The sequence below is a fragment of the Pseudomonas sp. H11T01 genome (assembly GCF_048515765.1).
In the GTDB taxonomy this organism is placed as follows: Bacteria; Pseudomonadota; Gammaproteobacteria; order Pseudomonadales; family Pseudomonadaceae; genus Aquipseudomonas.
On the sequence record NZ_JBLYED010000039.1, the window covers coordinates 1 to 57,671 of the forward strand.

Consider the following 57,671-nt stretch of genomic DNA (forward strand, 5'->3'; position numbering starts at 1 on the left):
AACACGACCTTATTAACTCCTTCGGGCTTCGCTGAACAGAAGCGTAACCGCTGTCGAAAACTGCGCAACTCATTGTTTAGCAAGGAGTTTTCCGTTTCGACTGCGCCGGAAGTGGGGCGAATTATAGACGTCCAGAATCTGCCGTCAACCTCTAATTTCAGCCTTATTCCGATTTGAGCGTAATACGCGCAAATGCCTTCTTTCCGGCCTGACAAACGTGGGTCGCACCCAATGCATATATATAGGTGCGATCAACCACCTCACCATCTATACGCACACCGCCAGAGCCAAGAAGATCGCGCGCTACTGCCGAGTTTTTCACCAGACCTGCCTTATTAAGGACGGCGGCAATCGGCATATCTTCAGCAGCAGTCAATTCGATCTCAGGCACATCGTCCGGCAGCTCGCCTTCCTTCATGCGATTGCCAGCAGCACGATGAGCGTTCGCCGCAGCCTCTTCACCATGGAAGCGCGCAACGATCTCTTCAGCGAGCTTGATCTTGATGTCACGAGGATTTGCGCCAGCTTCTACATCAGCTTTAAAGACCGCAATCTCATCCATCGAACGGAAGCTCAGCAATTCGAAGTAGCGCCACATCAGTACATCAGGAATCGAAACCAGCTTGCCGTACATGACACCCGGCGCCTCCTGAATACCAACATAGTTACCCAGCGACTTGGACATCTTCTTCACACCATCCAGACCTTCAAGCAGCGGCATGGTGAGAATGCACTGTGCCTCCTGCCCATAAGCGCGCTGCAACTCACGCCCCATCAGCAGGTTGAACTTCTGATCCGTACCACCCAACTCAATATCGGCACGCAGCGCAACCGAGTCATACCCCTGAACCAGCGGATAAAGAAACTCATGGATCGCGATCGGCTGATTGGTCGAGTAGCGCTTATCGAAGTCGTCGCGCTCAAGCATGCGCGCTACGGTGTACTGCGAGGTAAGGCGAATGAAATCCGCCGGCCCCATCTTGTCCATCCAGGTGGAGTTGAACGCCACCTCGGTTTTGGCCGGGTCAAGAATTTTGAATACCTGGGTCTTATAGGTCTCGGCATTTTCGAGAACCTGCTCGCGTGTCAGCGGCGGACGAGTTGCGCTCTTGCCGCTCGGATCACCGATCATCCCGGTGAAGTCACCTATAAGGAAGATCACCTGGTGACCCAGATCCTGGAACTGGCGCAGCTTATTAATAAGCACCGTGTGACCCAGGTGCAAATCCGGTGCAGTCGGATCGAAACCAGCTTTAATACGTAGCGGCTGGCCACGCTTGAGCTTTTCGATCAGCTCGGACTCGACCAACACTTCTTCCGCACCACGTTTGATCAGCGCTAGCTGCTCTTCAACCGACTTCATAACAGACCCGCAGGCTCAGATTCAAAGGGAACCAACCATACAAGATCGCGGACTAATTACAAGTTTTGCCCGGCGTACGGAGGCCAATCCGCGAACAGAGTGTCCGCGAGCTTGCTTCACAGATGATTTGGTTATATTTTATACAGTTATTTCGTCTTCATCATGTCATTCATCTTTTCCAATTCATCTTCATCAAAGTCAAATCACCTATGACCACTGAACCTTCTAAAGCGCCGCCGCTTTATCCGAAGACCCACTTGCTCGCAGCAAGTGGCATCGCCGCCCTCCTCAGCCTGGCGCTCCTGGTATTCCCTTCCAGTGATGTAGAAGCAAAAAGAACAACTCTGAGTCTCGATCTGGAAACCCCGATTGAGCAACTGACACAAGATCAAGACGCCTCCAGCGCCGAACAAGCCACAAATGAAGCGGTAGCCTCTCCGTTCGCCCAGATCGAAAACGACTCTGAAGACACCCGGGAAACCGCTCAAGCACAGTCTGCTCCAGCGGTTGTAGAAGAGAAAAAAGCCCCTGGCCACAGGGAAGTAATTGTTGCCAAGGGCGACACGCTTTCCACGCTATTCGAGAAAGCTGGCCTGCCGGCAGCGTCGGTGCATGAGGTCCTGGCCAGCGATAAACAAGCCAAGCAGTTCTCGCAACTCAAACGCGGCCAGAAACTCGAGTTCGAAGTAGGCCCCGATGGCCAGCTGAACAATTTGCACAGCAAGGTCAGCGACCTGGAAAGCATTACTCTGACCAAGGGTGCCAAAGGCTTTGCGTTCAACCGCGTTACTACTAAGCCCGCCGTGCGTTCCGCCTATGTTCATGGCGTGATCAACAGCTCACTCTCACAGTCCGCCGCGCGTGCCGGTCTGTCCCATAGCCTGACCATGGACATGGCCAGCGTGTTTGGCTATGACGTCGATTTCGCCCAGGATATTCGCCAGGGTGATGAGTTTGAGGTGATCTATGAACAAAAGGTCATCAATGGCAAGACCGTCGGCACCGGTCCGATCCTTTCCGCACGCTTCACCAACCGCGGCAAGACCTATACCGCCGTGCGTTACACCAACAAACAAGGTAACAGCAGCTACTACACCGCTGATGGCAACAGCATGCGCAAGGCGTTCATTCGTACCCCGGTCGACTTCGCCCGCATCAGCTCGCGCTTCTCTATGGGTCGCAAGCACCCGATCCTGAACAAAATCCGCGCCCATAAAGGCGTCGATTACGCAGCCCCGCGCGGCACGCCAATCAAGGCGGCCGGCGATGGCAAGGTTCTATTGGCAGGCCGCCGCGGCGGTTACGGCAACACCGTTATCATCCAGCACGGCAATACCTACCGTACGCTGTACGGTCACATGCAGGGCTTCGCCAAGGGCGTCCAGACTGGCGGCACGGTGAAGCAAGGCCAGGTGATCGGTTATATCGGTACTACCGGCCTCTCAACAGGTCCGCATTTGCACTATGAGTTCCAGGTCAATGGCGTGCACGTCGACCCGCTGGGTCAGAAGCTGCCGATGGCCGATCCGATCGCCAAAGCGGAGCGCGCGCGCTTCCTGCAGCAGAGTCAGCCACTGATGGCGCGAATGGATCAAGAGAAAACCACCATGCTGGCTTCGAGAAAACGCTAAGCCATGGTGCTCTATATAGGTGTGATGTCCGGGACCAGCCTTGATGGTCTGGATATTGCGCTGATTGAGCAAGCACCGGCGATCAAGCTGATCGCCACGCACTACATCCCCATGCCCGAAACCCTGCGCGCCGAGCTGCTTGGCTTGTGCGCCAGCGGCCCCGACGAGATTGCCCGCTCGGCCATCGCCCAACAAAACTGGGTGCAACTGGCCGCGCAGGGCATCCGCACCCTCCTTGATCAACAACAACTGAAACCTGAGGAGATTCGAGCGATTGGCAGCCATGGGCAAACCATTCGCCACGAACCTGCACGAGGCTTCACCGTCCAGATCGGCAATCCTGCCCTGCTGAGTGAACTGACCGGCATTACCGTCGTCAGCGACTTCCGCAGCCGCGATGTTGCCGCTGGCGGCCAGGGCGCTCCGCTGGTTCCAGCCTTCCATGAAGCACTTTTTGACGAGCGTGCAGGTAATCGCGCAGTGCTGAATGTCGGTGGCTTCAGCAATCTCAGCCTGATCGAGACCGGCAAGCCCGTCGCAGGTTTTGACTGCGGCCCCGGGAACGTTCTGCTTGATGCCTGGATTCACACACAACGCGGCGATAACTTCGATCGCGACGGCCAATGGGCCGCCAGCGGCAAGGTAGAACCCGCACTGCTGAAAGAGCTGCTCAGCGACCCCTTCTTCGTGACCAAAGGCCCAAAGAGCACCGGACGCGAAGTATTCAACCTTGAATGGCTTCAGCAACATCTGCGTCGCCTGCCAGCATTTGCCGCCGAAGATGTGCAGGCGACGCTGCTTGAGCTGACCGCATTGACCATCGTTGAGTCATTACAGGCGGCACAAAACGGGACGCAAGAATTGCTGGTCTGCGGCGGAGGCGCCCACAACGCCGCGCTAATGAGTCGCCTCGCCACCCTACTGCCAAATGCCAAGGTCAGCAGCACCGCCGCTTACGGTGTAGACCCCGACTGGGTCGAAGCCATGGCGTTTGCCTGGCTGGCCCATTGCTGCCTGGAAGGCATTGCAGCCAATCGCCCCAGCGTCACCGGCGCTCGCGGCTTGCGCGTACTCGGCGCCATCTATCCCGCTTGATCGATAGACAGCAAAACGCCGCAGAGCTCTGAAGCCGTGCGGCGTTGAGTGAAACGAGTACAGCGCTGATCGATCAGATCGAGAACGAAGAACCGCAACCACAGGTTGTGGAGGCATTCGGGTTCTTGATCACGAAACGAGAGCCCTCCAGACCTTCCTGATAATCCACCTCGGCACCGGCCAGGTACTGAAAGCTCATCGGGTCTACGACCAGACTGACGCCTTCGCGCTCGACGATGGTGTCGTCATCGGCCACTTCTTCATCGAAGGTGAAGCCGTATTGAAACCCTGAACAACCGCCGCCCGTAACGAATACGCGCAGCTTCAAGCGATCATTACCCTCTTCATCGACCAGGCTCTTCACCTTGTGCGCGGCACCGTGGGTGAATTGCAAAGCCGTGGGGGTGAAGGATTCGACGCTCATGCTGACTATCTCCCGGCGTTACGCCGCCATAATGCGTGATGACGCGCATTATCCGCTTCTCCTAGAAAAGCGGTCAACTATTGTTATGGTGTACCAATAAGCAAAAGCTTCATCACAGAATGCAGAAAGGCCCGGTTAACGGGCCTTCTACTGAGCGGGATAAAAACCTTACGGCAACATTCCGGCGTGGGACAAGCCCAAGCGCTCATCCAGGCCGAACAGGATGTTCAGGTTCTGTACCGCCTGACCCGACGCCCCTTTGACCAGGTTATCGATCACCGACAACACCACCACCAGATCACCGTCTTGTGGACGATGCACGGCAATACGGCAGACATTGGCGCCGCGCACGCTACGGGTTTCCGGATGACTGCCGGCTGGCATGACGTCGACGAACGGCTCATTGGCGTAGCGCTTTTCAAACAGAGCCTGCAGATCCACCGACCTGTCCACGACAGTGGCGTAGAGCGTCGAGTGAATGCCGCGGATCATTGGCGTCAAGTGCGGAACGAAGGTCAAGCCCACGTCTTTGCCCGCAGCGCGACGCAGCCCCTGACGAATCTCAGGCAAGTGACGATGTCCTTTGACCGCATAGGCCTTCATGCTTTCGGAGGTTTCGGAGTACAGCGAACCCACGCTGGCGCCACGACCGGCGCCACTGACACCCGACTTGCAGTCAGCGATCAAGCGCGTGGTATCTGCCAGCCCGGCCTCAAGCAATGGAAGAAATCCCAGCTGAGTGGCGGTTGGATAGCAACCCGGAACCGCAATCAGGCGCGCCTGCTTGATTTGCTCGCGATTGACTTCCGGCAAACCATAAACAGCTTCTTCCAGCAGTTGCGGCGCGCCATGCGGCTGACCGTACCACTTGGCCCATTCTTCGGCGTCCTGCAAACGGAAATCTGCAGACAGATCGATAACCTTGGTGCCTGCCGCCAGCAACTCACCTGCCAACGCATGAGCAACCCCGTGCGGCGTGGCAAAGAACACCACATCGCAGGCCGCCAGGGTTTTGATGTCCGGCACGCTGAACGCCAGACCGTCGTAGTGACCTCGCAGATTCGGGTACATGTCGGCAACGGCCAGGCCCGCCTCGGATCGCGAAGTGATGACTACCACTTCAGCTTGCGGATGCTGCGCCAACAGACGCAGCAGTTCGACACCGGTGTAACCCGTGCCGCCGACGATACCGACCTTGACCATATACCTGCCCTCAACGAACCCACTGGAAAGCTGTTGATAATAGGGGTCACGCAGCCCTGCGACAACCGTCAAGGTGACGTGCGGACGCTCAAGCCTCTACTATTCGGGCTACCGTGAACCTGGGAATAACTAAAAATGCTGTATTTGTGGCTCAAAGCTTTTCACATTGTCAGTCTGGTCTGCTGGTTTGCCGGCCTGTTCTACCTGCCGCGACTGTTCGTCTATCACGCCCAAAGCGAAGACAGCGTCAGCAAGGAGCGCTTCAGTGTCATGGAACGCAAGTTGTATCGCGGCATCATGGGGCCGGCGATGATCGCCACGCTAGTGTTCGGAATCTGGCTGATCAGCCTCAACCCGAGCGCCTACTTCGGCCAAGGTGCCTGGATGCACGCCAAACTGACCCTCGTGGTGATTCTAATCGGCTACCACCATATGTGCGGCGCACAGGTAAAACGGTTTGCCCGTGGCGAAAACACCCGCAGCCATGTCTTTTATCGCTGGTTCAATGAAGTGCCAGTTCTGATATTGCTGGCTATTGTCATTTTGGTCGTTGTACGGCCGTTTTAAATCCTACTGAGTCGCAACTATTCGGGGTACTTCCAATGTCGCTGCCCGCTCTGCTTGAACAACGTTTGCGTCTGCCTGTGGTGGCAGCGCCGATGTTCCTGATTTCCAATCCGCAGTTGGTACTGGCTTGCTGCCGTAACGGTGTGGTGGGGAGTTTTCCTGCTCTCAATCAGCGCGAAAGCAGCGGTTTCAAAGCCTGGCTCGAAGAAATCGAAGCGGGGCTGGCAACGCTTGAGAACCCTGCGCCATATGCCGTGAACCTCATCGTCCACAACAGCAACCCGCGTCTGGAAGCGGATCTGGCGATCTGCATCGAACACAAAGTGCCCATCGTCATCACCAGTCTTGGCGCAGTGAAAGAGCTCGTTGATGCGGTACACAGTTACGGCGGACTGGTATTTCACGACGTCACGACCCGTCGCCACGCTGAAAAAGCCGCTGAAGCGGGTGTTGACGGACTGATTGCGGTCGCCGCTGGTGCTGGTGGGCATGCCGGGACATGGAGCCCGTTCTCGCTGATTGCCGAAATCCGTCAGTTCTTCGACAAGACCCTGCTACTGGCCGGCTGCTTGAACCATGGCCACGAAATTCTCGCCGCACAACTGCTCGGCGCGGACCTGGCGTACTTCGGCACACGCTTTATCGGCACTACCGAAAGCCACGCACCTGAAGCGTATAAAGAGATGCTACTGAACTCCAAGGCTGCCGACATCATCCATACCCCAGCAGTGTCCGGCGTCCCCGCAAGCTTCATGCGCCAGAGTCTGGTAAATGCCGGTTTCGATCTGTCAGCGCTGCAGGGCAAAGGCGAAGTCAACTTCGGCTCGAAACTCAAACCCCTTAGCGACGAAGCCAAAGCCTGGAAAACCGTTTGGTCTGCTGGCCAGGGTGTTGGCGAAATCGATGATCTGCCCAGTGTCGATCAACTGGTAGCACGGCTGGACGCCGAATACCGTTGTGCGCAGGAGCTTGCCGCGCAGCTGCCAAAACGTTGGCCGCGTTAACGCAGTAGGTGTTTTTTGGCCAGGCAATTATGACTGGCCTTAAACTCTGCATCTGTAACGCCCTCCCATTTCAAATGACAAGGATGCCCGGCATGAGCGAGAACCGTTTCAAGATCGTATTCGACGGAGCTCTACTTCCCGGCGTCGAGATCACCACGGCGAAGCTCAATCTCGCCGACTTGTTCAAAACCGATGTCTCGGCCATCGAGCAGCTGTTTAGCGGGAAGCGTGTTGCATTGAAGCGCGACCTTTCCCAGGGGGATGCGCAAACTTACCTTGATGCACTGTCGAAGACGGGCATCGACGCCAGAATCGAGGCGCAACAACCGATCGAGCTCAGCCTCACCGAGGTTCATCAACCCGCTGCCGATAATGCATCGTCTTCCAGTGATGACGAATCGCCCTACAGCCCTCCTCGCGCATCGGTCGGCGAAGCCCTTCCGGAGTTTTCCGAGCTGAAAGTGTTCAACGTTCAAGGACGAATCGGCCGACTGAGGTTTCTGGCCTGGACATTGGTGTCGCTATTGGTCGCCGCCGCTGTTGCAGGTGTCGTTGCCTTGAGTTTGCTCACTGGCGATCATTTCGTGCTGGGAAGCCTGTTTTGCATCGTTGCGGTGCTTGCCTACCTTTACGTAAATATCACCATTACGGTCCAACGCCTCCACGACCTTGGCTGGTCAGGCTGGTTGTGGTTCCTGAACCTTGTGCCGCTCGTGGGTAGTGTATTCCCGATTCTGATAACGGTTATGCCGGGCAATACCGGCGCCAACCGTTATGGCGCACCGCCGCCGCCCAACAGCACCGCGGTCAAAGTGCTGTCTTCGCTGTGGCTGGTGTTACTTGCCGTGGTGTTGATCGGCGCAATCTCCGGCGGCCTCAGTACCCTCACGGAGGAGTACGAGAGCAGCTCGATGAGCAGCTATGAAAGCGTCGAACCCGCAACAGATGAAGCCCAATCAGCTCAGCCACCTGTAGACTCTGCGCAAGAATGAAAAGCGCTCTGCCCCCTGGACATCTCAGTCCCGGCGCAGAGCCGTTGCAATGGAGAACTGCATGACCCGTTACGCTCTGATCACTGGCGCTTCCAGCGGCATTGGCCTGGCCATGGCCGAAGCACTGGCAAGGCGCGGCCGAAGCCTGATTCTGGTGGCCCGCCAGCGTGATCAGTTGGAAAGCATTGCGATAGAACTGACCCAACGCTTTGGTGTGGAAGTGTTGTTCCGCGCCTGTGATCTGGGCGAACCACTGCGCCTTTCCGGCTTTTTGCTGGAGCTTGAAGAAGGTGATCGCCAGATTGATTTGCTGGTCAATTGCGCCGGCATTGGCACCTGCGGCCCGTTTCTGGCCCAGGACTGGATGACCGAACAAGACCTGATCGAAGTTAATATTCTCGCCCTCACTCGCTTGTGTCATTCCGTCGGCAACACCATGGCCCTGCAGGGTGGCGGACAGATACTGAATGTTGCCTCGATTGCGGCCTTCCATCCTGGCCCCTGGATGAGTACGTACTACGCCAGTAAGGCCTATGTCCTGCATTTCTCTGAAGGTCTGCGCGAAGAATTGAAAAAATGCGCCGTAAAAGTATCGGTGCTCTGCCCCGGACCGACGCGCACCGCCTTCTTCCGCACCGCCCAGCTCGACGCCAGTAAGCTGGAAAACAGCAAACGGCTAATGAGCCCAGAGGAAGTCGCGCTTTACACCGTGCGCGCTCTGGAGAAGAACCGCGCAATCATTATTCCCGGCCGCCGCAACCGCTGGCGCGCCTTTATTCCGCGCCTTGGCTCGCGCTGGCTGACACGGAAAATCGCCGGCGCCATCAACAAGACTTACTGCCCGCGTTAACTCACTACTACGCAAAGGGCTGGGCGCAGGCAGATCGTCTGAGTACACTCAGTCCGGACCAACACAATGGAGAAACAGCTGTGGATACTCTGTTCACCAAGATCATCAACAGAGAAATACCCGCGAGGATCATCTACGAGGATGACCAGATACTGGCCTTCCACGATATTGCCCCACAGGCACCGGTGCACTTTCTGGTCATTCCGAAGAAACCGGTCCGCACGCTTAACGACCTCACAGAGGATGACAAGGCGCTGGCCGGACATATGCTGTTCACCGCCCAACGTCTGGCCACAGAGCTTGGCTGCGCAGAAGGCTTTCGTGTGGTCATGAACTGCAATGAACTCGGCGGACAGACCGTCTATCACATTCATATGCATGTGCTCGGCCAGCGTCAGATGCACTGGCCTCCGGGCTGATTGCTCTAGAACCCACCTTTGCGGCGCACCCTTGCAGCCAAGGGTGCGCTGATCCAGCGCAGGCTTCGCCTCATCGATTGGGGTAAACTGGCCGCCGTGATTCTTCCCGGAGGTAAGCATGACTACCCAACGTCACTACTCGCCGATTGACCGTCTTCTATTGCAAGCCGATACCGCGATGCGCACGCTGCTGCCTTTCAGCGGCCAGCCTTATCGTCCTTCGCCGGCCATCGTGCAGCCTGACGCGCAGATGAGCGATGCGGACACCCGGCACGTCGCCGGCCTGATGCGCATCAACCATACCGGCGAAGTCTGTGCCCAGGCGCTGTATCAGGGCCAGGCCCTGACCGCCAAGCTGCCGCACGTGCGGGCCGCGATGGAACATGCCGCCGAAGAGGAGATCGATCACCTCGTCTGGTGCGAACAACGCATCCGTCAATTAGGCAGCCATACCAGCCTATTGAACCCATTGTTCTACGGCATGTCGTTCGGCATTGGCGCAGTTGCCGGGCTGATCAGCGACAAAGTCAGCCTTGGTTTCGTGGCAGCGACTGAAGATCAGGTCTGCAAGCATTTGAACGAACACCTTGAACAACTGCCTGCCGAAGACGAAAAGTCTCGAGCCATTCTCGAACAGATGCGCATCGATGAAGAACAACACGCCGAAAGCGCACTGGATGCCGGTGGTTTCCGTTTCCCAGCGCCGGTCAAATTCGGCATGAGTCTGATGGCCAAGGTCATGACCAAGAGCACTTATCGGATCTGAGTCTGCAAACCTATTCAGGACGGGATACGAACACAAAAAAGGGCGCTGAATAAGCGCCCTTTCTTTTTGCTTCGCAGATCAGCTCGGCATATTGCGAGCAGAGAAGATCTCAAGCATTTCGTGCTTCACCCGCTCAGTGACCTGAGTGCGCTGTTCGGCCGACAAGTTGCTGGTGGCGTCGCCGAACAGGTAGTTATCCAGTTCGAAGTTCTTGAGCAGCATCTTGGTGTGGAACAGATTCTCTTGGTACACGTTCACGTCAGTCATCTGGTAACCGTCGCGGGTGTCTTCGGAGAGGTAGTTCTGAATCGAGTTGATCTCGTGGTCGATGAAGTGCTTCTTGCCTTCAACGTCACGGGTAAAACCGCGCACGCGGTAATCCACGGTTACGATATCCGAGTCGAACTGGTGAATCAGATAGTTGAGTGCTTTGAGCGGTGAAATAACCCCGCACGTCGACACATCGATATCCACACGGAAAGTCGCAATACCGTCCACCGGATGAATCTCCGGGTAGGTATGTACGGTGATGTGGCTTTTGTCGAGGTGAGCCAGGATGGTCTCGGGCAGTGGACCTGGGGATTCTTCGATCTGGCTGTCGGTAGGTGTCACCGGCTGCTCGGAAATCAGAATGGTCACGCTGGCGCCTTGCGGATCGTAATCCTGACGGGCGATGTTCAGGATGTTGGCACCAATGATATCGACAACATCTGTGAGAATCTGCGTCAGGCGTTCGGCGTCGTACTCTTGGTTGATGTACTCGACGTAAGCCTGTTGGTCCTGCGGGGTTTCCGCGTAGCAGATGTCATAGATATTGAAGCTCAAGGTCTTTGTCAGGTTATTGAACCCGTGGAGCTTGAGTTTGTTTTTCACCGTTAAAAACTCTCTATGTATTGCGGCCCGGGCCGCGTGATCCAGCATGCCCGTCAGATGCGAACGACGCACCTGCGTAGGACGGTTAACACCTCTTCGCGATGGCGATTTTGGTTGTCAGTTCGGACAAGTGACCTGCCTTGGAAGCGATCACCGCCCTGAAAAAAGTGGCGCATTATGCAGACGTCAGGCTGGGATCGCCAGAGTCTGCACTGACTTTATGATAGTTGAATGTCGATTCAACCGAGTTCGATAATCTCGTAGTCGTGGGTAATGGCCACGCCGGCGGCACCAAGCATGATCGACGCTGAGCAATACTTCTCGGCCGACAGCTCGATCGCGCGCTTGACCTGGGCTTCTTTCAGCGCCCGGCCCTTGACCACGAAATGCATATGGATCTTGGTAAAGACCTTCGGATCTTCAGTAGCACGCTCGGCTTCGAGGAAGGCCTCACAGCTTTCCACTGCCTGACGGGACTTCTTCAAAATGCTGACCACATCGAAATTGCTGCAACCGCCCACACCGAGCAGCAGCATTTCCATGGGCCGCACACCCAGGTTACGGCCGCCGCTTTCGGGCGGACCATCCATGACTACTACGTGACCGCTGCCCGATTCACCGAGGAACATGGCTTCGCCAGCCCATTGGATGCGTGCCTTCATCGCCAAGACTCCACTGCTAAAAAAGGGTCGCCAGCTTAGCACAGGGCCCCGAAAAGACGCGGTTTTGCATCCGGCTTGATGGTTGCCGCTTCCGATAGATAAATTCCCGAATCTATACAGAATGTGTCTGTTAAGCTGGCGCCAAATCAATGGCGCATGGCCAGCTGTTTACGGCGTCTCGCCCCTATAAAAAGCTAAAACGAAACCACACCGTGCAGTCTTTTCGGGATTCAACCATGGTTGCTATTACCCCCATACCCAAGATAAAGAACCTCGATAAGCTGTTGATGCACTGCCAACGCCGACGCTATCAGGCCAAGAGTAATATCATCTGTGCTGGTGATCGTTCGGACACGCTGTTCTTCATCATCAAAGGTTCGGTCACCATCCTGATCGAGGACGATGATGGTCGGGAAATGATCATCGCCTACCTCAACTCAGGTGACTTCTTCGGTGAACTGGGCTTATTTGAAGAAGCCGGCCACGAACAGCAACGCAGCGCCTGGGTACGGGCCAAGATTGAGTGCGACGTGGCGGAGATCAGTTACAGCAAGTTCCGCGAACTGTCCCAGCGAGACCCGGATATTCTCTACGTTCTCAGCGGCCAGATCGCCCAGCGCCTGCGCGATACCACGCGCAAAGTCGGCGACCTGGCGTTCTTCGACGTCACCGGCCGGGTAGCCCGCTGCCTACTGGAGTTGTGCAAACAGCCAGATGCCATGACCCATCCAGACGGTATGCAAATCAAAGTGACGCGTCAGGAAATCGGCCGGATTGTCGGCTGCTCGCGAGAAATGGTCGGGCGCGTGCTCAAGGATCTGGAAGAGCGCAACCTGGTGAACGTCAAAGGCAAGACCATGGTGGTGTTCGGCACTCGTTAAGTCGGGAGCAATTTTGTCAGTAGCTGCCGATATAAGGTATCCAGTCGCTTGATTGCATCCGGGGCGGCGAATTGCTCATGCAAGGCAATGTGGCTCTGGGCACGAACACGCTGTTCAAGACCACAAGCTTCATTGAAGCGGTTGACCGCCGCGACCATCGACTCGCGCTCGTTGTCCAGCAACAGCGCGCCGTGCACCAACCCCACCGGACGCTGACCGCCCTTGCTCTGACGCCAGCGCTGAGCGGTGCCCACCATCTTGCGACCATCGAGATTGACGTTGAAACGCCCGTCGCAGAATGCGCCGTCGATTTCCCCCAGCGACGGAGTACCGCCGAGTTCAGCGAGCAGCTCACAGATTGGATCGCACAACCGGCGATAGGCGGTTTCAATCCGCCCCTGATCACCTTCACTGCGTGGCGGCGCGTAGACCAGTGCGATATTGATGGTTGCCGCAGACTGCGGCACCGGCTCTCCACCGGTCTCGCGCAACAATACCGGCCAGCCGTTGGCGGCCAACTCAATACTTGCCGCCTCGAAGCCTGGCAAGCGGCTCAATCGCCGGGGCATGACCAGTGCTCGATCACTCGGCTGCCAGAACAACAGGCCGAACTCCTGTTCGCCAGCGCAAACAGAGGCCAGCAAATCCTGTTCGGCGCGCAGGCCGGCTTCGACGGTCAAGGCAATGGGCTGAGTCATGGCAGTAGAATCCTGTGCAATGGGCACACGTTTATATAAAAAAACCGGCATCGCCGGTTTTTTCATTAAATCAGGTTCAGTCGAGAGTGGAGCCGCTCACCGGCACACCACGCTCAGGGAAAAACAACCGTTGCAGCTCAGCACCCGGACTCTCCGCGCGCATGAACGCCTCGCCGACCAGGAACGAATACACGTCGCTGATTTCCATCAGCTCGACATCGGCTCGATTGAAGATGCCACTCTCGGTGATCACCAAGCGATCACGCGGGATACGCGGCAATAGATCAAGGGTGGTTTCCAGATTGACCTCAAAGGTGTGCAGGTTACGGTTATTAACCCCCACCAACGGTGTGTCGAGGGTTTTCAAGGCCCGCTCCAGCTCGTCACCGTCGTGCACTTCAACCAGCACGTCGAGACCAACGCTTTTCGCCACGGCTGCCAGCTCGGCCATTTTCACGTCGTCCAGCGCGGAAACGATCAACAACACGCAATCAGCGCCAAGCGCTCGGGCTTCAACGATCTGATAGGGATCGATCATGAAGTCCTTGCGGATCACCGGCAATTTGCACGCTGCTCGTGCCTGTTGCAGATAAGCGTCGGCGCCCTGGAAGAAATCGATATCAGTGAGCACCGACAGACAGGTCGCGCCGCCTTTCTCATAGCTCTTGGCGATGTCTGCCGGTACGAAGTTCTCGCAGATCACACCTTTGCTTGGCGAGGCTTTTTTGATCTCGGCAATTACCGCCGGCTGCTTGAGCTTGGCCTGCTTGATCAACGCCGCGGCAAAACCCCGTGGCGCATCGGCCGATGCAGCCAGGCGCTCCAACTCAGCCAGGCTCACGCGAGCACTACGCTCAGCGATTTCCTCAACCTTGCGAGCAAGAATTTTTTCCAGAACCGTCGGCACACTCATCCCTCATTCTCCATCTTGAATACCGCGGTGAACGCGCCCAGTTCCTCGAGTTTCTCCCGAGCCAGGCCGGTGTGCAGTGCATCGTGAGCCAGGGCAACGCCCTCTTTGAGGCTGCTTGCATGATCGGCGGCATACAGCGCGGCGCCGGCATTGAGCATGATCATTTCCGCAGCTTTCTGGCCGTTCTCGGTTTTGCGACGACCCAGAGCATCACGAATCAACTCAAGTGACGCCGCCGGGCTTTCGACCACCAGACCAAACAAGCTCTGACTTTTGATACCGAGGTCTTCAGGTTGGACCCAGTATTCGGTGATTTCATCGTTTTTAAGCTCGGCAACGAACGTCAGCGCGGCAAGGCTGAATTCATCCAGACCATCCTGGGAATGCACCACCAACACATGCTTGCTGCCCAAACGTTGCAAGACTTCGGCCAATGGACGGCACAACGCCTGAGTGAACACGCCCACTACCTGATGCTTCACACCGGCCGGATTCGTAAGCGGGCCAAGCATGTTGAACAGCGTGCGCAGGCCCAAGTCACGGCGCGGCCCGGCGGCGTACTTCATTGCGCCGTGATGGGCCTGAGCGAACATGAAGCCAATGCCGACGTTATCAATGCAACGTGCCACTTGAACCGGCGTCAGGTTTAGATAGATGCCGGCAGCCTCCAGTAAATCGGCGCTGCCGCTTTTGCCGGAAACCGCGCGGTTACCGTGCTTGGCCACTGTGCAACCGGCCGCGGCGACCACAAACGAAGCCGCCGTCGACACGTTGAAAATGTTTGCACCGTCACCACCAGTGCCGACCACATCGACCACGCCATCGAGGCTTTTCAGTTCGACTTTATCCGCCAGCTCACGCATGACCGAGACGGCACCGACGATCTCGTCGATGCTCTCGCTTTTCATGCGCATGGCCATCATAAAGGCGCCGATCTGCGCGTCAGTGCATTGCCCGGTCATGATCTCGCGCATGACATCGCGCATCTCATCAGTACTCAGGTCCAGGTGGCCGACGATACGGCTCAGGGCAGTCTTGATATCCATGGAAAGTCCTTAGCGCGTGCCGCCGCTCTGCTTGAGGAAATTGGCGAACAGCTCGTGGCCCTGCTCGGTGAGGATCGATTCGGGGTGAAATTGCACACCCTCGATGTTCAGCGTTTTGTGGCGAAGGCCCATGATCTCGTCAATGGAGCCGTCTTCAAGTTGAGTCCAGGCGGTCAGTTCCAGACACTCGGGCAGGGTTTCGCGCTTGACGATCAGCGAGTGATAACGCGTGACCGTCAGCGGATGGTTCAAGCCTTCAAACACACCCTTGTCCTCGTGGAATACCGGGCTAGTCTTACCGTGCATGACTTGACGGGCACGCACCACATCACCGCCAAACGCTTGGCCTATGGACTGATGTCCAAGGCATACACCCAGAATAGGTAACTTGCCGGCGAAGTGCTTGATGACTTCCAGAGAAACACCGGCTTCGGTCGGGGTGCACGGGCCAGGAGAAACGACGATGCGCTCAGGTTTGAGGGCTTCGATTTCCGCGATGGTGAGTTCATCGTTGCGCACAACCTTGACGTCTGAGCCCAGCTCGCCAAGGTACTGCACAACGTTGTAAGTAAAGGAGTCGTAGTTATCGATCATCAGCAACATGGGTTACAACCTCTTGAATTCACTGACTTTTAATACGGCCATCGTATGATTTACCCGCAGCGTCTTCCGCTCTGTCAGTCGCTGGACTTGAACCAGCACAAGCGGTGCTTCACACGGGTAACGAAGGCAAATCGGTACAGGTCCGGCCGGGCCGGCAGAGAAAAGTTAGGCGCGCCAACGCCAACGGGCGTGGGCCTTAACAACTCGCATCAAGAGTTTGCTGACGATTAACACAGGGAAGGTCTCATTCATACATTCGGGCACAGTAACTTAGCTGAGCAGAGGGCGCAATATGGCGCAGCCCAAGCCTGATCAAACAATGGATGAGGCCATTAGCCATAGCTAAAGCGCAAAAGTTTTTGGTACTGTCGTTTCGTTTTCTACAACAATAAATAAACGGACTTGCTCATGATCAAACAGACGTTGTTCGTTCCGCTCGCTGGCTGCCTTCTCGCCCTGGCCTGTGCTCAGGCGATAGCTGCCCCCTCCCCCTATTCCAAATTCATCGTGTTCGGCGACAGCCTGAACGATGCCGGGACGTTCGCTGATCCGGGGGGCCCAGCGGGGGCAACGCAGCGCTTCACCAACCGCACCGGTCCGATCTACCTGGATGGCAGTGGTGAAATTCGCGCCGCCAATTCGACGCAGTTGCTGGGGGGGAAACTGGGGTTTTCGCCTGACCAAACGGCCGCCTCGACCTCGGCCGTCCGCGCCAACCAGGGCCTGCCTGACGGCAACAACTGGGCTGTCGGCGGCTACCGCACCGACCAGATCCTCGACTCGATCACCACCACATCGGACACGGGCGAACGCAGCCGCGCGGGTTACCTGCCGACGAACAACTTCCGCGCCGACCCGAATGCACTGTATTACCTCTCGGGCGGTGGCAACGACTTTCTCCAGGGTCGAGTGACTAGCCTTGACGGGGCCAGCGCCGCCGCCGATCGCCTGGTCAGCAGCGTGCAAACCCTGCAACAGGCCGGTGCCCGCTACATCATGGTCTGGTTGCTGCCGGACATCGGCCTGACCCCGGCTATCAACGGCACACCGCTGCAAGCGTTCACCTCCCAGCTCAGCGCCCAGTTCAACACCGAACTGGTGAGCCAACTGCAGAGCGTCAACGCCGAGATCATCCCGCTCAACATTCCGCTGCTGCTTAAAGAGACGTTCGCCAACCCGGCGCAGTTCGGCCTGGCCACCGACCAGAACCTCACCGCCACCTGCTTCAGCGGCGACAGCTGCACCGAGAACGCCCGGTACGGCATCAACAGTGCCACCCCTGACCCGACCAAGCTGATCTACAACGACTCGGTCCACCCGACCGAAACGGGGCAACGCCTGATTGCCGATTACGCCTACTCCCTGCTTGCCGCACCATGGGAGTTGACGTTGCTGCCGGAAATGGCCCAGGGCACCTTGCGAGCGCATCAGGATGAATTGCGCAACCAGTGGCTGGCTGACTGGGAAAACTGGCAAGGCGTTGGCCAATGGCGAGCAATTGTCGCCGGTGGAGGCCAACACCAGGACTTCGACACCCAAAGCAGCGGCGCAAGCGCTGACGGCAACGGCTACAACCTGAACATCGGCGGCAGCTACCGTCTCAATGAAGCCTGGCGCGTCGGTGTGGCTGCCGGTTTCTACCATCAGAAGCTCGAAGCAGGTCAGGACGACTCAGAATACAAACTCAACACGTACATGGGTACAGCGTTCGCCCAGTACCAGCAGAACCGCTGGTGGGCTGACGCCGCAATGACCGCCGGACATCTGGACTACGACAGCCTCAAGCGCAAGTTCGACCTTGGCGTTAACGAACGCGGGGAAAAAGGCGATACCAGCGGCTATGTGCTGGGCATCAGCGGTCGCCTGGGTTACGACATCGCGCAACAAGCGAGCAGCCCATGGCACCTGTCGCCATTCGTGAGCGCCGATTTCGCCAAGGTAGAAGTCGATGGTTACTCGGAAGATGGCGCCGACGCTACTGCACTGACGTTCGATGACCAGTCCCGCAACTCCAGGCGCCTTGGCGTCGGTATCCAGGGCAAGTATCAGGTCACCCCGCAGACGCAAGTGTTTGGCGAGTTTGCCCACGAACGCGAGTACAACGACGACACCCAGGATCTGACCATCAACCTTAACAGCCTGCCGAACAACCGGTTCACCCTGGCCGGTTACACCCCGCAGACCAACCTGAACCGCCTCAACCTGGGCGTGAGCCACAAACTCACTCAGGACCTGGCACTGCGGGCCAGCTACAACATCCGCAAGGATGACGACTTCACCCAACAAGGCATCAACGTGGGTGTCAGCCTGGACTTCTAAATTGCAGCCAATAAAAAACGCGGCGCCCTCACAGGCTCCGCGTTTTCTTTTATGGTGGTGAGGTCCTTGTGGGAGCGAGCCTGCTCGCGATAGCGGTGGATCAGGCAACATCAATGTTGGCAGTGATGGCCCCATCGCGAGCAGGCTCGCTCCCACAGATTTTGCGCCTTAACTTACTTTCGCTACAAAAAGCCCTGTCATCAAAGGACTGCGTGAACTCAGCGTTAAGGCGTTTGTTCGGCGAGAGCTACGGCGCGGAACATTGCGCGGCGTTTGTTCAGCGTCTCTTCCCACTCAAGCGCTGGCACTGAGTCAGCAACGATACCGCCACCGGCCTGCACATGCAGTTCGCCGTTCTTGATCACCGCAGTACGGATCGCGATGGCGGTATCCATATTGCCGTTCCAGGCGAAATAGCCGACCGCACCGCCGTAGACACCACGCTTGACCGGTTCCAGCTCATCGATGATCTCCATCGCGCGGATTTTCGGCGCACCGGACAAGGTGCCCGCTGGCAGAATCGCCCGCAGCGCGTCCATGGCGGTCAGGCCGGCTTTCAATTGACCAGTGACGTTGGACACGATGTGCATCACGTTGGAGTAACGCTCGATGACCATCTTCTCGGTGAGTTTCACTGAGCCGATTTCCGAAACCCGACCTGTGTCGTTGCGACCGAGATCGATCAGCATCAAGTGCTCGGCGATCTCCTTGTCGTCGGACAGCAGGTCTTCTTCCAGCGCCAGGTCGGCCTCTTCATTGGCCCCGCGTGGGCGGGTGCCAGCGATTGGCCGCACGGTGATCAGGTTGTCTTCAACCCGTACCAGCACTTCCGGCGAACTGCCGACGACATGGAAGTCGCCGAAGTTGAAGAAGTACATATAAGGCGTCGGGTTGAAGCAACGCAGCGCGCGATACAGATCAATCGGCGCCGCCTTGAAGTCGATGGACATCCGTTGCGACGGCACCACCTGCATGCAGTCACCGGCGAGGATGTATTCCTTGATGGTATCCACCGCCCGCTCGTAATCGTCCTGAGTGAAGCTCGAACGGAACACGGGATCAGCCGCCTGCTGCTTGCTGAAGTCCAGACCGCGACGCGGAGTGATTGGCTGACGGAGTTTTTCCAGCAACGCTTCCAGTTGCGCCAGACCATTCTCGTAGGCGTTTTCCTGGGAAGGATCCGCCAGGACAATCGCGTGCATCTTGCCGGCGAGGTTGTCGAACACCACCACTGCATCGGAAACCATCAGCAGGATATCCGGCACGCCCAGCGGATCGGGGTTCGGGCATTTGCCCAGACGCTTCTCCACGTAACGCACGCAGTCATAACCAAAGTAACCCACCAGCCCGCCATTGAAGCGCGGCAATCCAGCGATGGTCGGCACGTTGTAGCGAGCCTTGAACGCTTCGACGAATGCCAGTGGGTCTTCGGATTGGTGGCTTTCGATCTCCACACCATCATGGGTCACGCTGATCTGATGATCATGGACACGCAACACGGTGCGGCACGGCAGGCCGATGATCGAATAACGCCCCCACTTCTCGCCGCCTTGCACCGACTCCAGCAGATAGGAGTTCGGCTGGTCGGCCAGTTTCAGATAGATCGACAGCGGCGTGTCGAAGTCGGCAAGGGTTTCGCAGGCAAGCGGGATGCGGTTGTAGCCGGCAGCGGCCAAACACAGGAATTCTTCGCGGATCATGAGGTGCCTCGTGGCTTGAGGGTCTAACGGTCAGTTGTGCAAACGCGCCGGATAACCGGCCAGAATCAAGTCAGGCGCGCCAACGCCAACGGGCCAGGGCCTTGATGACTTTCATCCAGAGTTTGCGGGTGACCACCACGATGGAATCTCTTTGAGGGGGTTGAGCAACGTCGGGCAACGTTATCTCAGCGGCAGAATCCAGGCAACCGGGAATTAAAGCGCGCAGATCATCGATCACCAACGCTGGCGACTCTTCGGCAATCGGTCGGCCGTGGTTGTAGCCGTAGCTGAGCGCCACACACTTCACGCCCGCCGCTTTCGCCGCCAGCACATCGCTGCGTGAATCACCGACGAACAATGACTGAGATGCTGGCACGTTGGCCATCTTCATGACGAAAAACAACGCCGCCGGGTCGGGTTTCTTCTGCGGCAGGGTGTCGCCGCCAATGATCCAGCGGAAATACCGGCCGATCTTCATCTTGTCCAGCAACGGCGCGACAAAGCGCTCAGGTTTGTTGGTGATCAGGGCCATTTCCACGCCCTGTTTGTGCAGCCATTTCAGGGTGTCGCGCACGCCGGGATAAACCACAGTCAGTTCATGGCCGTCCTCATAGGCCGCCATGAAGAACTCTTGAGCCTGCTCGGCCTCGACCTCGTCAACACCCTGGTGATCGAGACTGTTCGCCAGCGCTCGGCGCACCAACACCTGCACGCCGTTGCCGACCCACTCACGCACCGGTTCGATTCCGGCGGGCGGACGGCCAAGCTTGAGCAGCATGTTATCCACAGCTGCTGCGAGGTCGGGGACCGAATCGATCAACGTGCCATCCAGATCGAACATCACCAGTCGCGGCAAACGGCCGGGGAACAGCTGCTCAAAGCCACTCATGGGCGAGCCAGTGCCAGTTCGGAACGCATCTTTTCAATCACCTCTTGGTAGTTCGGTGCATTGAAGATCGCCGAGCCGGCGACGAAGGTGTCAGCGCCAGCCGCGGCGATTTCGCGGATGTTATTGACGTTCACCCCACCGTCGATTTCCAGGCGGATATCGCGTCCGGATGCATCGATCAGCGCCCGTACTTCACGCAGTTTGTCGAGGGTGCCAGGAATGAACTTCTGCCCGCCAAAACCCGGGTTGACGCTCATCAGCAGGATCATGTCGACCTTGTCCATCACGTACTTGAGTACGTCCAGCGGGGTCGCCGGATTGAACACCAGACCCGACTTACAACCGCCTTCGCGGATCATTTGCAGGGAACGGTCGACGTGCTGCGTGGCTTCCGGGTGGAAGGTGATATAGGTCGCACCGGCCTCGATGAAGTCGCCGATGATGCGATCCACCGGGCTGACCATCAGATGCGCGTCGATGGGCGCAGTGATGCCGTATTTGCGCAGCGCAGAACACACCATCGGGCCGATGGTCAGGTTCGGCACGTAGTGGTTGTCCATGACATCGAAGTGCACGATGTCGGCGCCAGCGGCGAGAACGTTGTCCACTTCCTCACCCAAACGGGCGAAATCAGCGGAGAGAATCGACGGAGCAATAGCGAAGGGCTGCATGACGCACCTTTTTTGAGCAGAATCACGATGGCGCGCATTGTATACCTCATGCTTTCCAGCGCGCACTGTGACCTCGATGATTGGATGAAACGCCCTAGTACGCGGCGCGATAGATCTTCTCGATATCGACGGCACTCAGTTTGCGCGGATTGTTGCGCATCAGGCGCTCAATCCCCGCTGCCTCCACGGCCATGGCGGGGATCGCTTCCTCTGGCACACCGAAATGGCGCAGGCCCAGAGGAATTTCTACGCCAGCACACAATTGGGCCATCGCCTCCACGGCCTTATCGGCCGCCTCATTGGCGCTCAGACCCACGGTCTTCACACCCAACGCTTGGGCAATATCCTGCATGCGCTCGACGCAGGCCATCTTGTTCCAGGTCATGACATACGGCAGCAACAAAGCATTGCTGACCCCGTGGGCGATATTGAACCGCCCTCCCAACGGATAGGCCAACGCATGCACGGCGCCGACCCCGGCATTACCAAATGCCATGCCGGCCATCAGGCTGGCGGTGGCCATGTCTTCGCGGGCCTGCAGACTGGAAGGATTGGCATAGGCCTTGGGCAGCGCTTTGGCGATCAGTTTGATGGCGCCGATGGCCAGTGAATCGGTGATCGGCGAGGCATTCAACGACAGATAGGACTCGATGGCGTGCACCAGCGCATCCACGCCACTGGCGGCAGTGACACTGCGCGGGCAGGTCAGGGTCATCTGCGGACTGACCAGCGCCACATCCGGCAGCAGGTAATCACTGACGATACCCTTCTTCAATTGCGCGACCTTGTCGGAAAGAATCGCCACATTGGTGACTTCCGAACCGGTGCCAGCAGTGGTCGGGATCGCAATCAGCGGCGGGCCTTTGCGCGGCACTTGATCGACGCCGAACAGGTCCTCGAGGGCGCCGTGGTAACCGGCGTACGCCGCAACGCTCTTGGCGATATCGATGGCGCTGCCGCCGCCCAGGCCAATCAAACCATCATGACCACCTTCGCGATAGACGCGCATGCAGTCTTCGACAATGGCGATTTCCGGGTCAGGCAGAACCCGATCGAAAATTTCGTAAGTGCGGTCACCCAGGTGTGCCAGCGCCAGCTGCACCGTGCCGGATTTCACCAGCGCGGCATCGGTGACAATCAGCGGGTTATCGATATCCAGGCGAGTCAGCTCGGCGGCCAGTTGCTCGATGGCGCCAGTGCCGGTGATCAGTTTGTGGGCGATTTTGAAAGAGGAAATACTCATGCGCTCGGCCTCTTATTATTTTGGGGGCTGGGCACAAGAGTAGCTGGGGATTGGGGTTTGTCAGATAGATCGTGTTGAGCCCTTCGCGGGCAAGCCACGCTCCCACAAGAGCACCGAGGTCACCTGTGGGAGCGGGCTTGCCCGCGAATGGCCGTTACATCAAACCTGCGCTGTACGCAGCTTCTCGCTACGCCCACGCAACCATTCCAGAGTCAGCAGCAGTACCACCGAGAAGGCGATCAGCAGCGTCGCGGCGGCAGCGATGGTCGGGCTGAGGTTTTCGCGGATGCCGCTGAACATCTGCCGAGGCAAAGTCGCCTGTTGGGGACCGGCGAGGAATAGCGTTACTACCACCTCATCGAACGACGTCGCGAAGGCAAACAGTGCCCCGGAAATCACCCCCGGCGCGATCAGCGGCAAGGTCACACGGCGGAATGCCGTCAGCGGCGAAGCGCCCAGGCTGGCCGCCGCACGCACCAGGTTTTGGTTAAAACCTTGCAAAGTAGCCGACACGGTAATGATCACGAACGGCACGCCCAGCACCGCATGCACAACGATCAGCGAGATATAGCTGTTACCAAATCCCAGCGGAGCGAAGGTCAGGTAACTGGCCACACCAATGATCACCACCGGCACCACCATCGGCGAAATCACCAGCGCCATCACCAACGGTTTGCCGGGGAAATCGCCGCGAGTCAGGCCGATGGCAGCCAGTGTGCCGAAAATCATTGCTATTACAGTCGCCGCCGGGGCGACGATGATGCTGTTCTTCAGGGACCGCATCCATTCCGCCGAGGCGAAAAAGTCCTGATACCAATGCAGCGAGAAACCTTGCAGCGGGTAGACCAGAAAGCTGCCGGAGTTGAACGACAACGGAATGATCACCAGCACCGGCAAGATCAGGAACAACAGGACCAGCCCGCAGAGAATGCGCAAGCTGTAGAACCAGACCCGCTCAACGGGCGACATGTAAGGGCTCAGCATTTCGATTCTCTCCTTAGCTCAGGCGCAGGCGACTGGCGCCCACCAGCCGGCTGTAAATCAGGTAGAGCACGACGGTTGCCAACAGCAGCAGCCCACCGAGCGCGGTCGCCATACCCCAGTTGATGCTGGTGTTGGTGTAGAAGGCAACGAAGTAACTGACCATCTGATCGTTCGGGCTACCCAACAGCGCCGGGGTGATGTAGTAACCGATCGCCAGAATGAACACCAACAGACAACCGGCACCGACACCGGCGTAGGTTTGCGGGAAGTACACCCGCCAGAAGCTGGCGAACGGATGGCAACCGAGGGAAATCGCCGCCCGCATATAGGTTGGCGAGATGCCTTTCATCACGCTGTAGATCGGCAGAATCATGAACGGCAGCAGGATGTGCACCATGGAGATGTAAACCCCGGTGCGGTTGAACACCAACTCCAGCGGCTTATCGATCACACCCATGGCCATCAAGCCGCTGTTGATCAACCCGCCCGATTGCAGCAAGACAATCCACGCCGCAACCCGCACCAGAATCGAGGTCCAGAACGGCAACAGCACCAGAATCATCAGCAGGTTGCTTTGCCGGGACGGCAGATTGGCCAGCAGGTAAGCCAAGGGATACGCCAGTACCAGGCAGATCGCGGTGATGATCAAGCCCATCCAGAAGGTGCGGGCGAAGATATCGAGGTAAATCGCCTGGTCTGGCGTGGCCGGGGCCAGTTCACCCAAATCATTGATGCGGTGATCGACGGCTGCCAGCAGGTAATAAGGTGTGAGGCTGCTGGTGTTGCGGCGGATCGCCTGCCAGTACGCCGGATCCCCCCAACGCTCGTCGAGACCTTCCATCGCGTCTTTATAAGAGGCCGGTTCAGTCTTGAACGGCAGCGCTCGCGCGGTTTTGGTCAGCAGGCTGCGATAGCCGGCCAACTCCATATTCAGTCGCTTGGACAGATCGCCCAAGGTTTGATTCTTGCGGGCGTCAGCCAGGTCTTCGCTGACAGCCTTGTACACCGGTTCAGCCGGCAGGCCTCGCCCGTCCCAGGCAGCCACTGCCGCCACAGTACGCGGCATACCGCCGACCACTTCCGGGTTACCGACGCTCTTGTAGAGCAGCGCCACAATCGGCACCAGGAACACCAGCAACAGAAACAGTACCAAGGGCGCAATCAAGGCTTGAGCCTTCCAGCGGTTGACCCGCTCGGCATGAGCCAGACGCTGCTTCAAGGTGGGGCTGGTGACCTCGTTCAGGGGAACGGTGATGGCCATAGCGAACTCCGGAAATCTTTGATCGTTACAGAGGTGGCGTACCACCTCGATCGTTTAATGCATACAACTCAAATGTGGGAGCGGGCTTGCTCGCGAAGGCGGTGCGCCAGTCAACATGAATGTTGAATGTAATGACGCCTTCGCGAGCAAGCCCGCTCCCACATTAGTCAGCTTATTTGGCTGCCCAAGAATTGAAGCGCTGTTCCAGTTGCTCACCGTTGTCCGCCCAGAAGCTGACGTCGATCTGCACCTGGTTGGCGATGTTTTCCGGAGTGGTCGGCATGTCTTTCAGAATGTCTTTGGACAGCAACGGTACGGCTTGGGTGTTAGCCGGGCCGTAAGCGATGTTTTCCGAATAGGTCTTCTGCTGTTGTGGCATGACCGAGAACGCGATGAATTTCTTCGCCGCTTCCGCGCGAGCTTTATCCAGGCCTTTTGGAATCGCCCAAGCGTCGAAGTCGTAGATACCGCCGTTCCACACGACTTTCAGGTTGCTTTCTTTCTGCACGGCAGCGATCCGACCGTTGTAGGCCGAGCTCATCACGACGTCGCCGGAAGCCAGATACTGCGGCGGCTGAGCGCCTGCTTCCCACCACTGAATGCTTGGCTTGAGCTCATCGAGTTTCTTGAACGCGCGGTCCTGACCATCTTTGCCGGCCAGCACTTTGTAGACGTCTTTGGGCGCTACGCCGTCAGCCATCAAAGCGAATTCCAGGGTGTACTTGGCGCCTTTACGCAGGCCACGCTTGCCCGGGAATTTCTTGGTATCCCAGAAATCCACCCAACTGGTCGGTGCGCTTTTCAGCTTGTCAGCGTTGTAGGCCAGCACGGTGGACCACACGAAGAAGCCTACGCCGCAGGGCTGGATAGCGCCTTTGACGTAATCCTCGGATTTGCCGAACAGGGCAGGGTCCAGTTGCTCGAACATGTCTTCGTCACAGCCACGGGACAGCTCTGGCGATTCCACTTCCACCAGATCCCAGGACACGCTCTTGGTGTCGACCATGGCTTTGACTTTGGCCATTTCACCGTTGTATTCGCCAGCAACGATCTTGCCGTTGCCCGCTGTTTCCCACGGTGCGTAGAAGGCTTTGACCTGAGCAGCCTTGTTCGCCCCGCCAAAGGACACCACGGTCAGGTCCGGGCCCGCCATCGCGTGCGCCGCACCCATCATGCCCAGAGCCAGAGCGGTGAATTTCAGGGATCTCAACATTTATTGTTCTCTCCACGTGCAGGTTGGTGTTGGTGAAGCAAGGGGGCGATTAGTTCGCCTCTAGAAGTGGATCGAGCGCGCGAACGTGTTCGACCTGCCAGCCAAGCGGTACCACATCACCGACCGCCAGAGCCGGGTCCAGCTCGGCGATCGGTTGTTTCACAAAGAAATCGGTTTTACCGCAGACTTCCAGGCGCACGCGGACGTGGTCGCCCAGATAAATGAACTCCTCCACACGCCCCGAGAACCGGTTGACGCAGGATTCGCTGGAACCGTTCAAACTCACGCGTTCTGGACGAATGGACAGGGTCACCGGTTCGCCGGTCTTGCCGACATTCACGGCCAGCGCCTCGACCTTCTCGCCACGGCTCAGCTCGACCACGCAACGATCGCCGTCCTGGCTGTGCAAGCGGCCATTGAGGCGGTTGTTTTCGCCGATGAAGTTGGCCACGAAGGTGTTCTTTGGCTCTTCGTACAGGGTGCGCGGAGCAGCGATCTGCTGGATCTCGCCCTGATGGAACACTGCCACCCGATCGGACATGGTCAGCGCTTCACCCTGATCGTGGGTCACGTAGACCACTGTCAGACCGAGGCGTTGATGCAGGTGTTTGATCTCCATCTGCATGTGCTCACGCAGCTGTTTATCCAGCGCGCCGAGGGGTTCATCCATCAGCACCAATTGCGGTTCGAACACCAGCGCCCGGGCCAGGGCCACACGCTGTTGCTGACCACCGGAAAGTTGTGCCGGATAACGCTGGGCGAAGGCATCGAGCTGAACCATGCTCAGTACACGTTTGACCCGTTCGCTGATGTCGGTCTTGCTCAAGCCACGCACCGACAGCGGGAACGCCAGGTTCTCGGCGACAGTCATGTGCGGGAACAGCGCATAGTTCTGAAACACCATGCCGATGTCGCGTTTGTGCGGAGGGACGTTGTTGATCGAGCGCCCGGCCAGCTGGATTTCGCCAGCGGTCGGGGTTTCGAAACCGGCCAGCATCATCAGGCTGGTGGTCTTGCCAGAGCCGGAAGGCCCGAGCAGGGTGAGGAATTCGCCTTTGCGAATTTCCAGGTTGAGGTCTTTGACGATCAGGTTCTCGCCGTCGTAGCTCTTTTGTACACCACGAAAGCTGACCAGAACATCTTTCGCCCCAGCGCTTGAATCGACCTCGCTCATACCCGCACCTTTGTGTTCTTTATATATAGGACTGCCGTGGACTAAGCCTAGTGGCTCCTTACAACCACGCAAATCGGGGGGTATGAGAGATTGGCCTAAGCCGGATGGAAGGTTCGGGGTAGGGATTGCCCTACAAGGATGGCGTGATTGGGTATGTCGCGTAGAAGCAGCTGCAAGAGTTGAGCTGCATGCCGCAAGAACGGGCAAAAGCGGTCTGAAGTGCGTGTCGTTATTGGATATGCCCACGAGTGGATGCTCGCATGAGATCCCTGTGGGAGCGTGGCTTGCCCGCGATGAACGATGACGCGGTGTCTCTGATAAACCGAGGCGCCTGCATCGCGAGCAATCGAGCGTCGACCGGCTGCTCCCACAGAGGCTTGGTGTGTCAGAGGAGCTTGTGCTCCATTGCATATTTCACCAGCTCGGCCAGCGAGGTGATGTTGAGTTTCTGCATCAGCCGCGCTTTGTGGGTGCTGATAGTCTTGCTGCTCAACGCCAATTGCTGGGCGATGTCGTTGACGTTCGCGCCTTGGGCCAGCCGCTCGAACACCGAGAACTCACGCTCTGACAGCAACGAATGCAACGGCCGCGAGTCGGTCAGACCGACTTCGAAGACCATCCGGTCGGCCAGGTCCGGGTCGATATACCGCCCACCTGCCGCGACCTTGCGGATGGCGGTGAGCAACAGCGCCGGATCGCTGTCCTTGGTGGCATAACCGGCAGCGCCGACTTTCAGCGCGCGGGCGGCCATTTGCGCCTCGTCGTGCATCGACAGCACCAGAATCGCTGGCGGATTGTTCAACGCGCGAATCCGCGGGATCGCCTCCAGACCGTTGACCCCAGGCATGGAGATATCCAGCAACACCACTTCACACGGAACATGGCGCAAGGTTTCGAGCAGTTGCTCACCATTACTCGCCTCCCCCACCACGATCAAATCCTTGGCCAGGCCGATCAACTGCTTGATGCCTTCACGAACGATGGTGTGGTCTTCGGCTACCAGTACACGGATCACGCGCTTCTCCTAATCCAAAGGCACTCGCACGCTCAACGTCGTGCCTTCACCCAGTTCACTGTCCAGCGACAGACTGCCGCCCATGATCAACACCCGCTCACGCATGCCCACCACGCCAAACGAAGTCGGTCGGCCTGTCGCCGGGACAAAACCCTGGCCATCGTCGCTGACGGTCAGGCACAACTCACTGCCCTCAAGAGCCAGTGTCAATTCGACAGTATGCGCCTGAGCGTGGCGCATGACATTGGTCAGTGCCTCTTGAAGAATCCGGAACAGGCCAATGGCCTTGGCATCGCTGAGGACCGGCAGGTTTTCCGGCACCTGGACCAGACAGGGGATCTGCGTGCGCGCCTCGAAGCGTCGTGCCTGCCATTCGATGGCCGAGGCGATCCCCGCATCGAGGATCGGCGGGCGTAGCGCCGTGGCGACATCGCGCACCAGTTGGAACAGCTGCGCGATCAGGCGCTTCATGCTGTTGAGCCGCTCGTTCAAACCCGGATCAAGTTGCGCGTAAGCCAGCTCACACATCGAGGTTTCCAGCTTGAGTACGGTGAGCATCTGACCCAGTTCATCGTGAACCTCTCGGGCAATGCGGGCCTTTTCCTCTTCCCGTACGCTTTCCAGGTGAGCGGACAACTCACGCAATTGCTCGCGAGAACTGGCCAACTCCAGCTCGATACGCTTGCTTTCGCTGATGTCCCAGACAATCCCGTCCCAAACCACCACGCCGTTATCAAGACGACGGGTGATTGCCTTGATCTCCGCCCAACGCTGCTCGCCCTGGCGCGTCACAATTCGTCCTTGCCAGGACCAGTCGCAGTCAGTGTCCAGCGCGTGATCCTGAGTCTGGTGATAACTGGCCTTGTCGTCCGGATGAACCAGGCTGCGCAGGCCTTTGTCACGATGACTGAGTGTCGCCGGGGAATATCCCACCAGGCTCTCACTGCCCTCGCTGATGTAGGCAAAGTCAATCTGCCCGGTAACTGGCGCCCGCTCCAGACGAAATACCAGCCCAGGCACGTTGGCGGCAATACCCTGCAACCGCGCCTCGCTTTCCTGCAAAGCGGCCAAGGCACGCCGACGCTCGGTAACGTCGTTGAGATAAACCACGAGGTATTCGCCATCACGAAAGCGCAGGAAGCTCAGCGATACATCGGCAGGCAAGATGCTGCCATCGGCGCGAACGCAGTTGGTTTCGAAGCTTTGTGGCCCGTCCTCACTGGCGCGGGCGCGTTTCCACAATGTTAGCCAGCGATCCATATGCAGGCCGGGTTCGAAATCGATCAAGGGGCGGTCAATCACACCGCCCGATGCATAACCGAGCATCGCTTCAGCCGCCCGGTTGGCGTAACGGACATGGCTGTCCCAGTTGACCCAGAGAATCCCGACGGTACTTTGATCGATGGAAAACTGCGTCAGGCGCAAGGCTTCTTCGCTGGCCTCGCGAAGGGCGATGTCCTCACGGGCCGCCAACAAACGTTGCTCAAGGCTGTGTTGCTGACGACGCTGCCAAGTGACGATGGCAATGCTGCTGAGCAACAACACGGTCAGCAATAGACAGAGGTTCTGCCAAAAACCCGGCGACTCGGTCAGACGCGGGTACTTGGGTTGCAGCCAGCGACTGTGCAGTTGTTCCAGATCCCGCGCAGGGATCGCATGCAGCGCCCTTTCAACGATCCCCGCCAGCTCAGGCCAGTCACGTCGTGTGGCAACCCGCAGTAATTGCGGCAGACCGATATCACCGACCACCACCAGATCAGCAAACTCTGGCTCGGCCGACAAGCGACTGAGCTGCGCTTCATCCACCACGGCATACCGGGCCTGCTGGCTTAAAAGCAACTGCAAGGCCTGGCGCTCCAGCGGCACGCCCTGCAAATTGAGATTTCCGTAGGTGCTGCGCAGGTAATCGGCAACCGCGCTGGGCATGCGCACCGCGACACGGGTCTGGCTGTCGAGCTTCTCCAGCTCCACCGCACCGGCGCTTTTCTGTTCGCTGACGATCAATTGCGGCACGCGCATATAAGGATCGGAAAACTGCCAGATCCGCAGCCCCGCGGGGGTTTGAGTCAGGCCCGGAGCAATGTCGACTTCACCGTCACGCACGGCGGCCTCCAACTGCGCCTGATCCGGAAAGTTGCGCCAGCTCAGCTCAACCTTGAGGGCTTTGGCCAGCCACTTCATGAGCTCGACATTGGCCCCGGACAAACGCTGCAAGCGGCGATCAAATTGTGCGTAAGGCGCTTGCAACACCAACCCGACACGCAACTCGGGGTGTTGCTCAAGCCATTGACGCTGCTCGGCATTCAACTGCGCGACGGGCACTTGGGGCGCAGGCGCCGCCAATGCCATCAAGGGAAGGCAAAAACAGCCGATAACCAACAGGCAGCGAAAACGCATCATCTGAAGTCTCACACACTGACAAATACTGACCAACCCATTAGGCTGCCGGGATTACTTCTGGCCTGGAATATCCGATGCCCCCTGTCTACCGCTTGGCACTGCCCGCATTGTGCCTGTCGCTGATCCTGCCTTGTGTCTTTTCAGTCGAGGCCGCCGATCCTCCAGGCGCCACGGAAAAAACCGCAGAAGTAAAACCGGTAGAGCGCCAACCGCTGCTTGAGCGTAGTCAGGAAGAGGCGACGGCCCTTGAACGACAAGTCCCGCAGCAGGAGCAGCAACAGTTGCAGGCTGGCAGCGACAGTTTCCTCGCGCTCTGGAAACCGGCCAATACCGGCGAACCCAGCGGCGCGGTGATTATCATCCCTGGCGCCGGTGAAACAGCTGACTGGCCTCAAGCAATCAGTCCATTGCGCCGAAAATTGCCGGAGGCCACCTGGGGCAGCCTGAGTATTACCCTGCCTGACCTGCAAAGCGACGCCAGTCGGCCGCGCATTGTCGAAGCCGCACCTGCACCTGTCCCCGTCGACACTAGCAGCAAAAATGCCAGTACTGCGGCACCCAAACCCATCGAACAAGCGGCGGGCGGTGAAGCTGACGTCGCTGAGCGTGCCGTTGCCGAAAGTTCTGAGGAGCAAATAAAGGCTGATGCCGAGCGAATCTTCGCCCGAATCGATGCTGCAATTGCCTTTGCCCAACAGCAGAACGCTCGCAGCATCGTCCTGCTGGGACATGGCACGGGGGCTTATTGGGCTGCGCGTTACCTCAGTGAGAAACAACCATCGCACATAGAGAAGTTCGTGATGGTCGCCGCGCAAACGCCACTCAACGGCAAACCTGAGCTGGCACAACTGACACCGACGCTGAAAGTGGCCACCGCCGATTTCTTCTATATAGACAAAGTGCTGGTGCGTAACGCCGCCCTGGAACGTCTGCAGGCGAGCAAACGGTTGAAGAGCGCAACCTTCACTCAGGTTTCTTTGAAGGCATTGCCTGGAAACAGCGCCGCCGAACAAGAGCAGCTGTTTCGGCGTGTTCGCGGCTGGTTAAGCCCGCAGAACACTGGCAGCTGAGTAATCACCTGAATCCCTAACGAAAATCCCTACGCTCACGAATCAATGCATAAGCATTGTGCAGCTCACGAGTTTTCTCGGTCGCCTCACGCACTTGGGCCGTATTCGCGCCACTGCCGGCAATCTTGTCCGGGTGATGGCGACTGAGCAGGCGCCGGTAGGCACGCTTGATCTGCGACGGCTCGCTAGTGGCCGTCACACCCAGCACTCGCAAAGCCTCTTGATAAGTGCCACCACTGTTGGTCAGTGGCTTTTTATGCGGTTCATAGTCACTGGCCAGCATTTTGACCTGCTGAGGTGTCCAGCCCAGCCATTTGCCCCATTGCATGATCAGCTCACGCTCGGCGCTGCTCGCTCGACCATCGGCCCAGACCATCCGCCAGCAGGCACGTAAGAGCCCCTCAGCCGCATGCGGCTGCGCGCTCAAGTGCCGCAAATAGCCACGCAAGCGATCACGCCCGGACTTGCCTCGATTGAACGCAGCGATTGCCCGCTTTTGCGCCGGCTCACTCATATCGAGTGAACGCATCTCCTGGCGAGCTTGCTGGATATGGCCGTCGACCACCTGGCCATCACTTTTGGCCAATCTCCCCAGCAATACGAACAACAGTTCATCATTGCGCAGCGCTGGGCGCCCACCCAAACGTTCGCGCAAATGCGCCCAGCTGTGCAATTGCATGCGCCGGTCCAGCGCCTGCCCCAACAATGCACCGAGCATGGCCCCCGGAATGCTGGCTATGGCAAAGCCCGCTCCGGCTCCGATCAGAGTCCCTGGCCACAACATATCAGCGGCTCGCTTCTAGCAGATGTTCGACTTCGGCCAATCGCTCATGGGTGCCAACATCGACCCACTGTCCTTGCAAATGCTCGCCGCTCACCTGTCCTTCGGCCATCGCTTTGCGCAACAACGGCGCAAGCTTGAAAGCGCCTGCGATGCAGCCTGCAAACAATGCTGGATGCAGAACGGCGATGCCGCTGTAGGTGAATGTTTGCAAACCCGACTCTCCATCCCGCACCTGAGCATCAACCAGCGTGAAATCTCCGGCCGTGTGATGCACCGGGTTGTCGACCATCACCAGATGAGCAAGGCCGGCAATCGGTTGGCGCAATGCCGAGAAGTCGTAATCGGTCCAGATATCGCCGTTGACCACCAGGAACGGCTCATCACCCAACAGCGGTAATGCCTGGAAAATACCGCCGCCGGTTTCCAGCGGCTCACCTTCCGACGAGTACTGGATGCTCACCCCGAACTGCGAACCATCCCCCAGATAGTCCTCGATCTGCTGGCCAAGCCAGGCGTGATTGATCACGATCTCGGTAAACCCTGCCGCTGCCAGCGCTCGAATGTGGTACTCGATCAATGGCACACCAGCGGCACGAATCAATGGCTTGGGCGTCGTCAGCGTCAGTGGACGCATACGCTCACCCTTGCCGGCCGCGAGAATCATTGCCTTCATACGGGCGCTCCAACCGGCTGGCGAAGGCTCACCAACAGCTCACCCAATTCAGCCAGCTCTGGGCGGCGGGCCAACACTGCTTCTATATAGGCAAAGAAACGCGGCACATCACCGAGATAACGCGGCTTACCATCGCGATGGCAAATGCGGGCAAAGATCCCGATCACTTTCAAATGCCGCTGCACGCCCATCAAATCGCTGGCCCGCAGGAAGTCTTCAAAATCAGGTTGCACCGGAATGCCCAACTTGCCGGCCTGATGCCAGTAATCTTCCAGCCAACCACGCACGCGAGCGTCAGGCCAACTGAGGAATGCATCCTTGAACAGGCAGGTCACGTCGTAAGTGACCGGACCGTAGACCGCGTCCTGGAAGTCCAGCACGCCCGGGTTCGGCTCGCTCAACATCAGGTTGCGCGGCATGTAGTCGCGATGCACCAGTACCTTTGGCTGGGCCAGGGCGCTGTCGATCAACAGATCGCTGACCCGCTGCCAGAGCGCCAGTTGCTCCGGGTCAAGCGTGATACCCAGTTCACGCCCCACGTACCACTCGGGGAACAGCTCCAGTTCGCGGCGCAGTAACGCCACGTCATAACTGGGCAGAGGAGCGTCCATCGGCAACTGCTGGAAGGCCAGCAAGGCTTGCAACGCATCCTTGAACAAATCGTCGGCATTTTCGCCGTCGATCACGTCCAGATAGGTCTTGTTACCCAGGTCATTGAGCAAAAGAAAGCCGCGCTCGAGGTCCTCGGCATAAATTATCGGCACGTTTATTCCGGATTTCGCCAGTAACCAAGCGATATCAACGAAAGGTTTGCAGTTTTCCTGAGGTGGTGGAGCGTCCATCACCACGAAACTGCGACCCTCCCCTTCCCAGCGAAAATACCGCCGGAAACTGGCGTCACTGCTGGCCGCAGTCAACGTAGCCGGGGGCACGGAGCCCCAGCCCTGTGCTGTAAATAGAATCGCCAATTGCTCATCGAGCCAAACTTTCAGGTGTTGCAAGCGTACATCTTGATCAGGCATTGCAAGGGTCTCCGACGGCGCTAGCCGTCAAGCGGGTCATGCTTTATTATCCAGCATCTTTTTCAGACCATCGAGAGGCGTGCGGCCCACACCGCGGGCAGATGGCACGCAGGAAGCCCGGACTAATAAGATGGCATTGAAATCCCCCGCGTTTCGTAAAAAATTTCCGTTGTTGGTTACCGGCAGTTTGCTGGCCCTGCAACCTTTAGCCACTCAGTTCGCGGTCGCTGCGGAACAGTATGACTGCTCAGTCTCTGCTTCGGGTGCCTGGGACTGTGCGCCGAAAGCCAACGCTGCTCAATTGCCTCCACGTCCAGCGCATAACGCAGAAGCGGTCAGTCCGAACAACGAGACCCCGGCAGAAAGCGGCGCCAGCGACGAAACCGTCGCCAAGCCCACACTGGTCACCGAAGCCAAAGGCCGTGGTCTGAAATCGCGCAGTGCCGACTACAGTCACCTCGACTGGGTGCCCCGTGACAAGCTCACTACTGCCCAATTGGCCGAAACCGGTCCCTACTGCTCTGGTTCCTATATCGAACCTATTCGTCCTGGCATGAATGACAAGACGAATAAAAGTGATGCTCCGACCTTTCTCGGCGCCAAAGCGTCGCGTTACGAGCAAGAACAACAAGTCGCTACCCTGGCCGGTGACGTGGTCATGCGTCAGGGCAGCATGCAGGTAGAGGCCGACGAGGCCAATCTGTATCAAGCCGAGAACCGTGGAGAGCTGAGCGGCAACGTTCGCGTCCGCGATAATGGCGCGCTGATCGTCGGCGACCACGCCGATGTGCAGCTTGATACCGGCGAAGCCAAGGTCGACAACGCTGAGTACGTGATGCACAAGTCGCGTATACGCGGTAACGCGCTGTACGCCAAACGTGCCGAAAACGCCATCATCCGTCTCAAGGATGGTACGTACACCACGTGCGAACCGAACAGCAACGCCTGGCAACTCAAGGGTAACAACATCACCTTGAACCCGGCGACCGGCTTCGGTACCGCAACCAACGTGACGCTACGGGTCAAAGACATTCCGGTGCTCTACACCCCGTACATCTATTTCCCGATCGATGACCGTCGCCAGTCCGGCTTCCTGCCGCCAACTATCGGCGCCGGTAGCGATACCGGCTTGTTGCTGGTCACCCCGTACTACTTCAACATAGCGCCCAACTACGACGCCACGTTGTATCCGCGCTACATGAGCAAGCACGGGCTGTTGATGGAAGGCGAATTCCGCTACCTGACCAAGAGCAGCGAAGGTCAGTTTGGTGGCGCTTACCTCAACGACGAGAGTAACGACCGCAATCTGCAGTCCGACGCCGAGAAAACCCGCTACATGCTCAACTGGCAGCACAAGGGCGGGCTTGATTCGCGCGTGCTGACCCAGGTTGATTACACCAAAATCAGCGATCCATATTACTTCCAGGATCTTCAAACTGATCAGATCGGTGTCAAAAGCAGAGACTATGTGAATCAGCAAGGTTCCGTCACTTATCGTGGCGACACCTACGCTGCACGAATCAATGCCCAGGCTTATCAGCTGGCGACTGTCGCGAATATCACGCCGTATGACCGCTTGCCGCAAATCACCTTCGATGGTGCGCTGCCGTATCATCCAGGCGGGCTGGATTTCGCGTACAACACTGAACTCGTGCGCTTTGATCGAGATCTGAAAACCGGCAACTATTTTGACCAGGACGGTATCTCATCACCGCGTCTCGATACCAACGTTCAGGGCCTGGCACGTGCCAACGGTGATCGCCTGGATCTCGCTCCGGTTGTCAGCCTGCCGCTCAACTGGACGTATGGCTTCCTGAAGCCATCGCTCAAGTACAAGTACACCCAGTACGATCTGGACCTCGACGGAACAGGCAAAAGCCAGATCGCCGCGCAGAGTGCCGCCGCTGATAACCTCAACGGCACCTTCAGCCGCAATCAAAACCGCGCTGTGCCTATCGCGAGCATCGACAGTGGCTTGTACTTTGACCGCAACACCCAATGGTTTGGCAAGAACTACCGCCAGACTCTTGAGCCGCGCCTGTTCTATCTCTATGTTCCTGAGAAAGATCAGTCCGACATCCCGGTCTTCGACACTAGCGAGTACACGTTCAACTACGCCTCGCTGTTCCGCGACAACCGCTTCTCCGGTTCCGACCGTGTTGGCGACGAAAACAAACTGTCGCTGGGCGTGACCAACCGCTGGATCGAAGACAACGGCTTTGAGCGTCAGCGCATCAGCGTTGGCCAGGCCATGTACTTCAAGGATCGCGAAGTTCAATTGCCGGGCATCGATGCGGCGACCCGCCAGGATGCACACGCCAACGTTTCGCCTTACGCGCTTGAGTATGAATATCGCTTCAACCGCGACTGGCGTACGACTGCCGACTACAACTGGGACCCGGACAGCCACAAGCCTCGTTCCGGCAGCGCGATGTTCCATTACCAGCCGGAAGACAACCTGAACAAAGTCATCAACGCCGGTTATCGCTATCGCAATGACCAGGTCCGTTATGACCAGACCACCGGTCAGTGGACGGTAGGTGGCGGCGACTACGGCACTCCGGGCACTCCGGGTTTCGTGAAGGATTACTACAAGATCAAGCAGCACGACTTCTCGGTGATGTGGCCGATCGTGCCGCAATGGAATGCCATCAGCCGCTGGCAGTACGACTACAACCGCAACCGCACTCTGGAAGCCTTCGGTGGTTTCGAGTACGACAACTGCTGCTGGAAACTGCGCCTGATCAATCGCTACTGGGTCGCGTATGACGAGTTTAGCCAAGAGGCGCCGCAAAACGAAAAAGGCGACCATGGCATCTTCCTCCAAATTGTTCTGAAGGGACTCGGCGGCCTCACTGGCGCCAAAGTAGAGAGCTTCCTCGACAAAGGCATTCAAGGTTATCGTGAACGTGAAGACAAAGCTTTCTGATCGTCTGCGCCCGCTGATGCTGGGCGCATTGTTCCTGGGTACCGCAGCCAACGCTGCGGTGCAGTCCATCGACAAGGTAGTAGCCATCGTCGACAACGACGTGGTCATGCAGAGCCAACTGGACCAACGGGTTCATGAAGTCCAGCAAACCATCGCCAAACGCGGCGGCGGTGTACCGCCAACCAGCGTGTTGGACCAGCAGGTACTTGAGCGCCTGATCGTCGAAAACCTGCAACTGCAGATCGGCGAACGCTCCGGCATCCGCATCACCGATGAGGAACTGAACCAGGCGATCGGCACCATTGCCCAACGCAACAAGATGAGCGTGGAGCAGTTCCGCGCAGCCCTGACTCACGATGGTCTGTCGTATGAAGACGCTCGTGATCAGGTTCGCCGCGAAATGATCATCAGCCGTGTACGTCAGCGCCGTGTAGCAGAGCGTGTTCAGGTATCGGAGCAGGAAGTGAAAAACTTCCTCGCCTCGGACCTGGGCAAGATGCAGCTGTCCGAAGAATTTCGTCTGGCTAACATCCTGATTCCAACACCGGAAAGCGCCAACTCTGAAGCCATTCAGAATGCCGGGCGTCAGGCTGCCGGTGTTTATCAGCAACTCAAGCAAGGCGCTGATTTCGGTCAGTTGGCAATCGCCAAATCCGCCAGCGAGACCGCGCTGGAAGGCGGCGACATGGGCTGGCGTAAAGCCGCGCAACTGCCACCACCGTTTGATCGCATGCTCAGCACGATGTCGGTTGGCGATATCACCGAGCCGATGCGCACACCAGGCGGCTTCATCATTCTGAAGATCCTGGAAAAACGCGGCGGCCAGACTCAGGTGCGTGACGAAGTACACGTACGTCACATCCTGATCAAGCCAAGCGAAATTCGTAGCGAAGAAGAAACCAAGCGTCTGGCTCAGAAACTCTACGACCGGATTGAAGCCGGCGAAGACTTTGCCGAGTTGGCGAAAAGCTATTCGGAAGATCCGGGTTCCGCGCTTAACGGCGGCGACCTGAACTGGGTCGACCCGAACTCCCTGGTGCCTGAGTTCCGCGAAGTGATGGCCAAAGCCCCTCAGGGTCAGCTGTCCAAACCGTTCAAGACCCAATACGGCTGGCACGTACTGGAAGTCCTTGGCCGTCGCGCCACCGACAGCACCAGCCAGGCCCGTGAACAGCAAGCGATGACCGTACTGCGTAACCGCAAATACGACGAAGAGCTGCAAACCTGGTTGCGTCAGATCCGTGACGAAGCCTACGTTGAAATCAAGCTCCCTGGCGCTGACCAGGCGCCGAAGTGAACCCCAAACGATTCGCGCTGACACCCGGCGAGCCGGCCGGCATAGGTCCTGACCTGTGCCTGCTGCTCGCCTCGCAACCCCAGCCACACCCCCTGATTGCCATTACCAACCGCGACCTGCTCCTTGAGCGGGCCGCGCAGTTGGGCGTGGTTGTCGACTTGATACCGGTCACACCGGATCGCTGGCCGGATCAACCCGCTCCAGCCAACAGTCTGTATGTCTGGGACACCCCACTGCAGAGCAAGGTCATCGCCGGTCAGCTGGACAAGTCCAATGCGTTGTTTGTACTGGAAACCCTGACTCGAGCCGGCCAAGGCTGTCTGGACGGGCATTTCGCCGGGATGATCACCGCCCCCGTGCACAAGGGCGTGATCAACGAGGCCGGCATCGCCTTTTCCGGGCATACCGAATTTCTCGCCGACCTGACGCATACCCAGCAAGTGGTCATGATGCTCGCCACTCGCGGCCTGCGAGTCGCATTGGTCACCACTCACCTGCCCTTGCGACAGATTGCCGATGCGATCACCCCGGAACGCCTGGAGCGAGTGACGCGGATCCTGCACGCCGACCTGCAACAAAAATTCGGCATTGCCCAACCGCGTATCCTGGTCTGCGGGCTCAACCCGCATGCCGGCGAAGGCGGACATCTGGGCCATGAAGAAATCGACATTATCGAACCCACCTTAGAGCGTCTGCGCAGTGAGGGCATGGATCTACGCGGCCCCCTGCCTGCCGACACTCTGTTTACCCCCAAATATCTGGAGCACTGCGACGCAGTGCTGGCGATGTACCACGACCAGGGCTTGCCCGTACTCAAGTACAAAGGTTTCGGTGCCGCAGTCAACGTGACCCTCGGCTTGCCGATCATCCGCACCTCAGTCGACCATGGCACCGCCCTGGATCTGGCCGGCAGCGGAAAAATCGACACCGGCAGCCTGCAAGTCGCATTGGAAACCGCCTACCAGATGGCCGAGACCCGTTTATGACAGAGCATTACCAACACCGGGCGCGCAAGCGCTTCGGCCAGAACTTCCTGCACGATGCCGGCGTGATCGACCGCATCCTGCGCGCCATTCACGCCCGCCCTGAAGACCGCTTGCTGGAAATCGGCCCGGGCCAGGGTGCGCTGACCGAAGGCCTGCTCAACAGCGGCGCGCAACTGGATGTGGTTGAACTGGACAAGGACCTGATCCCGATCCTCAATCAGCAGTTCGCCGGCAAAAGCAATTTCAACCTGCATCAAGGCGACGCTCTGAAGTTTGACTTCACCAGCCTCAATGCTGCACCGAACAGCCTGCGAGTGGTCGGCAACCTGCCGTACAACATCTCCACCCCGCTGATCTTCCACCTGCTGCGAAACGCCGGTTTGATCCGCGACATGCACTTCATGCTGCAAAAGGAAGTGGTCGAACGCCTGGCAGCGGGTCCTGGCGGTGGTGATTGGGGCCGCCTGTCGATAATGGTTCAGTACCACTGCCGGGTCGAACACCTGTTCAATGTCGGCCCTGGCGCGTTCAATCCGCCGCCAAAAGTCGATTCGGCGATTGTCCGGCTGGTGCCGCACGCCGTGCTGCCGCACCCAGCCAAGGATCATCGCCTGCTGGAGCGCGTCGTTCGCGAAGCCTTCAACCAGCGCCGTAAAACCCTTCGTAACACTCTCAAAGCCTTGCTCAGCAACGCCGAGATCGAAGCCGCCGGTGTCGATGGCAGCCTGCGTCCGGAACAACTCGACCTGGCCGCATTTGTCCGTCTGGCCGACAAGCTGGGCGAACAAGTCGCCGAGATCTCCAGCGCCAGCTGACACGCCATGATCGTTATCGGGTAAGACACCAGACGCCATGTCTGGTTTACTACCCGATACTTGGCCTAGACTGATCCCATCAGTTATGTCCCGCGCCCCGCTTTGCTTTTAAGGCCCTTTGCATGTCCGATCCTCGTTATCAGATCGACGTCAGCGTCGTCACCCGCTTTCTGGCAGAACAATCGCAACCCGAGCAAAATCGATTTGCCTTCGCCTACACCATTACCATCCAGAATAATGGCCAGATGCCTGCAACGTTGCTCTCACGGCACTGGGTCATTACCGATGGTGATGGGCATGTCGAGGAGGTCCGTGGTGCAGGCGTAGTCGGCCAACAACCGTTGATTGAGGTTGGCAAAAGCCATACCTATAGCAGCGGCACTGTGATGACCAGCCGAGTTGGCACCATGCAGGGTAGCTACCAAATGCTCGCCGAAGACGGTAAACGCTTCGACGCCATCATCGCGCCCTTCCGCCTTGCGGTGCCCGGAGCCCTGCACTGATGGCAGTGTATGCCGTCGGCGATCTGCAAGGCTGCCTCGAACCGCTGCAATGCCTGCTCAAGCAGGTTGCCTTCGATCCTGCCAAGGATCGCCTCTGGCTGGTGGGTGACCTGGTCAACCGCGGTCCACAGTCGCTGGAAACCCTGCGTTTTCTTTACAGCATCCGCGAATCGCTGGTATGCGTTCTGGGCAACCATGACCTGCACCTGCTGGCAGTCGGGCAGAATATCGAGCGCCTGAAGAAAGCCGACACCTTGCGCGAGATCCTCGAAGCGCCGGATCGCAACGAGCTACTTGAATGGTTGCGCCAGCAAAAGCTGATGCACTACGACGAACAACGCGAGATAGTACTGGTCCACGCAGGCATACCGCCGCAATGGACGCTAAAGAAAGCCTTGAAGTGCGCCGCCGAAGTCGAAGTGGCGTTACATGACGACAACCTCTTTGCCCCTTACCTCGATGGTATGTACGGCAATGAGCCCTTGAAATGGGACAGCGACCTCACAGGTACCGCTCGCCTGCGGGTGATCACCAACTATTTCACTCGCATGCGTTTTTGCACCCGCGAAGGCAAACTTGACCTCAAAGGCAAGGAAGGCATCGATACCGCGCCCCCCGGTTATGCTCCGTGGTTTCGGCACAAGGAACGCAAGACCAAAGGCCTGAAGATCATCTTCGGCCACTGGGCAGCCCTTGAAGGCCAATGCAATGAACAAGGCATCTTTGCCCTCGACACCGGCTGTGTCTGGGGTGGCGCCCTGACGTTGTTGAATGTCGACACCGGCGAACGCCTGCAGTGCAAGTGCGATACCCAGGGCCGCGTCAAGCCGCACGTCGCCCCCTCTGACCCCGAACAATTGCCAGCCACTGCAAAGCGCTGAAGGGCGCTTTCAGCCAAGCCACAGGAGCCCGCCATGAGCGAATTCAAACGCATTCCCCCCGAGCAAGCCCATGCCCTGCGTGAGCAAGGTGCGGTCGTGGTCGACATTCGCGACCCGCAGACCTATGCCGCCAATCACATCAGTGGCTCACAACACCTGGACAACCACACCATTCCCGACTTTATCCGCAACGCGGACCTGGATGCGCCATTGGTCGTGGTCTGCTACCACGGCAATTCCAGCCAAAGTGCTGCGGCATACCTGATTAGCCAAGGCTTCTCCGACGTTTACAGCCTGGACGGCGGCTTTGAGTTATGGCGTGCGACTTACCCGTCGGAAACCGCGCAAAGCGTTCCCGAATAATTTTATTCTAGAGCTCCAGCCCATGCCCCCCGTGGGCTGTAGCCATGACTGACGAACGGTCAGACCGAACTAATTGCGCATTGCGCCTTGACCTCTCGGATTCCGAACTATCCTTACCAACAGGCCATCCAAATCAGGGGAGAGCCGGTACACCGGCGTGCGGGTCATCGGTATTAGCTTTCAAGGTCAATAGCTTTGAAAGTGTTCTGGGGGGTACATAGCAACTGGATTTCAGTTGCACCAGCACTCGACTGACTGATCCGGCGTCGGCTCCACGTATCGAGCGAGGTGACGTCATGACTATTTTTAGCCACTTCCAACAACGTTTCGAGTCCACACGCCAGGAAGAACTCACGCTGCAAGAGTATCTGGAGCTGTGCAAAAAGGATCGCAGCGCCTACGCCTCTTCAGCCGAACGCTTGCTATTGGCAATCGGCGAACCGGAATTGTTGGATACTTCTGCCAACTCGCGACTGTCGCGAATATTTTCCAACAAGGTGATCCGCCGCTATCCGGCCTTTGAAGACTTCCATGGCATGGAAGAATGCATCGACCAGATCGTCTCGTATTTCCGCCATGCCGCTCAGGGCCTGGAAGAGAAGAAACAGATCCTCTATCTGCTTGGCCCGGTCGGTGGTGGTAAATCGTCCCTGGCCGAGAAGCTGAAACAATTAATAGAGAAAGTACCCTTTTACGCCATCAAGGGCTCACCTGTTTTCGAGTCACCTCTTGGGTTGTTCAACGCCACAGAAGATGGCCAGATCCTCGAAGAAGACTTCGGTATTCCGCGGCGATATCTGAGTACCATCATGTCGCCTTGGGCCACCAAACGCCTGGCCGAGTTTGGCGGCGACATCAGTCAGTTCAGGGTGGTCAAACTCTACCCATCGATCCTCAATCAGATCGCCGTCGCCAAGACCGAACCTGGGGATGAAAACAACCAGGACATTTCTGCTCTGGTGGGTAAGGTCGATATCCGCAAACTGGAAGAATTCCCGCAGAACGACGCAGACGCCTACAGCTACTCAGGTGCTCTGTGCCGGTCCAACCAGGGCCTGATGGAGTTTGTCGAAATGTTCAAGGCACCGATCAAGGTGCTGCACCCATTGCTGACAGCCACTCAGGAAGGCAACTACAACAGTACCGAAGGCCTGGGGGCCATTCCGTTTACCGGTATCTTGCTGGCCCACTCCAACGAATCGGAATGGCACACCTTCCGTAACAACAAAAACAACGAAGCGTTCATCGACCGGATCTACATCGTCAAAGTGCCGTATTGCCTGCGCGTCAGTGACGAAGTGAAAATCTACGACAAGTTGCTGTTCAACAGCTCGCTGGCCAAGGCCCATTGCGCGCCCGACACCCTGAAGATGCTTGCGCAGTTCACCGTGCTCTCGCGCCTCAAAGAGCCGGAGAACTCGAATATCTACTCGAAAATGCGCGTGTATGACGGTGAAAACCTCAAAGACACCGACCCGAAAGCCAAATCGATTCAGGAATACCGCGACAACGCCGGTGTCGATGAAGGCATGAACGGTCTGTCGACCCGGTTTGCGTTCAAGATCCTGTCGAAGGTCTTCAACTTCGACCCCCACGAGATCGCCGCCAACCCGGTGCATTTACTCTATGTACTCGAACAACAGATCGAACAGGAGCAATTTCAGGCTGAAACCCGTGAGCGCTACCTGCGTTTCCTGAAAGAGTACCTGGCACCGCGATACATCGAGTTCATCGGCAAGGAGATTCAGACCGCCTACCTCGAGTCCTACAGCGAGTACGGTCAGAACATCTTCGACCGGTACGTGCTCTATGCAGACTTCTGGATTCAGGATCAGGAATACCGCGATCCGGAAACCGGCGAGATCCTCAACCGCGTGGCACTGAACGAAGAACTGGAGAAAATCGAGAAACCGGCCGGCATCAGCAATCCGAAAGATTTCCGCAACGAAATCGTCAACTTCGTGCTGCGTGCCCGAGCCAACAACAACGGCAAGAACCCGACTTGGCTCAGCTACGAAAAACTGAGGGTGGTTATAGAGAAGAAAATGTTCTCGAACACCGAGGATCTGCTACCGGTTATCAGCTTCAACGCCAAGGCCAGCAAAGAGGACCAGCAAAAGCACAACGATTTCGTCACACGGATGGTCGAGCGCGGCTATACAGACAAACAGGTACGACTGCTCTCCGAGTGGTATCTGCGGGTCAGAAAATCACAATAACCCGCTGCCGGTCGCACCGGTTGTCGTTAGCCAGAGGCCTGTGTCAACATTTTCTGTTACACAGGCTTCAGGAAGGTGTTTGAAAGTCGGCAGCGAGGCTCAGACAGAGAACAGGTGGTCGCGACGACGCAAAAATGCGCGTGACACCACTCTACTCGTTCCAGTCCGACCCGCTCGCGGCTTTTCAAGACAGCTTCTAAGGAGCAGTCATGAGCTATGTGATCGACCGACGTCTCAATGGCAAGAACAAGAGCACGGTTAACCGCCAACGTTTTCTGCGGCGCTACCGTGATCACATCAAGAAAGCTGTTGAAGAAGCCGTCAGCCGTCGCTCCATCACTGACATGGAGCACGGCGAACAAATCAGCATTCCCGGCCGCGATATCGACGAGCCGGTGCTTCATCATGGTCGCGGCGGCAAGCAGACCGTGGTTCACCCTGGAAACAAAGAGTTCACCAGCGGCGAACATATTCCTCGTCCACCCGGCGGCGGTGGTGGCAGGGGTCCGGGCAAGGCCGGCAACTCCGGCGAAGGCATGGATGAATTCGTCTTCCAGATCACTCAGGAAGAGTTTCTCGAATTCATGTTCGAAGATCTGGAGCTGCCCAACCTGGTCAAACGCAACCTGACCGGGACTGACACGTTTAAAACCGTCCGTGCCGGCATCAGCAATGAAGGCAATCCTTCGCGGATCAACATCATCCGTACCCTGCGTTCGGCCCATGCCCGACGAATCGCACTGTCCGGCAGCAGTCGGGCAAAACTGCGTGAGGCGAAAGACGAGCTGGAGCGACTTAGACGCGAAGAGCCGGACAACTTCGGCGATATTCAGGAAATGGAGGCGGAAATCGAGCGTCTTAGCGCCCGTATCAATCGCATACCATTTCTTGACACCTTTGACCTCAAGTACAACCTGCTGATCAAACAGCCCAACCCCAGCTCAAAAGCCGTGATGTTTTGCCTGATGGACGTCTCAGGCTCCATGACCCAGGCGACCAAGGACATCGCCAAACGCTTCTTCATCCTGCTGTACCTGTTCCTCAAGCGTAATTACGAGAAAATCGATGTGGTGTTCATCCGCCACCACACCAGCGCCCGGGAAGTTGACGAAGAAGAGTTTTTCTATTCCCGCGAAACGGGCGGCACCATCGTTTCCAGCGCCTTGAAACTGATGCAGGAGATCATGGCCGAACGCTACCCAAGCAATGAATGGAACATCTACGCGGCACAGGCTTCCGATGGCGACAACTGGAACGATGACTCACCGATCTGCCGCGACATCCTGATCAACCAGATCATGCCATTTGTGCAGTACTACACTTATGTGGAGATTACCCCGCGCGAACATCAGGCTCTGTGGTTCGAGTACGAACGAATCGCCGAGGCCTTTTCCGAAACCTTTGCCCAGCAACAATTGGTCTCGGCCGGAGATATCTACCCGGTCTTCCGTGAACTCTTCCAGCGCAGGTTAGTGACATGACCGCCAGAGAGCAGAAGCGTCTACCCATATCCACCGGCTCAGAATGGACGTTTGAGCTGATCCAGGCCTACGACCGCGAAATCAGCCGTATCGCGGCTCGTTATGCCCTGGATACCTATCCCAACCAGATCGAAGTGATCACTGCCGAACAAATGATGGATGCCTACGCCTCTGTGGGCATGCCACTGGGCTATCACCATTGGTCCTATGGCAAGCACTTCCTCAGCACCGAAAAGTCCTACACTCGCGGCCAGATGGGGCTGGCCTACGAAATCGTGATCAACTCGGACCCGTGCATCGCTTATCTGATGGAGGAAAACACCATCTGCATGCAGGCGCTGGTGGTTGCCCACGCTTGCTATGGCCATAACAGCTTCTTCAAAGGCAATTACCTGTTCCGCACCTGGACGGATGCCAGCTCAATCATCGATTACCTGGTGTTCGCCAAGCAGTACATCATGCAATGCGAAGAGCGCCATGGCATCGATGCGGTTGAAGACCTGCTGGACTCCTGCCACGCCCTGATGAACTACGGCGTCGACCGCTACAAACGCCCGTATCCGATCTCTGCGGAGGAAGAACGGCGCCGGCAGAAAGACCGGGAAGAGCATTTGCAAAAGCAGATCAACGACCTCTGGCGGACTATTCCCAAAGGCGCAGACAAATACAGCGACAAGGATAATGCGCGCTTCCCCGCCGAACCTCAGGAAAACATCCTCTATTTCATCGAAAAACACGCGCCATTACTGGAGCCGTGGCAGCGGGAAATCGTGCGTATCGTGCGCAAGATCGCGCAGTACTTTTACCCCCAACGCCAGACCCAAGTGATGAACGAGGGCTGGGCCACCTTCTGGCACTACACCCTGATGAACGACCTGTATGACGAGGGCCTGGTGACTGATGGCTTCATGATGGAGTTCCTGACCTCCCATACCAGCGTGGTCTTTCAGCCTGGCTTCGACAGTCCCTATTACAACGGGATCAACCCCTACACCCTGGGTTTTGCCATGTACCGCGATATCCGGCGGATGTGCGAAACGCCCACCGAGGAGGATCGCCGCTGGTTCCCGGAAATCGCCGGTACCGACTGGCTGTCCAGCATCAAATTCGCCATGAGCAGCTTCAAGGACGAGAGCTTCATCCTGCAGTACCTGTCACCTAAGGTGATCCGCGATCTGAAGCTGTTCAGCATCCTCGATGACGACCAGAAGGAAGATTTGCTGGTTCCTGCGATACATGACGAAGACGGCTATCGAACCATTCGCGAAACCCTGGCGGCGCAATACAACCTGGGTAATCGCGAACCCAACATACAGATCTACAGCATCGACCGGCGTGGAGACCGCTCACTGACCTTGCGTCACCAGCAACACGACCGCAAACCACTGGGAGAATCCACCGACGAAGTGCTCAAGCACCTGCACCGGCTCTGGGGCTTCGATATTCACCTGGAAACCCTGCAAGGCGACCAAGTGATGAAAACCCACCACGTACCGCCAAGGGGCGAACATAACGAGGGCGATTACGGCCGACTGGACCTGGCCGTCATCCACCTTTGATTCCACCTAAAGCCTCCGAAAGGTCGACGCTAGGGTTATCCTGTCGAGCTAACGGAGGTTTTTTATGCAGATTTATAAAGTCGGCGGCGCGGTGCGCGATCGCTTGCTGGGCAAGCCTGTCACCGATATCGACTGGGTCGTGGTAGGTGCCACCACAAAAGAAATGCTCGCCAAAGGGTTTCGTCCGGTAGGCGCCGACTTCCCGGTATTTCTGCACCCGCAGAGCGGCGAGGAATACGCCCTCGCCCGAACCGAACGCAAAAGCGGCCACGGCTATGGCGGCTTCATTTTCTACGCAAGCCCCGAAGTTACGCTCGAAGAAGACCTGATCCGCCGCGACCTGACGATCAACGCCATGGCTGAAGATGACCACGGCGTTCTAACCGATCCATATCACGGCCAGCGCGATCTTGATGACCGCGTACTTCGTCACGTTTCGCCCGCATTCGCCGAAGATCCTCTCCGAGTCCTGCGCGTGGCGCGCTTTGCTGCACGCTACGCCGACCTCGGCTTCAGGGTCGCCCCCGAAACCCTGGAATTGATGCGCCAGCTCAGCGAATCAGGTGAGCTTGAGGCGTTGACGGCAGAGCGCAGCTGGAAAGAAATATCCCGCGCACTGATGGAAAATCAGCCTCAGGTGTTCATTCAAGTACTACGCGACTGTGGTGCGTTGAAGGTATTGCTTCCCGAAGTGGATGCGCTGTTCGGCGTGCCGCAGCCTGAAGCTCACCACCCGGAAATCGACAGCGGCGTGCACACCCTGAGCGTCCTCGAACAGGCTGCCATGCACGCTCAACCACTGACGGTGCGCTGGGCCTGCCTGCTGCATGATCTTGGAAAAGGGCTGACACCTGAAAGTCAGTGGCCGAAACACATTGCCCACGAACACAAGGGATTGCGCCTGATCAAGGCGGTGAACGAACGTTTCAAAGCGCCAAGAGACTGCCAGGAACTGGCTCTGCTGGTCGGCGAATACCATACACATGGTCATCGCGCCCTCGAGCTGAAGCCTTCGACATTACTGGAGTTGCTACAAAGTTTTGATGTCTATCGACGGCCGCAGCGTTTTGAAGAGTTTATCGTCGCCTGCGAGATGGACGCCCGAGGCCGCAAAGGCTTCGAGCAAAGAAGTTACCCACAGGCTGAGTATTTGAGAGGCGCAGCGATAGCTGCGCGGACAGTGGCCGTACAACCACTGCTGGAGCAAGGGTTCAAAGGACCTGAACTGGGGGAGGCATTGAAACGCGAACGGCTTGAGGCGCTGAAGGCTTACAAAGAGGTGGCGTCTACTTGAAAAGCATCGCGGGCAAGAACCGGGACGCCTGGTTCTTGCCCGCGAAAAGGTCAGAGCAGACTGGAAGGGGTCAACGGCACGCCGCGCCATTCAAATGCCACCGGCGCCAACACTTGATCAATTTGCGCCTCACTCCACAGAACTGCAAAGCTCTTACCTACGCCCGGATGCACCCTGTCCGGCGCCATCAACGACAGTGGCCACAGCACAAACGCATTTTTCAGGATCTCTGTGCGCGGCAGGATCAAACCGTCAAAATTGCCCACCCAATCGCCATAGAGCAGCACGTCGATGTCCAGCGGCAAGCCCTTGCGATCCGGAGCATAACGACCGTTATCCGCCTCGATGAATTTCAGTCGGCGATCCAGCTCCATCAGTGGTAGATCGGTAAAAGCCGACACCACCAAATTGAAGAACGGACCGCTTTTGATGCCCACCGGCTGACTTTCAAACACGGCCGAACAGCGCACATCCACCAGAAAACCGGCCAGAGCATCCAGTCCCGCCTGCAAATGGGATTCGCGCTCGATATTGCTACCGAGACCTAGAAATACCTGAGTTAGCGACATCCGCGCTCGATCTCCACGCCCACACCCGTGGCGGCGGCGACTGCACCCGGCTTGGTCAGCTTGAGGTGCAGCCAGGGAATATGAAACTCGCTCATCAGAACTTCAGCCAGACGCTCGGCGAAAGTTTCTACAAGCTGGAACTGCGCCTGCTCGGCAAACGCCTGAATGCGCGAAGACACGCTGGCATAATCCAGCGCCAGGGTCAGGTCGTCACCCGCAGCGGCCGGGCGATTATCCCAGGCGAAGCTCAGATCAAGACGCAGGCACTGTCGGATGCCTCGCTCCCAGTCGTAGGCACCAATCACCGTGTCGACTTCCAGGCCCTCGATAAACACTCTGTCCAAGCACTCTTCTCCGCAGCACGACAAGGGCGCAATGCGCCGTTAGAATCAGGGCGTCCTCGCCCGGAATAGTTAGCATGTTTTGGTTACTGGCGATCCTCGCCTACCTGCTTGGCTCTCTGTCCTTTGCCATTTTGCTCAGCCGCCTGACCGGTACCCCCGATCCGCGAATGAGTGGCTCGGGTAATGCCGGCGCAACCAACATGCTGCGCCTGGCCGGCAAAAAACTGGCCGTGCTGACCTTGCTCGGCGACCTTTGCAAAGGCTTGTTGCCAGTACTGATCGCCAGCCTCGCAGGGTTATCACTGCAGCAACAGGCCTGGATCGGTTTATGCGCCGTCATCGGTCACCTGTTCCCGCTGTACTTCCGCTTTCGCGGCGGCAAAGGCGTCGCCACCGCTGCCGGGATGCTGCTAGGGCTGTACCCGCCCGCGGCACTCCTGGCTCTCTGCGCCTGGCTGCTGACCTTCTACCTCACCCGTACCAGCTCGCTGGCCGCCTTGATCGCCACACCGCTGACCCTGCCACTGCTTGCCTGGCTAGAACCCGCCGCATTGCTGCCCATGAGCGCACTCACGGCGCTGATCGTCTGGCGCCATCGCGGCAATCTACGCGACCTGTTTGCCGGGCGCGAACGGCATTTTTAAATCCTGATGATGAGAGCGACTCCGGTTCATTGGCAGCTCTCAACATGACACCTGCTTACAGCGGCGACAATTGCTCCATTGGCCAGCGTGCCTGCACGCTGATTGCCAGGCTTTCGCACTGCCCGACCTGCAAACGCTGACAACCGGCAAAAGCGATCATCGCGCCGTTATCAGTGCAGAACTCCGGACGTGCGTAGTAAACGTCGCCTTTCATGTCACCGAGCATTTTCTCCAGTGAAACCCGCAGTGCCTTGTTGGCACTCACGCCACCAGCGATAACCAGACGCTTGAGGCCAGCCTGCTTCAAGGCTCGTTTGCACTTGATGGTCAAAGTTTCCACCACTGCCTGCTGGAAGGCCAGCGAGATGTCGCAACGGGTTTGCTCACTGTCGTCCCCAGCGCTGACACACTGCTGCCACGTGTTCAACGCAAAGGTTTTCAAGCCACTGAAGCTGAAATCCAGACCCGGGCGATCACACATCGGACGAGGGAAGACGAAACGTCCGGCAACGCCTTGCGCCGCCAGCCGAGCAATTTCCGGCCCACCTGGATAATTCAGACCCATCATCTTCGCCGTCTTGTCGAAAGCCTCACCGGCGGCATCATCGAGCGTCTCGCCCAACAGTGCGTATTGGCCGATCCCGTCGACCCGAACCAGCTGGGTATGCCCGCCAGAAACCAACAAAGCGACGAACGGAAACTCCGGAGGGTTTTCCTCCAGCATCGGCGCCAGCAAATGACCCTCCATGTGATGCACGCCAAGGGCCGGAATGCCCCAGGCAAACGCTAGCGCCTGCGCACATGAGGCGCCGACCAGCAATGCCCCGACAAGCCCGGGACCCGCGGTGTAGGCGATGGCATCGATCTCGGTAGGCACACAATCAGCCTCTGCCAGGACCTGACGAATCAAGGGCAGCATGCGCTTGACGTGATCACGCGAAGCCAGCTCCGGCACCACGCCACCGTAGGCACGATGCAGGTCAATTTGGCTAAACAGCGCGTCGGCCAGCAGGCCACGCTCACTGTCGTAAAGTGCGACACCAGTTTCGTCGCAGGAGGTTTCTAATCCCAGTACTAGCATGGGTTTGCGCCTTGTAGAGGCTAAATTCGAAGGCGCGCATAATAGTCGTCACTTCCTGCCCCTACCAGCTGTTTTCGATCAGAGGCTTTGCATTCCGAGCGATGAGGGGTTAACATCCGCAACCCTTAAAAACCGACGTCTTCAAGTGCATTTTTGCCGCGAGGATGTTGACCCCGGTAATGAATGAAGGTAGCTCTGGATGCCAGCCGTCAAAGTTAAAGAGAACGAACCCTTCGACGTAGCTCTGCGTCGTTTCAAGCGCTCCTGCGAAAAAGCCGGTGTTCTGGCTGAAGTTCGTAGCCGCGAATTTTACGAGAAGCCGACTTCTGAGCGTAAGCGTAAAGCAGCAGCCGCTGTTAAGCGTCATGCGAAGAAAGTTCAGCGCGAGCAGCGCCGCGCCGTCCGTCTGTACTAATACGCAGACGTTCGTAGCAAGCTTCTGCCAAGCCCGGCCCTCAGCCGGGCTATTGGCATTTGCGTATATCGTTTCATGCCTCACCGTCAAAGCCGCCGATGCGACCGAGACAAATATGCTTCATAACGTCAGACCTGGCTCTTCTGCCAGCGGTGCACGTCTTTTCTGACGAGCCTTACAAGGCTACTGACGAGCACACCTTACTGATTCCTCAACAGACGATCAGCCCAAGGCACGATCTTCTGTGCCCGCTTATGAGCTATCCGAGGCCTGCCATTGGCCGTTGCCGGACTCAGAGCAACACTTTCAAAATAGTCGAATACTGATAGGAACTAACGTCAGTGGATTTTCGGCAGATACACTTCCCGACAGCGATCACGCAGACGACATCCGGTCGAGCCGCATACCGTTGCGCCTCAAAACAATGACCAGACTTCGACCGCCGTTCGCGTTGGTTTAATTTCCGCGCAGTGATGACGAGAACGCCATGGCCGGGCTAATTCCCCAGAGCTTTATTGACGACCTTCTGAACCGCACCGACATCGTCGACGTGGTCAGCTCGCGCCTGCAAATGAAAAAAGCCGGCAAGAATTACACTGCCTGCTGCCCGTTCCACAAAGAAAAAACCCCTTCCTTCAGCGTCAGCCCTGACAAACAGTTCTACTACTGCTTCGGCTGCGGCGCTGGCGGCAATGCCCTCGGCTTCATCATGGACCACGACAACCTGGACTTCCCCCAGGCCGTCGAAGAACTGGCCAAAGCCGCCGGCATGGAAATACCCCGAGAGGAAAGTGGCCGACCGCACAAACCCCGGCAACCGACCGACTCACCGCTCTACCCGCTACTCACCGCCGCTGCCGACTTCTATCGCCAGGCGCTGAAAAGCCACCCCGCGCGTAAAGCCGCAGTCGATTACCTCAAGGGCCGCGGTCTGACCGGTGAAATTGCCCGGGACTTTGGCCTCGGTTTCGCGCCGCCCGGCTGGGACAATCTGTTCAAGCATCTGAGCAGCGACACACTGCAACAGAAAGCCATGATCGATGCCGGCCTGCTGGTCGAAAATGCCGAAACCGGCAAACGCTACGACCGCTTCCGCGATCGCGTCATGTTTCCGATCCGCGACAGCCGCGGACGGATCATCGCTTTCGGCGGCCGGGTACTGGGCGACGACAAGCCAAAATACCTGAACTCACCGGAAACCCCGGTGTTTCACAAAGGCCAGGAACTCTACGGCCTGTTTGAAGCGCGCAAAAATAATCGCAACCTCGACGAAATCATCGTCGTCGAAGGCTACATGGACGTCATCGCTCTCGCACAACAAGGCTTGCGCAATGCCGTTGCCACGCTTGGCACCGCCACCAGCGAAGAACACCTGAAACGACTGTTTCGCGTCGTCCCCAGCATATTGTTCTGCTTTGACGGCGATCAGGCAGGACGCAACGCCGCCTGGCGCGCATTGGAGGCCGCTTTGCCAAGCCTGCAGGACGGACGGCGGGCGCGCTTTCTATTCCTGCCCGAAGGTGAAGACCCGGACACCCTGGTCCGCTCCGAAGGCACCGACGCTTTCCGCGCACGCATTAACCAGCACGCACAGCCGCTGGCCGATTATTTTTTTCAGCAGCTAACCGAAGAGTCCGATCCGCGCTCCCTCGAAGGCAAGGCCCACATGGCTACCCTCGCAGCACCGTTGATCGACAAGGTTCCCGGCGCCAACCTGCGCACGCTAATGCGTCAGCGACTCACCGAAATCACCGGTCTCAACAGCGAGGCAGTCAGCCAACTGGTGCACAGCGCACCACAAGAGGCTCCTCCCGCCTACGACCCTGGCATCGATTACGACGCCATGCCCGATTACGCCGATTACCACCAACCTCAAGAGGCCTATGCACCTCAACAGGAGTGGACACCGAAAAAACCGGGGGCCGGGGGCAAGAAATGGGAAAACAAACCCTGGGACAAAAAGGGCAAGCGTCAGGGCGATCGCGATCAGCCCCGCGCCCCACGCGTTCCCGCAGCCGTAGAGCCACCAACACTGGCGGCACTACGCACACTGCTCCATCACCCACAATTGGCCAAAAAAGTTGAGGATGCAGGGCACTTTGCCGCCGAGGACCACACCAATACACAGCTGTTGGTAGCACTACTCGAAGCCGTGCAAAAGAATCCTAAGCTAAACTCATTTCAACTGATTGCGCGCTGGCATGGCACCGAACAAGGGCGCCTGCTCAAAGCGCTGGCAGAAAAGGAGTGGCTGATTGAGGGCGACAACCTTGAACAACAGTTTTTCGACACTATAACTAGCTTGTCTGCTCGCCAACGCGAGCGGAATTTGGAACAACTTCTCAGGAAGGCGCGTCAAAGTGAATTGAGTGCTGAAGAGAAAAATCAGCTGCGCGACCTCCTAAGTCGCAATGTTTCCGCATCAAACCCGACCTCAACTGGCGCGTGAGGTCATAGCTCAGGTATAATCCTCGGCTTGTTTTTTGCCCGCCAAGACCTTCAGTGGATAGGGTGTTATGTCCGGAAAAGCGCAACAGCAGTCTCGTATCAAAGAGTTGATCACCCTTGGTCGTGAGCAGAAGTATCTGACTTACGCAGAGGTCAACGACCACCTGCCGGAGGATATTTCAGATCCGGAACAGGTGGAAGACATCATCCGCATGATTAATGACATGGGGATTCCCGTACACGAGAGTGCTCCGGATGCGGACGCCCTTATGCTGGCCGACGCCGATACCGACGAGGCAGCCGCTGAAGAAGCGGCCGCAGCGCTGGCAGCGGTTGAGACCGACATTGGCCGCACCACTGACCCTGTGCGCATGTATATGCGTGAAATGGGTACAGTAGAGCTCCTCACACGTGAAGGCGAAATCGAAATCGCCAAACGTATTGAAGAGGGCATCCGTGAAGTGATGGGCGCAATCGCGCACTTCCCTGGCACGGTTGACCACATTCTCTCCGAGTACACTCGCGTCACCACCGAAGGTGGCCGCCTGTCCGACGTCCTGAGCGGTTATATCGACCCGGACGACGGTATTGCGCCGCCTGCTGCCGAAGTTCCGCCGCCTATCGACCCGAAAACCGTGAAAGCGGATGACGAAACCGATGACGACGAAGCCGAAGCCAGTACTGACGACGAGGAAGAAGTCGAAAGCGGTCCGGATCCGATCATCGCTGCACAGCGTTTCGGCGCCGTGTCTGATCAGATGGAAGTCACTCGCAAGGCGCTGAAAAAGCACGGTCGTGGCAACAAGCTGGCAATCGCCGAGCTGGTGCTTCTGGCTGAGCTGTTCATGCCGATCAAACTGGTTCCGAAGCAATTCGAAGGCCTGGTCGAGCGTGTTCGCAGTGCTTTGGATCGTCTGCGTCAGCAAGAGCGCGCGATCATGCAGCTCTGCGTTCGTGATGCACGCATGCCGCGTGCTGACTTCCTGCGCCAGTTCCCGGGCAATGAAGTTGACGAAAGCTGGAGCGATGCACTAGCCAAAGGCAAAGGCAAATACGCTGAAGCCATTGGTCGCCTGCAACCGGACATCGTTCGTTGCCAGCAGAAGCTGACTGCATTGCAGACCGAAACCGGTCTGACGATTGCCGAGATCAAGGACATCAACCGTCGCATGTCGATCGGTGAGGCCAAGGCCCGCCGCGCGAAGAAAGAGATGGTTGAAGCGAACTTGCGTCTGGTGATCTCCATCGCCAAGAAGTACACCAACCGTGGCCTGCAGTTCCTCGACTTGATCCAGGAAGGCAACATCGGTTTGATGAAAGCGGTGGATAAGTTCGAATACCGTCGCGGCTACAAATTCTCGACTTATGCCACCTGGTGGATCCGTCAGGCGATCACTCGCTCGATCGCCGACCAGGCCCGCACCATCCGTATTCCGGTGCACATGATCGAGACGATCAACAAGCTCAACCGTATTTCCCGGCAGATGCTGCAGGAAATGGGTCGCGAACCGACCCCGGAAGAGCTGGGCGAACGCATGGAAATGCCTGAGGACAAAATCCGCAAGGTATTGAAGATCGCTAAAGAGCCGATCTCCATGGAAACCCCGATCGGTGATGACGAAGACTCCCACCTGGGTGACTTCATCGAAGACTCGACTATGCAGTCGCCAATCGATGTCGCCACAGTTGAGAGCCTTAAAGAAGCGACTCGCGAAGTACTGTCCGGCCTCACTGCCCGTGAAGCCAAGGTTCTGCGCATGCGCTTCGGCATCGACATGAATACCGACCACACCCTTGAGGAAGTCGGTAAACAGTTCGACGTTACCCGCGAGCGGATTCGTCAGATTGAAGCCAAGGCGTTGCGCAAGCTGCGCCACCCGACGAGAAGCGAGCATTTGCGCTCCTTCCTCGACGAGTGATCACAAAACCCCCAGCCCAGCTGGGGGTTTTGCTTTCTGCAGATTAAATCCCCCACGCTTCACCCCCCTCCGAATTGCCCGTCTACACTCGAAACATTCCCCCGAGCCATAACGAGACCGTTATGCCCAGAATACCGGCTGTGCTTTTGCTGTGGCTGATGACCTGGACCGCAACGGCTGGCGCGCTGACTCTCACCGATGAAGAACGTAGCTGGCTTGCGGCTCACCCGGAACTGCGCCTGGGTGTCGATGCGTCCTGGCCGCCTTTCGAGTATCGCGATGAACATGGTCGCTACCAAGGCCTGGCGGCGGACTACATCAGGCTGATCCAGGCACGCCTGAGCATCAAGGTCACACCTGTTGAGCCCGTCAGTTGGACAGCGGTGCTGGAACAAGCCAAACAAGGCAAGCTCGACCTCTTGCCAGGCATCATGTCGACACCGGAACGACAAAACTATCTGTCCTTCACCCGCCCCTACCTGGACTTTCCAATCGTGATTCTGGCCCACGAGGGCGGGAAACAACCGCACAATCTGGAAGAGTTATACGGTCTGAAAATTGCCGTAGTGGAGAACTATGCACCCCATGAGTTATTGCGTACGCGTCATCCCGACCTGAATCTGGTCGCTTTGCCAAATGTCAGCTCAGTGTTGCAGGCACTGGCTACTGATCAGGTGGACGCCGTGGTGGGCGATCTCGCCTCGAGCATCTGGAGTTTGCGGCAGCTCAAACTCGATGGGCTCTACGTCAGCGGTGAAACGCCCTATCGCTATCAATTGGCGATGGCCGTACCAAAAGACAACAAGATCCTGGTCGGCATCCTGGATAAAGTCCTGGCCGATCTGAGCCCGGAAGAAATCAGCGCCATCCAGGAACATTGGGTGGGCAATGTCCTCGACCACCGCGCGTTCTGGTCGGATCTAGTGCTTTATGGCCTACCGGGTGTGCTGCTGCTGTTTGCCGTGCTGGCGGTTGTAATCCGCATCAATCGTCGACTCAGCTCAGAAATTTCACGCCGGGTCGCGCTGGAACAGGAGCTGCGCAGCAGCGAATACCATTACCGTGGACTGGTAGAAAGCCTTTCCGCCATCGCGTGGGAAGCCCACATAAGCGACTTCACGTATAGCTATGTGTCACCCCATGCCGAGGATCTGCTTGGCTATCCCCTGTCTCATTGGCTGATTCCGGGCTTCTGGCGCAACATCATTCATCCCGCCGACCTGACGCGTGCCCAGACCTATTGCGACAAGGAAGTAATGGCCGGCCGCGATCACAGCCTCGACTATCGCGTCATCACCGCCGACGGCCGCTGCCTGTGGGTTCGCGATATCGTCAGCCTGATTGAGCACGGCCATCAACCCGTCTTGCGCGGCTTGATGATCGACATCAGTGAAGCCAAGAGAACGGAAGAAGCCTTGCGTCTATCGGAGCAAAAGTTCGCGTCGGTATTCCAGCAATGTCCGGACATCCTGGTGATCGCACGGCTGTCGGACGGCTGCTTGCTGGAGGTCAATGG

52 protein-coding genes (1 of these 52 running past the window's edge) are annotated in these 57,671 nt (G+C 57.7%); 27 read left to right on the top strand and 25 right to left on the bottom strand.

What is annotated here, in order from left to right; all coding sequences use genetic code 11:
• Nucleotides 1-163 precede the first annotated feature (163 nt).
• Nucleotides 164-1,363, bottom strand: coding sequence for a tyrosine--tRNA ligase (gene tyrS, locus ACN1C3_RS30780; RefSeq protein ID WP_419119495.1), 1,200 nt, complete (start codon nt 1,361-1,363; stop codon nt 164-166).
• A gap of 209 nt (nt 1,364-1,572) precedes the next feature.
• Between tyrS and ACN1C3_RS30785 the strand changes: the two genes are divergently transcribed.
• Nucleotides 1,573-2,994 (top strand): peptidoglycan DD-metalloendopeptidase family protein, encoded by a 1,422-nt coding sequence (locus ACN1C3_RS30785; RefSeq protein ID WP_419119496.1) that lies wholly within the window; start codon nt 1,573-1,575, stop codon nt 2,992-2,994.
• Between the two features lie 3 nt (nt 2,995-2,997).
• A complete protein-coding gene (locus ACN1C3_RS30790) occupies nt 2,998-4,089 on the top strand; it encodes an anhydro-N-acetylmuramic acid kinase (protein ID WP_419119497.1) in 1,092 nt (363 codons plus the stop codon).
• A 73-nt stretch (nt 4,090-4,162) separates the two neighbouring features.
• Here the strand turns inward: ACN1C3_RS30790 and erpA are convergent, their stop codons facing one another.
• Nucleotides 4,163-4,513, bottom strand: a complete 351-nt coding sequence (gene erpA, locus ACN1C3_RS30795; protein WP_007947969.1) for an iron-sulfur cluster insertion protein ErpA — start codon at nt 4,511-4,513, stop codon at nt 4,163-4,165.
• Between the two features lie 168 nt (nt 4,514-4,681).
• The gene (gene argC, locus ACN1C3_RS30800) at nt 4,682-5,716 is read right to left on the bottom strand and encodes an N-acetyl-gamma-glutamyl-phosphate reductase (protein ID WP_419119498.1); all 1,035 of its coding nucleotides are present in this window, start codon (nt 5,714-5,716) and stop codon (nt 4,682-4,684) included.
• 135 nt (nt 5,717-5,851) lie between these two features.
• On the opposite strand from argC, the gene hemJ reads away from it, so the two are divergent.
• From hemJ to coq7, 6 genes are all read left to right on the top strand, one after another.
• The gene (hemJ, locus tag ACN1C3_RS30805; protein ID WP_419119499.1) at nt 5,852-6,283 is read left to right on the top strand and encodes a protoporphyrinogen oxidase HemJ; all 432 of its coding nucleotides are present in this window, start codon (nt 5,852-5,854) and stop codon (nt 6,281-6,283) included.
• A 35-nt stretch (nt 6,284-6,318) separates the two neighbouring features.
• Nucleotides 6,319-7,287 (top strand): NAD(P)H-dependent flavin oxidoreductase, encoded by a 969-nt coding sequence (locus tag ACN1C3_RS30810; protein ID WP_419119500.1) that lies wholly within the window; start codon nt 6,319-6,321, stop codon nt 7,285-7,287.
• Nucleotides 7,288-7,379: 92 nt separating this feature from the next.
• Nucleotides 7,380-8,279: a DUF805 domain-containing protein gene (locus ACN1C3_RS30815; protein WP_419119501.1), complete on the top strand. Its 900-nt coding sequence runs from the start codon at nt 7,380-7,382 to the stop codon at nt 8,277-8,279.
• A 61-nt stretch (nt 8,280-8,340) separates the two neighbouring features.
• Nucleotides 8,341-9,129 carry an SDR family NAD(P)-dependent oxidoreductase gene (locus ACN1C3_RS30820; RefSeq protein ID WP_419119502.1) on the top strand — a complete coding sequence of 263 codons (789 nt, stop codon included), beginning with the start codon at nt 8,341-8,343 and terminating at the stop codon, nt 9,127-9,129.
• Between the two features lie 80 nt (nt 9,130-9,209).
• Nucleotides 9,210-9,548: a histidine triad nucleotide-binding protein gene (locus ACN1C3_RS30825; protein ID WP_419119503.1), complete on the top strand. Its 339-nt coding sequence runs from the start codon at nt 9,210-9,212 to the stop codon at nt 9,546-9,548.
• A 118-nt stretch (nt 9,549-9,666) separates the two neighbouring features.
• Complete coding sequence (coq7, locus tag ACN1C3_RS30830; protein ID WP_419119504.1) at nt 9,667-10,314, top strand: 2-polyprenyl-3-methyl-6-methoxy-1,4-benzoquinone monooxygenase; 648 nt, start codon at nt 9,667-9,669, stop codon at nt 10,312-10,314.
• Between the two features lie 78 nt (nt 10,315-10,392).
• Here coq7 and speD read toward each other — a convergent pair whose 3' ends face one another.
• Together speD and ACN1C3_RS30840 are read right to left on the bottom strand one after the other, a co-directional pair.
• A complete protein-coding gene (gene speD, locus ACN1C3_RS30835; RefSeq protein WP_419119505.1) occupies nt 10,393-11,187 on the bottom strand; it encodes an adenosylmethionine decarboxylase in 795 nt (264 codons plus the stop codon).
• A 239-nt stretch (nt 11,188-11,426) separates the two neighbouring features.
• Nucleotides 11,427-11,849, bottom strand: coding sequence for an OsmC family protein (locus ACN1C3_RS30840; RefSeq protein ID WP_419119506.1), 423 nt, complete (start codon nt 11,847-11,849; stop codon nt 11,427-11,429).
• Between the two features lie 236 nt (nt 11,850-12,085).
• Here ACN1C3_RS30840 and crp point away from each other — a divergent pair, with 236 nt between their 5' ends.
• Nucleotides 12,086-12,730 (top strand): cAMP-activated global transcriptional regulator CRP, encoded by a 645-nt coding sequence (crp, locus tag ACN1C3_RS30845; protein WP_419119507.1) that lies wholly within the window; start codon nt 12,086-12,088, stop codon nt 12,728-12,730.
• Here the strand turns inward: crp and ACN1C3_RS30850 are convergent.
• From ACN1C3_RS30850 to ACN1C3_RS30865, 4 genes are all read right to left on the bottom strand, one after another.
• On the bottom strand, nt 12,727-13,428 hold the full coding sequence (locus tag ACN1C3_RS30850) for a lipoate--protein ligase family protein (protein ID WP_419119508.1): 702 nt from the start codon (nt 13,426-13,428) through the stop codon (nt 12,727-12,729). The genes crp and ACN1C3_RS30850 overlap by 4 nt on opposite strands.
• A gap of 76 nt (nt 13,429-13,504) precedes the next feature.
• Nucleotides 13,505-14,341, bottom strand: a complete 837-nt coding sequence (gene trpC / locus ACN1C3_RS30855) for an indole-3-glycerol phosphate synthase TrpC (RefSeq protein ID WP_419119509.1) — start codon at nt 14,339-14,341, stop codon at nt 13,505-13,507.
• Nucleotides 14,338-15,387 (bottom strand): anthranilate phosphoribosyltransferase, encoded by a 1,050-nt coding sequence (gene trpD / locus ACN1C3_RS30860; protein ID WP_419119510.1) that lies wholly within the window; start codon nt 15,385-15,387, stop codon nt 14,338-14,340. The genes trpC and trpD overlap by 4 nt, the downstream gene beginning before the upstream one ends.
• Nucleotides 15,388-15,396: 9 nt before the next feature.
• Complete coding sequence (locus tag ACN1C3_RS30865) at nt 15,397-15,990, bottom strand: aminodeoxychorismate/anthranilate synthase component II (RefSeq protein ID WP_150640363.1); 594 nt, start codon at nt 15,988-15,990, stop codon at nt 15,397-15,399.
• Nucleotides 15,991-16,398: 408 nt separating this feature from the next.
• Between ACN1C3_RS30865 and estP the strand changes: the two genes are divergently transcribed.
• Entirely contained in the window at nt 16,399-18,309 is a 1,911-nt protein-coding gene (gene estP / locus ACN1C3_RS30870) for an esterase EstP (RefSeq protein WP_419119511.1), read from the top strand.
• 224 nt (nt 18,310-18,533) lie between these two features.
• Here estP and trpE read toward each other — a convergent pair whose 3' ends face one another.
• The 10 genes from trpE to ACN1C3_RS30920 form a co-directional block, all read right to left on the bottom strand.
• Entirely contained in the window at nt 18,534-20,009 is a 1,476-nt protein-coding gene (trpE, locus tag ACN1C3_RS30875; RefSeq protein WP_419119512.1) for an anthranilate synthase component I, read from the bottom strand.
• A 70-nt stretch (nt 20,010-20,079) separates the two neighbouring features.
• A complete protein-coding gene (locus ACN1C3_RS30880) occupies nt 20,080-20,898 on the bottom strand; it encodes a phosphoglycolate phosphatase (RefSeq protein ID WP_419119513.1) in 819 nt (272 codons plus the stop codon).
• On the bottom strand, nt 20,895-21,569 hold the full coding sequence (gene rpe, locus ACN1C3_RS30885; protein WP_419119514.1) for a ribulose-phosphate 3-epimerase: 675 nt from the start codon (nt 21,567-21,569) through the stop codon (nt 20,895-20,897). The genes ACN1C3_RS30880 and rpe overlap by 4 nt, the downstream gene beginning before the upstream one ends.
• A 94-nt stretch (nt 21,570-21,663) precedes the next feature.
• A complete protein-coding gene (locus tag ACN1C3_RS30890; protein ID WP_419119515.1) occupies nt 21,664-22,812 on the bottom strand; it encodes an iron-containing alcohol dehydrogenase in 1,149 nt (382 codons plus the stop codon).
• Nucleotides 22,813-22,971: 159 nt separating this feature from the next.
• The gene (locus ACN1C3_RS30895; protein ID WP_419119516.1) at nt 22,972-23,796 is read right to left on the bottom strand and encodes an ABC transporter permease; all 825 of its coding nucleotides are present in this window, start codon (nt 23,794-23,796) and stop codon (nt 22,972-22,974) included.
• A 13-nt stretch (nt 23,797-23,809) separates the two neighbouring features.
• Nucleotides 23,810-25,057, bottom strand: coding sequence for an ABC transporter permease (locus ACN1C3_RS30900; protein ID WP_419119517.1), 1,248 nt, complete (start codon nt 25,055-25,057; stop codon nt 23,810-23,812).
• A gap of 172 nt (nt 25,058-25,229) precedes the next feature.
• Nucleotides 25,230-26,270, bottom strand: coding sequence for an ABC transporter substrate-binding protein (locus ACN1C3_RS30905; RefSeq protein ID WP_419119518.1), 1,041 nt, complete (start codon nt 26,268-26,270; stop codon nt 25,230-25,232).
• A 49-nt stretch (nt 26,271-26,319) separates the two neighbouring features.
• Entirely contained in the window at nt 26,320-27,444 is a 1,125-nt protein-coding gene (locus ACN1C3_RS30910; protein ID WP_419119519.1) for an ABC transporter ATP-binding protein, read from the bottom strand.
• A gap of 385 nt (nt 27,445-27,829) precedes the next feature.
• Nucleotides 27,830-28,459 (bottom strand): response regulator, encoded by a 630-nt coding sequence (locus tag ACN1C3_RS30915; protein WP_419119520.1) that lies wholly within the window; start codon nt 28,457-28,459, stop codon nt 27,830-27,832.
• A 9-nt stretch (nt 28,460-28,468) separates the two neighbouring features.
• Nucleotides 28,469-30,859, bottom strand: a complete 2,391-nt coding sequence (locus ACN1C3_RS30920) for a PAS domain-containing sensor histidine kinase (protein WP_419119521.1) — start codon at nt 30,857-30,859, stop codon at nt 28,469-28,471.
• A 74-nt stretch (nt 30,860-30,933) separates the two neighbouring features.
• Here ACN1C3_RS30920 and ACN1C3_RS30925 point away from each other — a divergent pair, with 74 nt between their 5' ends.
• Nucleotides 30,934-31,929, top strand: coding sequence for an alpha/beta hydrolase family protein (locus ACN1C3_RS30925; RefSeq protein ID WP_419119522.1), 996 nt, complete (start codon nt 30,934-30,936; stop codon nt 31,927-31,929).
• Between the two features lie 16 nt (nt 31,930-31,945).
• On the opposite strand, the gene ACN1C3_RS30930 is transcribed toward ACN1C3_RS30925, so the two are convergent.
• Genes ACN1C3_RS30930 through ACN1C3_RS30940 form a run of 3 tightly spaced genes read right to left on the bottom strand, consistent with a single transcriptional unit; the run spans nt 31,946 to nt 34,408 of the window.
• The gene (locus tag ACN1C3_RS30930; protein WP_419119523.1) at nt 31,946-32,713 is read right to left on the bottom strand and encodes a TerB family tellurite resistance protein; all 768 of its coding nucleotides are present in this window, start codon (nt 32,711-32,713) and stop codon (nt 31,946-31,948) included.
• A gap of 1 nt (nt 32,714) precedes the next feature.
• On the bottom strand, nt 32,715-33,386 hold the full coding sequence (murU, locus tag ACN1C3_RS30935; protein ID WP_419119524.1) for an N-acetylmuramate alpha-1-phosphate uridylyltransferase MurU: 672 nt from the start codon (nt 33,384-33,386) through the stop codon (nt 32,715-32,717).
• On the bottom strand, nt 33,383-34,408 hold the full coding sequence (locus ACN1C3_RS30940) for an aminoglycoside phosphotransferase family protein (protein WP_419119525.1): 1,026 nt from the start codon (nt 34,406-34,408) through the stop codon (nt 33,383-33,385). Before ACN1C3_RS30940 ends, murU begins: the two co-directional genes overlap by 4 nt.
• A gap of 130 nt (nt 34,409-34,538) precedes the next feature.
• Here ACN1C3_RS30940 and ACN1C3_RS30945 point away from each other — a divergent pair, with 130 nt between their 5' ends.
• From ACN1C3_RS30945 to ACN1C3_RS30995, 11 genes are all read left to right on the top strand, one after another.
• Nucleotides 34,539-37,337, top strand: a complete 2,799-nt coding sequence (locus ACN1C3_RS30945; protein WP_419119526.1) for an LPS-assembly protein LptD — start codon at nt 34,539-34,541, stop codon at nt 37,335-37,337.
• Nucleotides 37,318-38,634 carry a peptidylprolyl isomerase SurA gene (surA, locus tag ACN1C3_RS30950; protein WP_419119527.1) on the top strand — a complete coding sequence of 439 codons (1,317 nt, stop codon included), beginning with the start codon at nt 37,318-37,320 and terminating at the stop codon, nt 38,632-38,634. The genes ACN1C3_RS30945 and surA overlap by 20 nt, the downstream gene beginning before the upstream one ends.
• Nucleotides 38,631-39,620: a 4-hydroxythreonine-4-phosphate dehydrogenase PdxA gene (gene pdxA / locus ACN1C3_RS30955; RefSeq protein ID WP_419119528.1), complete on the top strand. Its 990-nt coding sequence runs from the start codon at nt 38,631-38,633 to the stop codon at nt 39,618-39,620. The genes surA and pdxA overlap by 4 nt, the downstream gene beginning before the upstream one ends.
• Nucleotides 39,617-40,435: a 16S rRNA (adenine(1518)-N(6)/adenine(1519)-N(6))-dimethyltransferase RsmA gene (rsmA, locus tag ACN1C3_RS30960; RefSeq protein ID WP_419119529.1), complete on the top strand. Its 819-nt coding sequence runs from the start codon at nt 39,617-39,619 to the stop codon at nt 40,433-40,435. Before pdxA ends, rsmA begins: the two co-directional genes overlap by 4 nt.
• Nucleotides 40,436-40,557: 122 nt before the next feature.
• The gene (gene apaG, locus ACN1C3_RS30965; RefSeq protein WP_419119530.1) at nt 40,558-40,938 is read left to right on the top strand and encodes a Co2+/Mg2+ efflux protein ApaG; all 381 of its coding nucleotides are present in this window, start codon (nt 40,558-40,560) and stop codon (nt 40,936-40,938) included.
• Nucleotides 40,938-41,819 carry a symmetrical bis(5'-nucleosyl)-tetraphosphatase gene (locus ACN1C3_RS30970; protein ID WP_419119531.1) on the top strand — a complete coding sequence of 294 codons (882 nt, stop codon included), beginning with the start codon at nt 40,938-40,940 and terminating at the stop codon, nt 41,817-41,819. Before apaG ends, ACN1C3_RS30970 begins: the two co-directional genes overlap by 1 nt.
• Nucleotides 41,820-41,852: 33 nt before the next feature.
• Nucleotides 41,853-42,182 carry a thiosulfate sulfurtransferase GlpE gene (gene glpE, locus ACN1C3_RS30975; RefSeq protein WP_419119532.1) on the top strand — a complete coding sequence of 110 codons (330 nt, stop codon included), beginning with the start codon at nt 41,853-41,855 and terminating at the stop codon, nt 42,180-42,182.
• A 296-nt stretch (nt 42,183-42,478) separates the two neighbouring features.
• A complete protein-coding gene (locus ACN1C3_RS30980) occupies nt 42,479-44,401 on the top strand; it encodes a PrkA family serine protein kinase (RefSeq protein WP_419119533.1) in 1,923 nt (640 codons plus the stop codon).
• Between the two features lie 209 nt (nt 44,402-44,610).
• Nucleotides 44,611-45,882: a YeaH/YhbH family protein gene (locus ACN1C3_RS30985; RefSeq protein WP_419119534.1), complete on the top strand. Its 1,272-nt coding sequence runs from the start codon at nt 44,611-44,613 to the stop codon at nt 45,880-45,882.
• On the top strand, nt 45,879-47,441 hold the full coding sequence (locus ACN1C3_RS30990) for a SpoVR family protein (RefSeq protein WP_419119535.1): 1,563 nt from the start codon (nt 45,879-45,881) through the stop codon (nt 47,439-47,441). Before ACN1C3_RS30985 ends, ACN1C3_RS30990 begins: the two co-directional genes overlap by 4 nt.
• Before the next feature lie 64 nt (nt 47,442-47,505).
• Nucleotides 47,506-48,735: a multifunctional CCA addition/repair protein gene (locus ACN1C3_RS30995; protein ID WP_419119536.1), complete on the top strand. Its 1,230-nt coding sequence runs from the start codon at nt 47,506-47,508 to the stop codon at nt 48,733-48,735.
• Nucleotides 48,736-48,785: 50 nt separating this feature from the next.
• Here the strand turns inward: ACN1C3_RS30995 and folK are convergent, their stop codons facing one another.
• Nucleotides 48,786-49,304: a 2-amino-4-hydroxy-6-hydroxymethyldihydropteridine diphosphokinase gene (gene folK, locus ACN1C3_RS31000; RefSeq protein ID WP_419119537.1), complete on the bottom strand. Its 519-nt coding sequence runs from the start codon at nt 49,302-49,304 to the stop codon at nt 48,786-48,788.
• Nucleotides 49,295-49,648, bottom strand: coding sequence for a dihydroneopterin aldolase (gene folB, locus ACN1C3_RS31005; RefSeq protein ID WP_150803102.1), 354 nt, complete (start codon nt 49,646-49,648; stop codon nt 49,295-49,297). The genes folK and folB overlap by 10 nt, the downstream gene beginning before the upstream one ends.
• A gap of 74 nt (nt 49,649-49,722) precedes the next feature.
• On the opposite strand from folB, the gene plsY reads away from it, so the two are divergent.
• On the top strand, nt 49,723-50,292 hold the full coding sequence (gene plsY, locus ACN1C3_RS31010) for a glycerol-3-phosphate 1-O-acyltransferase PlsY (protein WP_419119539.1): 570 nt from the start codon (nt 49,723-49,725) through the stop codon (nt 50,290-50,292).
• Between the two features lie 55 nt (nt 50,293-50,347).
• Here the strand turns inward: plsY and tsaD are convergent, their stop codons facing one another.
• Nucleotides 50,348-51,373 (bottom strand): tRNA (adenosine(37)-N6)-threonylcarbamoyltransferase complex transferase subunit TsaD, encoded by a 1,026-nt coding sequence (gene tsaD / locus ACN1C3_RS31015; protein ID WP_419119540.1) that lies wholly within the window; start codon nt 51,371-51,373, stop codon nt 50,348-50,350.
• A 199-nt stretch (nt 51,374-51,572) separates the two neighbouring features.
• Between tsaD and rpsU the strand changes: the two genes are divergently transcribed.
• The 4 genes from rpsU to ACN1C3_RS31035 form a co-directional block, all read left to right on the top strand.
• Nucleotides 51,573-51,788 (top strand): 30S ribosomal protein S21, encoded by a 216-nt coding sequence (rpsU, locus tag ACN1C3_RS31020; RefSeq protein ID WP_002551877.1) that lies wholly within the window; start codon nt 51,573-51,575, stop codon nt 51,786-51,788.
• Between the two features lie 487 nt (nt 51,789-52,275).
• Nucleotides 52,276-54,237 carry a DNA primase gene (dnaG, locus tag ACN1C3_RS31025; protein ID WP_419119541.1) on the top strand — a complete coding sequence of 654 codons (1,962 nt, stop codon included), beginning with the start codon at nt 52,276-52,278 and terminating at the stop codon, nt 54,235-54,237.
• Nucleotides 54,238-54,304: 67 nt separating this feature from the next.
• Entirely contained in the window at nt 54,305-56,155 is a 1,851-nt protein-coding gene (rpoD, locus tag ACN1C3_RS31030; protein ID WP_419119542.1) for an RNA polymerase sigma factor RpoD, read from the top strand.
• A 122-nt stretch (nt 56,156-56,277) separates the two neighbouring features.
• A protein-coding gene (locus ACN1C3_RS31035) for an EAL domain-containing protein (RefSeq protein ID WP_419119543.1) crosses the window boundary here: on the top strand, nt 56,278-57,671 show its start. The gene runs 2,350 nt beyond the window's last position; only the first 1,394 of its 3,744 coding nucleotides appear in the window; it begins with the start codon at nt 56,278-56,280; its stop codon lies beyond the right edge, outside the window.

Coding starts and splice junctions, on each gene's coding strand:
- tyrS (WP_419119495.1), bottom strand. CDS start 1,363: ATGAAGTCGGTTGAAGAGCAGCTAGCGCTGATCAAACGTGGTGCGGAA.
- ACN1C3_RS30785 (WP_419119496.1), top strand. CDS start 1,573: ATGACCACTGAACCTTCTAAAGCGCCGCCGCTTTATCCGAAGACCCAC.
- ACN1C3_RS30790 (WP_419119497.1), top strand. CDS start 2,998: ATGGTGCTCTATATAGGTGTGATGTCCGGGACCAGCCTTGATGGTCTG.
- erpA (WP_007947969.1), bottom strand. CDS start 4,513: ATGAGCGTCGAATCCTTCACCCCCACGGCTTTGCAATTCACCCACGGT.
- argC (WP_419119498.1), bottom strand. CDS start 5,716: ATGGTCAAGGTCGGTATCGTCGGCGGCACGGGTTACACCGGTGTCGAA.
- hemJ (WP_419119499.1), top strand. CDS start 5,852: ATGCTGTATTTGTGGCTCAAAGCTTTTCACATTGTCAGTCTGGTCTGC.
- ACN1C3_RS30810 (WP_419119500.1), top strand. CDS start 6,319: ATGTCGCTGCCCGCTCTGCTTGAACAACGTTTGCGTCTGCCTGTGGTG.
- ACN1C3_RS30815 (WP_419119501.1), top strand. CDS start 7,380: ATGAGCGAGAACCGTTTCAAGATCGTATTCGACGGAGCTCTACTTCCC.
- ACN1C3_RS30820 (WP_419119502.1), top strand. CDS start 8,341: ATGACCCGTTACGCTCTGATCACTGGCGCTTCCAGCGGCATTGGCCTG.
- coq7 (WP_419119504.1), top strand. CDS start 9,667: ATGACTACCCAACGTCACTACTCGCCGATTGACCGTCTTCTATTGCAA.
- ACN1C3_RS30840 (WP_419119506.1), bottom strand. CDS start 11,849: ATGAAGGCACGCATCCAATGGGCTGGCGAAGCCATGTTCCTCGGTGAA.
- crp (WP_419119507.1), top strand. CDS start 12,086: ATGGTTGCTATTACCCCCATACCCAAGATAAAGAACCTCGATAAGCTG.
- ACN1C3_RS30850 (WP_419119508.1), bottom strand. CDS start 13,428: ATGACTCAGCCCATTGCCTTGACCGTCGAAGCCGGCCTGCGCGCCGAA.
- trpC (WP_419119509.1), bottom strand. CDS start 14,341: ATGAGTGTGCCGACGGTTCTGGAAAAAATTCTTGCTCGCAAGGTTGAG.
- trpD (WP_419119510.1), bottom strand. CDS start 15,387: ATGGATATCAAGACTGCCCTGAGCCGTATCGTCGGCCACCTGGACCTG.
- ACN1C3_RS30865 (WP_150640363.1), bottom strand. CDS start 15,990: ATGTTGCTGATGATCGATAACTACGACTCCTTTACTTACAACGTTGTG.
- estP (WP_419119511.1), top strand. CDS start 16,399: ATGATCAAACAGACGTTGTTCGTTCCGCTCGCTGGCTGCCTTCTCGCC.
- trpE (WP_419119512.1), bottom strand. CDS start 20,009: ATGATCCGCGAAGAATTCCTGTGTTTGGCCGCTGCCGGCTACAACCGC.
- ACN1C3_RS30880 (WP_419119513.1), bottom strand. CDS start 20,898: ATGAGTGGCTTTGAGCAGCTGTTCCCCGGCCGTTTGCCGCGACTGGTG.
- rpe (WP_419119514.1), bottom strand. CDS start 21,569: ATGCAGCCCTTCGCTATTGCTCCGTCGATTCTCTCCGCTGATTTCGCC.
- ACN1C3_RS30890 (WP_419119515.1), bottom strand. CDS start 22,812: ATGAGTATTTCCTCTTTCAAAATCGCCCACAAACTGATCACCGGCACT.
- ACN1C3_RS30895 (WP_419119516.1), bottom strand. CDS start 23,796: ATGCTGAGCCCTTACATGTCGCCCGTTGAGCGGGTCTGGTTCTACAGC.
- ACN1C3_RS30900 (WP_419119517.1), bottom strand. CDS start 25,057: ATGGCCATCACCGTTCCCCTGAACGAGGTCACCAGCCCCACCTTGAAG.
- ACN1C3_RS30905 (WP_419119518.1), bottom strand. CDS start 26,270: ATGTTGAGATCCCTGAAATTCACCGCTCTGGCTCTGGGCATGATGGGT.
- ACN1C3_RS30910 (WP_419119519.1), bottom strand. CDS start 27,444: ATGAGCGAGGTCGATTCAAGCGCTGGGGCGAAAGATGTTCTGGTCAGC.
- ACN1C3_RS30920 (WP_419119521.1), bottom strand. CDS start 30,859: ATGATGCGTTTTCGCTGCCTGTTGGTTATCGGCTGTTTTTGCCTTCCC.
- ACN1C3_RS30925 (WP_419119522.1), top strand. CDS start 30,934: ATGCCCCCTGTCTACCGCTTGGCACTGCCCGCATTGTGCCTGTCGCTG.
- ACN1C3_RS30930 (WP_419119523.1), bottom strand. CDS start 32,713: ATGTTGTGGCCAGGGACTCTGATCGGAGCCGGAGCGGGCTTTGCCATA.
- murU (WP_419119524.1), bottom strand. CDS start 33,386: ATGAAGGCAATGATTCTCGCGGCCGGCAAGGGTGAGCGTATGCGTCCA.
- ACN1C3_RS30940 (WP_419119525.1), bottom strand. CDS start 34,408: ATGCCTGATCAAGATGTACGCTTGCAACACCTGAAAGTTTGGCTCGAT.
- ACN1C3_RS30945 (WP_419119526.1), top strand. CDS start 34,539: ATGGCATTGAAATCCCCCGCGTTTCGTAAAAAATTTCCGTTGTTGGTT.
- rsmA (WP_419119529.1), top strand. CDS start 39,617: ATGACAGAGCATTACCAACACCGGGCGCGCAAGCGCTTCGGCCAGAAC.
- apaG (WP_419119530.1), top strand. CDS start 40,558: ATGTCCGATCCTCGTTATCAGATCGACGTCAGCGTCGTCACCCGCTTT.
- ACN1C3_RS30970 (WP_419119531.1), top strand. CDS start 40,938: ATGGCAGTGTATGCCGTCGGCGATCTGCAAGGCTGCCTCGAACCGCTG.
- glpE (WP_419119532.1), top strand. CDS start 41,853: ATGAGCGAATTCAAACGCATTCCCCCCGAGCAAGCCCATGCCCTGCGT.
- ACN1C3_RS30980 (WP_419119533.1), top strand. CDS start 42,479: ATGACTATTTTTAGCCACTTCCAACAACGTTTCGAGTCCACACGCCAG.
- ACN1C3_RS30985 (WP_419119534.1), top strand. CDS start 44,611: ATGAGCTATGTGATCGACCGACGTCTCAATGGCAAGAACAAGAGCACG.
- ACN1C3_RS30990 (WP_419119535.1), top strand. CDS start 45,879: ATGACCGCCAGAGAGCAGAAGCGTCTACCCATATCCACCGGCTCAGAA.
- ACN1C3_RS30995 (WP_419119536.1), top strand. CDS start 47,506: ATGCAGATTTATAAAGTCGGCGGCGCGGTGCGCGATCGCTTGCTGGGC.
- folK (WP_419119537.1), bottom strand. CDS start 49,304: ATGTCGCTAACTCAGGTATTTCTAGGTCTCGGTAGCAATATCGAGCGC.
- plsY (WP_419119539.1), top strand. CDS start 49,723: ATGTTTTGGTTACTGGCGATCCTCGCCTACCTGCTTGGCTCTCTGTCC.
- tsaD (WP_419119540.1), bottom strand. CDS start 51,373: ATGCTAGTACTGGGATTAGAAACCTCCTGCGACGAAACTGGTGTCGCA.
- rpsU (WP_002551877.1), top strand. CDS start 51,573: ATGCCAGCCGTCAAAGTTAAAGAGAACGAACCCTTCGACGTAGCTCTG.
- dnaG (WP_419119541.1), top strand. CDS start 52,276: ATGGCCGGGCTAATTCCCCAGAGCTTTATTGACGACCTTCTGAACCGC.
- rpoD (WP_419119542.1), top strand. CDS start 54,305: ATGTCCGGAAAAGCGCAACAGCAGTCTCGTATCAAAGAGTTGATCACC.